Below are 57671 nucleotides of genomic sequence, written 5' to 3' on the forward strand. Positions count from 1 at the left end.
GCGACCGGGATCAGATAGCGGCAGATCTCCCAAGTGGAAAAGCGGCGCAGGCGCTTGCGTCCGTCGGGGGCATAGCCGCGCTCTGCCAGGTCCTGCCGTCCACGGGCGGCGAAGGCCGCGGCCTTGGCGAATCGGGCGGTGCCGATCGGCTCTGACAGGCGCTTGGCGGCACGGGCGGGGTCTATGCTGAAATAAGGGGGAAGCGGCTCTTTGCCTGACATCTCGTTCCTGCTGCGATGTATCGTGTTCCGAGGCGTACTGCACTTTCTATCGCACATCATCCGTTGGTTGGGAACAAAATTGCCCGGTTTCGCCGCGAAACCCTTCTCAAATCAGAAAAAGCACCCTTCTAAAGCTTGTATCTTGTTTAGAGATTTTAGAGTCTTTGCGATAAGGAAATATCGTACTTTCAGTGAGCTAAAGTCAGTTCAGGACCCATATGCGGGACGAGGGGGACCCTTATCCGGGATGACGGGTGCCCGGGAACAGGGGGAGGGGCGCCGATTCTCGGGTTGAGGGGTGCCGAGGAACGGGAGGGGCCTGTTTGGGGCAGAAAAAGCCCACGGGGCACGGTTTGCCAGGGGTGTCCGTCCCGGAAACGGGTGCCTTAGTGCGACGCCTGCGATGCAAGGTGCCCGTCTTCGGGATCGCGACAGTCGCGGCAAGGGTGCCTGAAAGGCTGTTGCCGCAGGGTGCCTTTTGCGGCAGCATGGGGATAGGCAGGACAATGGCAGACCTCATGGACGACATCCCCCGCGACCAGCTGTCCGGCGCGCTCAGGCGCGGTGCGGTCAAGAAGCATGTGGCGGCGATCCACGTGTCGGGCAAGCTGACGCTGCTGCAGCGCAAGCTGTCCAACGTGCTGCTGCTGAACGCCTATGACACGCTGATGTCGAGGCCCAGCCACCAGATCGACGCGCGGACCCTGTGCCTGATGATCGGGTACAACAGCAACGACATGGACACGCTGAAGCAGTCGCTGCGCGGGCTGGTCGAGACCGTGGCGGAATGGGACATGCTGGATGACAAGGGGCGTCAGGAATGGGGCGTGTCCAGCCTGCTGAGCTATGCCAAGCTGAAAGGCGGGATCTGCGAATACGCCTATTCCCCGGCCCTGGCCGAGAAGCTGCACGACCCCAAGGTCTTTGCGCTGATCAACCTGAACATGCAGCGGCGGTTCACCTCCGGGCATGCGCTGGCGCTGTACGAGAACTGCTATCGCTTCGTGCGGACCGGCTCGACGGGGTGGTGGCCGCTGGATCTGTTCCGGCGGCTGATGGGGGTCGAGGGGTCGGCCTATTACGAGGTGTTCAAGCAGCTGAACGCCAAGATCATCAAGCCCGCCGTGACCGAGGTGAACAAGACCTCGAACATCATCCTGACGCCCGAGACCAAGAAGCAGGGCAGGGCGGTCACCCATATCCGGTTCCTGATCACCGAGAACCCGCAGCTGGCGATCCTGGACATGGACGACGGCGAGGGGGCGCGGCATGGCGCCGTCTATGGCCGGCTGCGCGCGCTTGGGGTCAGCGACCGGCTGGCGCGGCAATGGCTGTCGGCGCATGGCGAGGAGGTCGTGTCGGCCAAGCTGGATTACGTCGAGGCGCGGCGGAACGTGGTCAGCACGGTGGGCTATCTCAGCGCCGCGCTGGACGGTGATTTCGGCACGCCCGACCCGGTGACGGTCGAACCGCCCAACCCGCAGGCCGAACGGCTGCGCCGCATCCTGGAGGTGATCCGCCAGCGTACCCCCACGCAGCGCGACGCCGACCGGCGGCTGTTCCTAAGCCAGCTGACCGACCGCGCCGCGCGCGCCGATTTCGAGCGCCACGGCTGGATGTCGCCCCTGAACGCGGCCCGGATCGGGGCGTTCTGGGAGGACATGTCGCCGGGCCTGTTCGGCTAGGCCATCACCAGAAGATAGCGGGTCGACCGGCCGCCTTCGGGGCCGCGGCGCAGGATTCCGGCAGCCTCCAGGTCGGTCAGGTCGCGCGTCGCGGTCGCGGCGGACACGCCCGCGATGCGCCCGTAGGGGGCGGCCGAGATGCCCTGGGCCACGCGGGCCGGGCCTTCGGCGAACAGGCGGCGCAGCACGCGTTCGGCGCGCGGCGGGGGGCGGTGGCGCAGGAAGAAGGCGTTGCGCGCCACCAGGAAGCGGGCGTCCGTGACCGCATCGTCGACCCCCGCGATCAGCCGGTCCAGGAACCACATCACGAAGGGCGTGGCGTCGATCGCCGGGCCCACCACCTGCCGCCCGGCCTGCAGCGCCGCGTAATAGCCGCGCTTGTCGGCCTCGATCTGGCGCGACAGCGAGAAGGGCAGGGCGGCCCCGTCGCGGGCGAAGACATGTTCGACCAGCGCCCGGCCAAGCCGCCCGTTGCCGTCCGAGAAGGGGTGGATGGATTCGAACCACAGATGCGCCAGCGCCGCGCGGATCGGCGCGGGGCGGTCGTCGGTCTGCAGGGCTGTCAGAAAATCGTCCATCATCGCGGGGACGCGGTCGGCAGGGGGCGCGGCATAGAGGACCTCGTCCCGGCCGGCGGTCGCGCTGCGGGTGATGACCATGGCAAAGCGACGCCAGCGGCCCTTGTCCTCAACCTCTAGCCCGTGGAACAGCAGGCGGTGCCAGTGCCACAGGGTGGGCGTGTCCAAGGGCGGTCCGCCCGCGCGGGCCTGCAGCATCAGGTCGGCGATGGCGTCGCTGCGCCGCACGGGTTCGGCGCCCCGATGCGCCATCGAGGCCACGACCGAGGCCTGGACCTGGGCCGCGGGCAGGCTGGCCCCCTCGATCGCGAAGGAGGACACGGCCTCGGTCGTGACCGCGCGCAGGAAGGCCTCGCGCCGTTCGTCGGGGGTCAGGGCGTGGTGCAGGCCGGTGATGGCGCCGAGGCGTGCGGAAAACGCCGCCAGCCGCCCTTCGGTCAGGGACGGGTCGTGGCGGAAATTGGGCCAGGCAGGGCTTTCCCAGATCTGCATGAGGGGATTATGGTGGTTATTCGCATCATGACAAGGCGTTTCATGATGCGAATAACCCGCCCAATCGCCTCAGCCGCGCTGCGCCACCAGCGGATGGGACAGCGCGGTCTCGATTCCGCGCAGTTCGGCCAGGCCCTTGAGGCGGCCGATGGCGGGATAGCCGGGCTGCGCCTTGCGGGACTGGTCGTCCAGGATGTCCTGGCCGTGATCGGGGCGGAAGGGGATCTGCCAGTCGTCGCGGCCCTGTGCACGGCGGCGGCTCTCCTCCGCCAGGATGGCGGCGATCATCGCGACCATGTCGGTGTTGCCCTCCAGATGCGCGGCCTCGTGGAAGGACCCGCCCAGATGGGTCTCCTCCAGCGCGACGTTGCGCAGATGCAGGAAATGCACCCGGTCGCCCAAGCGCGCCATCATGCCCGGCAGGTCGTTGTCGGCGCGCGCGCCGAGCGATCCGGTGCACAGCGTGATGCCGTTGGCAGACAGGTCCACCGCATCCATGACGGCGCGATAGTCAGCCTCGGTCGACATGATGCGGGGCAGGCCCAGCAGCGGGAACGGCGGATCGTCGGGGTGGCAGCACAGGCGCATGCCCAGCTCCTGCGCCAGGGGCGTCACCTCGGCCAGGAAATCGACCAGATGGGCGCGCAGGCGGTCGGGGCTGATGTCGTCATAGCGCGCCAGATGGTCCTTGACGTCGTCCAGGGTCATGCGTTCGGCGGCGCCCGGCAGGCCGAAGACCACGTTGCCGGTCAGCTGTTCGCGCCGGTCGTCCGACATGGTGGCCAGCCGCGCGCGGGCAGTTTCGGCGATCTGCGGGGCATAGTCGTCGGCCGCGCCGCGGCGCTGCAGGATGAACAGGTCGAAGGCCGCGAAATCGATCGCGTCATAGCGCATGCAGGTCGCGCCGTTGGGCAGCCGATAGACCAGGTCGGTCCGCGTCCAGTCCAGGATCGGCATGAAGTTGTAGCAGATGACCCGCAGGCCCGCCGCGTGCAGGTTGCGCATCGAGGTCTTCCACGCCTCGACATGGGCCCGCCAGTCGCCGGTCTGGCGCTTGATGTCCTCGGATACGGGCAGGCTCTCGACGACCTCCCATGCCAGGCCCGAGGGCGCGCCGTCGCGCATCACGGCCAGCTGGGCCTGGCGGTCCGCGATCTGGTCGGGCTGCCAGACCTGTCCGGTGGGGACGTGGTGCAGGGCGGTCACGACGCCCTGGACGCCCGCCTGCAGCATGTCGTCGACGGACACCAGGTCCTTGGGTCCGAACCAGCGCCAGGTCTGTCTCATGATTTGGTCTCTTCTTCAGCAAAGGAAAGTTGCACCTTGACCGACCGGGCGCGGTCGGCGGCGGTCCGGAACGCCGTTTCGGCGTCGCTCATCGGAAAGGTGGCGGTGATGATCGGGCGGGGATCGATGGCGCCGGTGCCGATCAGCCCCACCGCATCGGCGAATTCCGTGTCGAACCGATGAGAGCCCGCGAACAGGATCTCCTTGCCGACCATCAGGTTCAGGGGCAGGGGCGTGGGCCCCGCGACGCCGACCTGGACCAGCGCGCCAAGCGGGCGCAGGCAGGCCACCGCGTCGCGGATGGCCGATGCCGCCGCCGAACATTCGAAGACCAGATCGACGCGGCCCTTGTCCTGTTGCCATTCCGCCAGGCCATCGGGGTCGGCCACGGGGTTCACCGCATGGTCGGCGCCCATCCGGCGCGCGACGGCCAGGGTGGCGTCCTGGATGTCTGTCACGATGATCGTCGCGGCCCCGCGCAGGCGGGCCACCGCCACGCAGAGCGCGCCGATCGGCCCCGCGCCCGTGACCAGGACGGTCTTGCCCGCCAGGGGGCCGGCGATCGCCTCGGCGCGGTTGGCGGCGTGCAGGCACACGGCCAGCGGTTCGGCGCAGGCGGCGGCGCCGGGGGTGACGGTGTCGGGCAGGGGGTGGCACTGCGCGGCGCCGATGGTGATGCCGTCGCGGAACATTCCCTGTTCGTGGGGCAGATACATCGCCGAGCCCTTGAACCGCATCGCCATGCAGTGATGCGGCAGCCCGGCCTTGCAGAAATCGCAGGTCCCGCAGGGATGCGAGGGGTTCATCGCGACCAGCTGGCCCACCCGCAGGTGGGTGACGTCGGAGCCCACGGCCCTGATCCGGCCGGCGGCCTCGTGGCCCAGGATGATCGGTTCGCGCACGCGGATCGTGCCGATGCCGCCCTCCTGCCAGTAATGCAGGTCCGATCCGCAGATGCCGCCCGCCAGGACGGCGACGCGGACCTGCCCCCGGTCGGGGGCGGGCAGATCGGTGGCGGCGATGGACAGGTCGTCCTGGCCGTTCAGGCGGACGCATCGGGTCTGGGTCATGGTGACCTCCTTACGGCATCAGGCGGTTGGGCAGCCAGGTGGACAGCGGCGGGAAATAGCTGACCATCAGCAGCATGATCAGGTTGGTGACGATATAGGGCGTGATCGCCCGGATCACCGGCGACAGCGGCAGGCGCGCGATGTTGGCGGCCACGAACAGGCACACCCCCACCGGCGGCGTGGTCAGCCCGATCATCAGGTTCATCACCGCGAAGACCGCAAAGTGCAGCGGGTCGATGCCCACGGCCAGGGCCAGCGTCTGCAGCGGCACGAACAGGATGATCAGCGCCGCGATGGTCTCCATGAACATGCCGACGAACAGCAGAAGCAGGTTGATCAGCAGGATCACCACGAACTTGTTGTCGGTGATGGACAGCACCCCGTCGGCCAGCATCTGCGGGATGCGTTCCGACACCAGGATCCAGCCGAAGACGTTGGCCGTGCCCACCAGCACCAGGATGCCCGCCGAGCTGATGGCGCTGTTGGTGATGATGCGCGGGATCGCGCGCCAGGGCAGTTCGCGATAGATGAACAGGCCCACCAGCATCGCATAGAGACAGGCCACGATGGCGGTTTCGGTGGGCGTGGTGATGCCCGTCAGAAGGCCGCCCACGATCAGCGCGGTCATGGCGATGGCCCAGATCGCCCCGGTGAACGAGGTGAACAGTTCGCGCAGCCCCTGCCAGGGTTCACGGGGAAAGCCGTGCTTGCGGGCCAGGATGACGGTCGTGATCATCATCGCCACACCCATGGCGATGCCCGGAATGGCCCCGCCCAGGAACAGCTTGCCCACCGACATGCCCGACAGCGATCCCACGATGATCATCGGCACGCTTGGCGGGATCATCGGGCCCACCGTCGACGACGCCGCGGTGACCGCGGCCGAGAACGCGCCGGGATAGCCCGCGCGCTTCATCCCGGGGATCATCATGCCGCCGACCGAGGCGACGTCCGCCACCGCGGTGCCCGAGATGCCGCCGAACAGCATGGAGGCCGCGATGTTGGCCTGGGCCAGCCCGCCGCGCATCCACCCGACCAGCGCATTGGCAAAGCGGATGATGCGTTCGGTGATGCCGCCCGAATTCATCAGGTTGCCCGCCAGGATGAAGCCGGGGATGCACAGCAGAACGAAGCTGTCCATGCCCGCATACATCTTTTGCGGGATCACCACCAAGGGGATGTCCGCGAACAGCAGATAGGCCATCGACGACAGGCCAAGCGTCACCGCCACCGGCAGGCCGATGGCCAGCCCCAGCACGAACACGCCCAGAAGCAGGGTCAGTCCCATCACAGGTCCTCCGATATGGGGATGGCGCGTCCGTCGTGGCGGCCGGTCAGCATCTCGAAGATGCGCATCAGCGCCCACAGGCCCAGGGTCACGAACAGGATCAGCATGGTGACATGCAGGAAATCCATCCGCCATCCCAGGGAGGGTGCGGTCTGGCGAAGGCCCACGCGGGTGTATTGCCACGCCGCTGCCAGAAGGCCACCGGCGAACAGCGCGGTCAGCACCGCGCTGACCAGCCGCAGACGCCACGGCCAGTGGCCCGGCAGGCTTTCGCACAGAAGGTCCACGTTCACCATGTCGCCGCTGCGCAGTGCCAGACCGGCGCCCAGGGCACCGATGTAGATCAGGCAGAACCGGGTCAGCTCCTCGGTCCAGACGGGGGCGGTGGACAGGAAGGTGCGCGCAAAGACCTGCAGCAGGACCGATGCCGACAAGAGCAGGAACGCCACGAGGATCAGAAGGCGGCACAGCCCCTCCAACCCCTTGAATGCCTGTGTCATGGGATGTCTCCGGGGGACGGGCGGGGCAGGGTGCGCCCCGCCGCCCTGCCATCAGTTGTTGAAGATCTGTTCGGCCAGCGGGCGGATGTCCGCGTCCACGGCACCGATCACCGCGTCTCGCGCGGCATCGGCGAAGGCCTGCTGGTCGACCTCGACGAAGGTCACGCCCGCGGCCTCCAGCTCGGCGACCAGCTCCTGCTCGTCGGTCAGGAACAGCTCGCGCTCAAAGGCCTGGGTGCTGTCGGCGGCGGCCTGCACGGCGGCCTGGTCGGCCTCGGACAGCTTGTTCCAGGCGTTCTCCGAGATGGTCAGATAGATCCAGGACCGGACATGCTCGGTCAGGTTCACGGTCTTCTGCACCTCGTAGAAGCCGCCGGACTGGAACAGCGCCAGCGGGTTCTCCTGCCCCTCGATCGTGCCGTTCTGCAGCGAGGTGAAGACCTCGGAGAAGGCCATCGGCGTCGGGTTCGCGCCAAGCGCCTGCCAGGCGGTCACGAACAGCGGCACGTTGGGCACCCGCAGCTTGAAGCCGTTCAGCTCGTCCGGGATGGTGATGGGGCGGTTGGCCGACAGGTTGCGCGGGCCGCGTGCGAAATAGGTCAGGGGGCGGATGTCGGCATTGGCGATGATCTCGGCCTCGATCTGGTCGCCGATCTCGCCCGAGGCGACCTCGTCCATGTGCTCCAGCGAGCGGTAGGCATAGGGCAGCGCCAGCAGCGCGGCCTTGGGCGCCCAGTTCTGCAGGCTTTCGCCGGTGATGGTCATGTCGGCCGTGCCCAGCTGCATGCCGTTGATGACGTCGATCTCCTTGCCCAGGGATTCGTTCGGAAAGATCTGGACCTCGACCCGGCCCTCGGTCCCGGCGGCGACCTCCTCGGCAAAATGCAGGGCGGCCTTGTGCCAAATGTTCTCCTCGTTGGCCAGGTGGCCCAGCTTCAGCGTGACGTCGGCGGCCATCGCGGTGCTGGTGGTCAGTGCGGCGGCCAGGGTGATGGCGATCATGCGGGTCGGTGTCATGGTGTCCTCCTCCAAGGATTGTCCGGCGGGGCCGGGATCAGGTGAAATAGTCGGGGCAGTCGGCCCGGATGACGGGCAGGTCGTCCAGGATGCCGCGCAGATGGGTGCGGATCGCCCCTTCGGCGCGCGGCGCATCGCCCGCCCGGATGCCCGCGACCAGCGCGCGATGCTGGTCGATCAGGCGGTCGACGGGAAAATGCCGGCTGGACAGGAACCGGACGCGGTCCATCTGAGCCTTCATCTCGACCACGACGCGCCAGGCGCTGGCCTTGCCCGCGCCTTCGGCCAAGGTGCGGTGGAACAGCTCGTCCGCGTCCATGAAATCGCGGGCCGATCCGCCGATCAGGTTCATCTGGCGGGTCAGCTGGGCGTCCAGGTCCGCGATCAGCGCGGGGTCCGGGTCGACGGCCAGCAGCTTGACGATGTCGGCCTCGATCGCCTCGCGCACGAAGCGCGCGTCCATCACCGCCGCAAGCGAGATGCGCGTTACGAAGGTCCCCCGCTGCGCGCGCACGTCCAGCAGGCCCTGACCCGCCAGCGCGATGAACGCCTCGCGCACCGGCTGGCGGCTGACGCCGTATTGCTGGGCGGTCTCGACCTCGGACAGGCGGGTGTCGGGGGGCAGGCTGTTGTCCATGATCGCCGCGCGCAACCGGTCGGCCAGCTGCGACGCCGCGTTCACGCGGGTCTGGGGCAGCGGCTCGGGGCGGGTGCGGAACGGCGTGGCCATGGTGGTCTCCTCGGTGGCGACCACTACACTATACTACCATACCAGTAAAGTGTCTTTTCGGGATGCTGGGTGTGGGCGCAGGCGCTATGCTGGACCGGCACCAAGGGCGGAGGGCGCGATGACGGTCACGAATCAGGCGGAGCTGGAGGGGTTGCAGGCCATCGGCCGGATCGTGGCCACGACCCTGCAGGCGATGGCCCGCGCGATGGAGCCGGGCATGACCACGCGTGAGCTGGACGGGATCGGCCGCGCCCTGCTGGAACGCGCGGGCGCCGTGCCTGCGCCCGAGGACAGCTATGGCTTTCCCGGTGCGACCTGCATCAGCGTCAACGAGGAGATCGCGCATGGTGTCCCCGGCGACCGGGTGATCGCCGCGGGCGATCTGGTCAACATCGACGTGTCGGCCTCCAAGGACGGGTTCTTTGCCGATACCGGGGCCAGCTTTGCCGTGGGCGCCGTGGCGCCCGCCATCGAGCGGCTGTGCCGCGACGGCCGGCGCGCGATGGAGGTCGGCATCGCGCAGGTGGGCGCCGACAGGCCGCTGGACGGGATCGGTAACGCCATCGGCCGCTTTGCCGCGGCGCGCGGCTATACGCTGATCCGCAACCTGGCCAGCCACGGCGTGGGCCGCGCCCTGCACGAGGCGCCCGAGGTCATCGCGACCTGGCCCACCAAGGGTGACCGCCGCCGCATCGACCGCGGCCTGGTGCTGACGGTCGAGCCGTTCCTGTCGCGCGGCGGTGTGCGCGCCGCCGAGGGGCGCGACGAATGGACCCTGTTCAGCCAGCCCCGCGCGCCCGTCGTGCAGTACGAACACACCGTCGTCGCCACCGAGCGCGGCGCGATCATCGTCACCCTGCCGCACTGAGCGTCCCCGACCGTTGCCCACGGATCGGGCAGTTCGCGCCAGCAGGACCCGGCGGGGGCGTGCGGGGCTTGCCATCGCCCCGCGCGCGGTCGTCAGTGGCGTGATGGAGCGGCTGTCAATCATCGTGGTCGAACGCGACCGGGACCGGGCGATCAGGATCGTCGACGGGCTGCGCGCGTCCGGCGACCACCAGATCACCGTCATCGCCGAGGAGACCGGCCTGGCGCGGCGCATCGCGCAGGCGCAGCCCGACATCGTGCTGATCGACGTGGCCGACCCGTCGCGCGACGTGCTGGAGGAGCTGGCCCTGGCCTCGGGGCCGCTGGATCGGCCGGTGGCGATGTTCGTGGACCGGTCGGACGAGCAGCTGACCCGCACCGCGATCGAGGCGGGCGTGTCCGCCTATGTCGTGGACGGGCTGCAGCGCGACCGGATCAAGCCGATCCTGGACGCGGCCATCGCGCGGTTCCACCTGTTCCACAAGATGCGCGCCGAACTGGCCGCCACCAAGGCTGCGCTGGAGGAGCGCAAGATCATCGACCGCGCCAAGGCCATCCTGATGAAGGCGCGCGGCATCGACGAGGAGGCGGCCTACGCCCTGCTGCGCAAGACCGCGATGGACCAGAAGCGCCGCGTGGCCGACATTGCCCAGCAGCTGGTGATGGCGGCGGGGCTGCTGACATGACCGACCGCCTGCGCCTTGGCTATGTGCCGCTGACCGATGCCGCGCCGCTGATCATCGCCCGCGAGCTGGGTTTCGCCGCCGAGGAGGCGCTGGACCTGGACCTGATCCGCGCCGGCAGCTGGGCGCAATGCCGCGACATGCTGGGCACCGGGGCGGTGGTCGCGGCGCATATGCTGGTGCCGCTGCCCATCGCGCAGGGGCTGGGGCTGGGCCCGGCGTTCCCCGACCTGGACCTGCTGATGGTCCTGTCGCAGGGCGGGCAGGCCATCGCCGTGTCGCGGGCCATCGCCGCGCGGCTGAAGGGCCAGGGCCACGGGTTCGATTTCCGTGATCCGCGCGCGGCGCGCGATGCCTTGGCGCGCGCGCATCCGGGGCCGCTGCGGGTGGGGGTGCCGTTCCCGTTCTCGACCCAGGCCGAACTGGTGCGGCACTGGCTGGACGGGACCGGGCTGGCCGCGCGGCTGTCCATCCATACCGTGCCGCCGCCCCTGATGGCCGATGCGCTGGCCGCCGAGGAGGTAGATGCCTATTGCGTCGGAGAGCCCTGGGCGTCGCGCGCGGTGGAACGCGGCGTCGGCGCGCTGCTGCTGCCGGGGTCCGCCATCTGGGCCGCGCCGCCGGAAAAGGGGCTGGTGATGACCCGCGCCTTTGCCGAAGGCCATCCCGACCCCACGGGCCGGCTGATGCGGGCGCTGTGGCGGGCGGGCCGCTGGCTGGACCAGCCCGGCAACCGCGGCACCGCGGCCGAGATCCTGTCGCGCCCCGACTGGCTGAACCTGCCGCCCGAACTGTGCGAACGCGGGTTGCTGGGCCGCCTGCATGTCACGCCCGAGGGCGATCTGCGCGATTGTCCGGGCTTCATCCGCTTTCACGCGCAGGGGGCGACGTTCCCGTGGCGCAGTATCGCCGCGATGCTGGGCGCGCGTCTGGCCGCGCGGCACGGGCTGGACCCCGAATGGGCGATGGCGCGGGCGGCCGCCTGTTTCCGCACCGACCTCTATCGCCGCCACCTGCGCGAGGCGGGGGCCGACCTGCCCGCGGCATCCGCCAAGGTCGAGGGCGCGATGGCCGCCCCGACCCCGGTGGCAACCGAACAGGGCCGGATGATTCTGGGCGCCGATGCGTTCTTCGACGGCCACCGGTTCGACGCGGCGTTCGCGCGGCGCTGAATTCGCGGGCAGGCTGGCGCAATTCGCGGCGATGGGCGGGGCAGGGGGGGCGGACGCGCCCCGCAGGCTTGACCGAGGCCCCGGCGCCGCGAATGATCGGGGAAAGGCGGATGCAACGGCGCACCGCGTTTGACCCCCGGCCGCAAGGATGCGGTTCCCCATCTTTAGGCAATGACGCCATCTGATCGTGCCCTGTCCGCAGGGCCGCGGCAGGTGGCCTTTCGTGTTCGTGCGCCCTGCTGCGCGCCAGTCCAAGGACCAGCCCCCATGACCCAGATCACGTCCCTGATCACGCCCCCTTCGCGCCGCCGTTTCCTGCAGGCCACCGGCGCGATGGCCACGATGGCCGCCGCCCGCCTGGCCCTGCCCGCCGGGGCATGGGCCGCCACCCCCGGCACGCCCGAGGTCACCGGCTGCACCCTGGGTTACATCGCCCTGACGGACAGCGCGCCGCTGATCATCGCGTCCGAAAAGGGGCTTTACGCGAAATACGGCATGCCCGACGTGCGGGTCGAAAAGCAGGCCAGCTGGGGGGCCACGCGCGACAACATGGCGTTGGGGTCGGCATCGGGCGGCATCGACGGCGGCCACATCCTGCGCCCCAAGGTCCACCTGTACTCCACCGGCAGCGTGATGCAGAACGGCCAGCCCCTGGCGATGTACACGCTGTTGAACCTGAACGAGGACGGGCAGGGCCTGTCGGTACGCCAGGACTATGCCGACAGCGGCGTGGGCATCGACAGCAGCCCGCTGAAGGAGATCTTTGCCGCCCGCCGCGCCGCGGGCGAGGACATCCCGGTCGCGATGACCTTCCCCGGTGGCACGCATGATCTGTGGATGCGCTACTGGCTGGCGGCGGGCGGGATCGACCCGACCCGGGACGTCGACCTGATCGTGGTGCCGCCCCCGCAGATGGTCGCCAACATGAAGGTCGGCAACATGGAGGCCTTCTGCGTCGGAGAGCCGTGGAACGAGCAGCTGGTGAACCAGGGCATCGGCTTCACCGCCGCCACGACCGGGGAACTGTGGGCGCGCCATCCCGAGAAGATCCTGGGGATGCGGGCCGATTGGGTGGACGCCAACCCCAATGCCACCGTCGCGCTGATGATGGCCGTGATGGAGGCCCAGATGTGGTGCGACCTGCCCGAGAACAAGCAGGAGATGGCCGAGATCATCGGCCGCCGCCAATGGTACAACGTCCCCGTGGCCGACATCGTCGGCCGCATCCAGGGCCAGATCAACTATGGCAACGGCCGCGACGAATTGCGCCCCGAGCTGGCGATGAAGTTCTGGGGTCGGAACGGAGAGACGTCCTATCCCTGGAAATCGCTGGATGCGTGGTTCGTCACCGAAAACAAGCGGTGGGGATACCTGCCGGGCGATCTGGACACGGCCGCCCTGGTGAACGGCACCAACCGCAGCGACCTGTGGCTGGCCGCCGCCGCGGGTCTGGGCCTGACGCCCGATTTCGGCGACAGCCGCGGGGTCGAGACGTTCTTCGACGGCAAGACCTTCGATCCGGCGGACCCGGACGCCTATCTGGACGCCCAGTCCATCAAGGCGATGGTGTGATCCGATGAACGTCACAGCCCTCAAGCGCAAGCTGGACCTGACCCCGAAACCCGCAGCCCCCGTCGTGGCGCTGCCCCCCCGCAGCACCCCCCGCCGGGCGGCCTGGCGCAAGCGCGGCCAGGCGCTGGCCGCCGGCGTCCTGCCCCCCCTGGCCGTGCTGGTCGTCCTGCTGACGATCTGGCAGGTCGGCGCATCGGGCGAGGGCAGCGGCCTGCCCACGCCGGTCCAGGTCTGGATCGACAGCGGCTTTCTGATCATGGAGCCGTTCTACGTCTATGGCACCCAGGACATCGGACTGGGCTGGCGCGTGCTGACCTCGCTGGAGCGGGTGGCCTATGGCTTTGGCCTGGCCGCGGTGGTGGGCGTGCTGACCGGCGCGGTCATCGGACAGTCGGCGCTGATGATGCGCGGCTTCGATCCGATCTTCCAGATCCTGCGCACGGTGCCGCCGCTGGCCTGGCTGCCCATCAGCCTGGCCGCCTTCATGGACAGCGGGCCGTCGGCGATCTTCGTGATCTTCATCACCGCGATCTGGCCGGTGATTATCAACACCGCCGCGGGCGTGCGCGCCATACCGCAGGATTACCGCAACGTCGCCGCCGTGCTGCGCCTGAACCAGATCGAGTTCTTCTGGAAGATCATGGTCCCCGCCGCCGCCCCCTACATCTTTTCGGGGCTGCGCATCGGGGTGGGCCTGTCCTGGCTGGCGATCGTCGCGGCCGAGATGCTGACCGGCGGCGTGGGCATCGGCTTCTTCATCTGGGACGCGTGGAATTCGTCCCGCCTCAGCGACATCATCGTGGCCCTGGCCTATATCGGCGGCACGGGCTTCATCCTGGATCGTCTGGTCGGCTGGATCGGACGCGTCGTCTCTCGCGGCACGGCCGCGTAAGGGGAATGACCATGAAATACCTGTCCATCGAACACCTGTCCAAATCCTTTGTGAACGGGTCCAGGACGGCGCATGTGCTGTCCGACATCACCCTGACGATCGACAAGGGCGAATTCGTCAGCATCATCGGCCATTCCGGCTGTGGCAAGTCGACCCTGCTGAACCTGGTCGCCGGCCTGACAGACGTGACCCGCGGCGCGATCACCCTGGACGGGCGCGAGGTCAACGCGCCGGGCCCCGACCGGGCCGTGGTCTTCCAGAACCACAGCCTGCTGCCGTGGCTGACGGTCTATGACAACATCAAGCTGGCCGTGACCAAGGTCTTCGGCCGCACGAAGACCCGCGCGGAACGCCACGACTGGATCATGCAGAACCTGGACCTGGTCCAGATGAGCCATGCCGCCGACAAGCGCCCGGCCGAGATCTCGGGCGGGATGCGCCAGCGGGTCGGCATCGCCCGCGCCCTGGCGATGGAGCCCAAGGTCCTGCTGCTGGACGAACCCTTCGGCGCGCTGGACGCGCTGACCCGCGCGCATCTGCAGGACGCGGTGATGGAGATCCACGCGCGGCTTGGCAACACCATGATCATGATCACCCATGACGTGGACGAGGCCGTGCTGCTGGCCGACCGCATCGTGATGATGACCAACGGCCCCGCCGCCACCATCGGAGAGGTCGTCACCGTCGACCTGCCCCGCCCGCGCGACCGCATCCGGCTGGCCAGCCAGCCCGATTACGTGCGCGCCCGGGAATCGGTCCTGCGGTTCCTGTACGAACGCCACCGCTTTGTCGAAGCCGCGGAGTAGGCATCATGGCACGAAAATTGGTCGTCATCGGCGCGGGCATGGCCTCGGGCCGGATGCTGGAGCATCTGTTCGACATGGCCCCCGGCCAGTGGGACGTCACCCTGTTCAACGCGGAACCGCGCGGCAACTACAACCGGCTGATGCTGTCGCCGGTCCTGTCGGGCGACAAGACCTATGACCAGATCGTCACCCATGACGACGCCTGGTACGCGGCTCAGGGTGTCACCTGCCGGTTCGGCGAAAGCGTGACCGCCATCGACCGCGACGCGCGGGTCGTGCATGGCGCGAACGGGCCCGTGCCCTATGACGCGCTGGTCATCGCCACCGGGTCGGCGCCATTCATCATCCCGCTGCCGGGACACCGGCTGCCCGGCGTCGTCGCCTATCGCGACCTGGAGGACACGAACGCGATGATCGCGGCCAGCCGCCCCGGCGCCAGGGCGGTCGTGATCGGCGGCGGTCTGCTGGGGCTGGAGGCCGCCGCCGGCATGGCCGCGCGCGGCGCGGAGGTCACCGTGATCCATCTGATGGGCCACCTGATGGAACGCCAGCTGGACCCCGCCGCCGCTTATCTGCTGCAGCGCGACCTGGAGGGGCGCGGCATCCGCGTCCATTGCAAGGGCGCGACCAAGGCGATCCTGGGGACCGATCGCGTGGAGGCCGTGCTGCTGGAGGACGGGACCGTCTATCCCGCCGATCTGGTCTGCATGGCCGTGGGCATCCGCCCCGAGACGCGGCTGGCCAACGATGCGGGTCTGGAGGTCGCGCGCGGCATCACCGTCGACGACCACATGCGGACCAGCGATCCGGCGATCTTTGCGCTTGGCGAATGCGTCGAACATGACGGGCAGCTGTTCGGCCTGGTCGCGCCGCTTTACGATCAGGCCCGCGTTCTGGCCGGGACGCTGGCTGGGCAGGATGCCGCGTTCCAGCCCGTCCAGACCGCGACCAAGCTGAAGGTCACCGGCTGCGACCTGTTCAGCGCGGGCGATTTCGCCGAGGCGCCTGGTCGCGAGGACATCGTGTTCCGCGACCCCGGCCGCGGCATCTACAAGCGCCTGATCCTGGAGGGTGACCGCCTGATCGGCGCCGTCATGTATGGCGACACGGCCGACGGGGCGTGGTTCTTTGACAAGATCCGCAGCGGGGCGGATATCTCGGCGGATCGCGACACGCTGATCTTTGGTCCCGCATTCGCCGGGGGGGCCCAAGCGGACCCTCTGGCAGCCGTTGCAGCCTTGCCGCCTGAGGCGGAGATCTGTGGTTGCAACGGCGTCTGCAAGGGACAGATCACCAGGGCGATCGAGGGCGGCGCGCACAGCCTGGACGCGGTGCGGGGCCTGACCAAGGCCAGCGCCTCCTGCGGGACCTGCACGGGACTGGTCGAACAGGTCATGGCGCTGACCCTGGGAGACGGCTTCGCGGCCAACGCCAACCCGCCGATGTGCAAATGCACCGACCACACGCATGAGGACGTGCGCCGCCTGATCAAGACGATGGGGCTGAAGTCCATCCCCGCGGTCATGCAGGACCTGGGCTGGCGCACGGTCGGCGGCTGTGCGTCCTGCCGCCCGGCGCTGAACTATTACCTGATCGCGGATTGGCCCACGGAATACCGCGACGACCGGCAGAGCCGTTTCGTCAACGAACGCAACCACGCCAACATCCAGAAGGACGGCACCTATTCCGTCGTCCCCCGCATGTGGGGCGGCGTCACCACCAGCGCGGAATTGCGCGCCATCGCGGATGCCGCCGACCGATACGCGGTGCCAATGATCAAGGTCACCGGCGGCCAGCGCATCGACCTGCTGGGCGTCCGGAAGGAGGATCTGCCCGCGATCTGGGCCGATTTCAACGATGCCGGGATGGTGTCAGGCCATGCCTATGCCAAGGGGCTGCGGACGGTGAAGACCTGCGTGGGCGAACAGTTCTGCCGCTTTGGCACGCAGGATTCGACAGGTCTGGGCATCCGGCTGGAGAAGCTGCTGTGGGGGTCGTGGACGCCCGCCAAGGTCAAGCTGGGCGTGTCTGGCTGTCCCAGGAACTGTGCCGAGGCGACCTGCAAGGACATCGGCATCATCTGCGTCGACAGCGGGTTCCAGATCAGCGTGGCGGGCGCCGCCGGCATGGACGTGCGCGAGACGGTGCCCCTGCTGACGGTCGCGACCGCCGACGAGGTCTGCGACGTCACCGCCGCGTTCGTGCAGCTTTACCGTGAGAACGCCCGCTATCTGCACCGCATCTACAAATGGGTGGACAAGGTGGGGCTGGACTGGTGCCGCGATCAGGTGGCGGATGCCGGGACGCGCGCCGCGCTGGTGGCGCGGTTCGCGGAAAGCCAGGCGATCTATCAGACCGACCCCTGGGCCGATCACGCCGCCCGTCCCGCCGAATGGGCCCCCGTGGCCGACCTGACCCTGAAGGCCGCCGAATGAGGACTGTCGCATGAGCATGATCGACATCGCCGCACTGGACGACATCCCGCCGCAGGGCGCTCGCGTGGTCCGCACCCCGCACGGTTGCGTCGCGGTGTTCCGCACCGCCGACGACCGGGTCTTTGCGCTGGACGACCGCTGCCCGCACAAGGGCGGCCCCCTGTCCGAGGGGATCGTGCATGGCACCCAGGTCACCTGCCCGCTGCACAACTGGGTGTTCGACATGGCCACCGGACAGGCGCAGGGCGCCGATCGCGGCCAGGTCGTCACCCATCCCGTCCGGGTCGAAGGCGGGCGCATCTGGCTGGACGCCCGTGCGCTGAGGCGGGTTGCATGACGATCCGGACCACCTGTCCCTATTGCGGGGTCGGCTGCGGGGTGCTGGCCACCCCGGACGAGCAGGGTGGGCTGACGGTCCGGGGCGACCCGGACCACCCCGCGAACCGCGGCCGTCTTTGCGTCAAGGGTGCCGCCCTGGGCGAGACCGTCGCCACCCAGGGCCGCCTGCTGACCCCGCGCATCGACGGGGCCGAGGCGTCCTGGGACCGCGCGCTGGACCTGGTCGCCGACCGCTTTGCCGCGGCGGTGCGCGATCACGGGCCGGATTCGGTGGCCATGTATGTCTCGGGCCAGTTGCTGACCGAGGATTACTACGCCGCCAACAAGCTGATGAAGGGTTTCATCGGCAGCGCGAATATCGACACCAACAGCCGGCTCTGCATGGCGTCCAGCGTCGCGGGACACCGCCGGGCCTTCGGCAGCGACACCGTGCCGGGCCTTTACGAGGATCTGGAGCTGGCCGATCTGGTCGTGCTGACCGGGTCGAACCTGGCCTGGTGCCACCCGGTCCTGCACCAGCGGCTGATGGCCGCCAAGGCCGCGCGACCCGACATGCGCATCGTCGTCATCGACCCGCGCCGCACCGCGACCTGCGAGGGGGCCGACCTGCATCTGGCGATCGCGCCGGGGGCGGACGCGCATCTGTTCAACCTGCTTCTGTGCCACCTGTTCGACACGGGCCGGATCGACGCAGGGTTCATGCCCCATGTCGCGGGGCTGGACGTGGCGCTGAGCGCGGCACGCCGCGCCGACCCGGCCGCCACCGGTCTGGAGCCGTGCGACCTCTCCGCGTTCCTGGAGATGTGGGCGGCGACCGACCGGGTCGTCACCGTCTATTCTCAGGGCATCAACCAGTCCGACACCGGCACCGACAAGGTCAATGCGATCCTGAACTGCCACCTGGCGACGGGCCGCATCGGGCATCCGGGCATGGGCCCGTTCAGTGTCACCGGCCAGCCCAACGCCATGGGCGGGCGCGAGGTCGGCGGCCTGTCGAACATGCTTGCCTGTCATCTGGAGCTGGAGAACCCCGACCACCGCGATGCCGTCCGGGCATTCTGGAACGCACCACGCATGGCCGAACGCCCGGGCCTGAAGGCGGTCGACCTGTTCCGCGCGGTCGAGGAGGGGCGCATCAAGGCGTTGTGGATCATCCATACCAATCCCGCCGTCACCATGCCCGACGCGGACCGCGTGGCCCGCGCCATCGCCGCCTGCGATTTCACCGTCGTCAGCGAGGCCTGGCCCGACACCGACACCGCGCGGCTGGCCCATGTGCTGCTGCCGGCGACGGCATGGGGCGAAAAGGACGGCACGGTCACCAATTCCGAACGCCTGATCAGCCGCCAGCGCGCCGCCCTGCCGGCGCCGGGGCAGGCGCGGCCCGATTGGTGGGCGGTGGCGCAGGTGGCGCGCCGCATGGGGTTCCGCGGCTTCGGCTGGACCGAGCCTGCGCAAATCTTTGCGGAACATGCCGCGCTGTCGGGCGTAGCGGGCGCCCTGGGCGGTGATTTCGACATCTCGGACCTTGCGGGCGCGGATTACGAGGCGTTGGCGCCCGTCCACTGGCCCCAGGGGCCCGCGCAGCGTGCGGGGCGGTTCTTTGGCACGGGGCGGTTCCACACGCCGGACGGGCGGGCGCGGATGGCGCCGGTCATGGCCCGGCTGCCCGATCACCCCGTGGGCCGGATGCTGCTGAACACCGGGCGCACGCGGGACCAGTGGCACACGATGACCCGGACCGGCCTGTCGCCCCGCCTGGCACGGCACCTGGCGGAACCCTATCTGCAGCTGCATCCGGACGATGCGGGCCGCCTTGGGCTGGCCGCCGCCGATCTGGCGCAGGTGGACAGCCCGCAGGGCCGCGCCATCCTGCGCGTGATGATCAGCGACGCCGTGCGCCCCGGTCACCCCTTCGCCCCGATCCACTGGAGCGGGCAGAGCGCATCGGCCGGGCGCATCGACGCGCTGGTCGCGGGGCAGGTCGATCCCGTCTCGGGCCAGCCGGCCAGCAAGGCGGCGGCGGTGACGGTGGGGCGGTTCGCGGCCGCGTGGCACGCGTTCCTGGTCAGCGACGCGCCGGTTTCGCCGGACTGCGCCTATTGGGCGCAAAGCCGTCTGCCCGGCGGCTGGCAGGTCGAGATGGCAGGCACCCGCGCCCCCGACGACTGGCAGGACTGGGCGCGGCGGCTGCTGGACCTGGGCGCGCCCGCCCAGCAGATGGGCGATCCGGCGCGCGGTCTGCACCGGATGGCCTTTCACCGCGACGGCCGCCTGGCGGCGGCGCTGTTCGTCGGCCCCCGGCCCGTGGCGCTCTCGCGGTCGCACCTGGCCGCGATGCTGGGCGGGGCCCCGGCGGGCGCGCTGGCCGGGCGGCCCCGGTCGGACATGCCCGATCCGGGCGCGATCGTCTGTGCCTGCCTTGGCGTGGGGGTGAACACGATCCGTCAGGCGATCGGGCAGGGATGCGCCGGCGTTGCGGCCCTGGGCCAGGCCACCGGCGCGGGCACCAATTGCGGATCGTGCCGCCCGGAACTGGCGGCCCTGCTGGCCGGCGCGGCGCGACTGCAGGCGGCGGAATAGCCGCCTATGCCGCCCCGTCGCGTCGGAGCCGCGCATTGAAGCGGGCGATCTCGCGCGGCTCGGGGGCGGTGCCGGTATAGATCTGGACATAGGACGGGATGCGCGACAGGCGGGTCTCGATGTCCTCGGACGACTGCATCGAGATGTAGCCGATCTGGACCAGATAGATGGTGCGCGCGCGGACATCGGCCGACATCGGGTCATGGCCCCAATGCGCCATCATCCGCGTCAGCGCGGCGATGCGCGCGGCATCGGCGACCGTGACGCGGTCGGCCACCGCCTGGTCCTGCAACGCCCAGCTGCGCACCGCGAATTCCAGCCGCGAATCAAAGACGCCCGGTGTCAGGAAACAGCACAGGACGTTCAGCATCGCCTCGGCCGGGGTTTCGGCATATTGGCGCGTTGCCGCGATCAGGGGCACCGTGGTCCGTGCGTGCCAGCCGTCCAAGAGCGCGGCCAGCAGCGCCTCGCGGTCGTGAAAGAACCAGTAGAAGCTGGTGCGCGACAGGTTCAGCTGGCGTGCCAGCGGCATGATCTTGACCGCGTCCACGCCGCCTTCGATCAGCGCGCGATAGCCCGCCTCCAGCCAGCCGTCCCGCGATCCCCGCCAGCCCGTGCCGGCCGTGTCCTGTGCATCCATGCGGGAACCCTAGGCGGTGGACGCAACCCCTGCAAGACGTCACTCCGCCCAAAGTATGCAGTGCTGTCTTTTTATTTGACACAGGTGAACATTTTGCGCCGTATGACCCCGATCGGCTTTTCCCAACGGCAGGCACGGATGTCCCAAGACCCCCTTCTGCAGCCCTATCGGCTGAAACATCTGACCCTGCGCAACCGGATCATGATCACCAGCCATGAACCGGCCTATCCCGAGGACGGGATGCCCAAGGATCGCTATCGCGCCTATCATGTCGAACGGGCCCGGGCGGGGGTGGCGCTGACCATGACGGCGGGGTCGGCGGCGGTGTCGCGCGACAGCCCGCCGGTCTTCAACAACATCCTGGCCTACAAGGACGAGGTCGTCGGATGGATGCGCAAGCTGGTCGACGAATGCCACGACCACGGCGCGGCGGTGATGATCCAGCTGACGCATCTGGGCCGGCGCACCCGGTGGGACAAGGGCGACTGGCTGCCCGTGGTGGCCCCCGGCCACGAACGCGAGGCCGCCCATCGCGCCTTTCCCAAGCGGATCGAGGATTGGGACATCACCCGCATCACCCGCGATTTCGCGGATGCCGCCGAACGGATGCAGGCCGCGGGCGTCGACGGGATCGAGCTGGAGGCCTATGGCCACCTTCTGGAACAGTTCTGGTCGCCCCTGACCAACGACCTTGAGGCACCGTGGGGCGGCAGCCTGGAGAACCGCCTGCGCTTCACGATGCAGGTGCTGGGCGCGATCCGCGACCGCTGCGGGCCGGATTTCATCGTCGGCCTGCGCTATACCGGCGATCAGGTGCTGGCCGGCGGCATGGGCGCCGAGGAGGGGTTCCGGGTGTCGCATCTGCTGAAGGACAGCGGGCTGGTCGATTTCCTGAACGTGGTGCGCGGCCACATCGACACCGATGCCGGGCTGACCGACCTGATCCCGGTGCAAGGCATGCGCAACGCGCCGCATCTGGAATTCGCGGGCCGGATCCGGGCCGAGACGGGGTTTCCCACCTTTCACGCCGCCAAGATCCCCGACGTCGCGACCGCGCGTCACGCCATCGCCGCGGGCCTGCTGGACATGGTGGGCATGACGCGGGCGCACATGGCCGACCCGCATCTGGTGCGCAAGATCACCCAAGGCCGCGAGGATGACATCCGCCCTTGCGTCGGCGCCAACTATTGCCTGGACCGCATCTATCAGGGCGGGCTGGCCTTCTGCCTGCACAATGCCGCGACCGGGCGCGAGGAGACGATGCCGCACGACATCCCGCCCGCATCCGACAGGCGCCGCGTGACCATCGTGGGCGCCGGTCCCGCCGGGCTGGAGGCGGCGCGCGTGGCCGCCGAACGCGGGCACGCCGTGACCGTCTTCGAGGCCGCGGACAAGCCAGGCGGCCAGATCCGCCTGACCGCCCAGCAGGAGCGGCGGCGCGAAATGATCTCGATCATCTCGTGGCGGATGGCGATGTGCGAAAAGCACGGCGTGTCGTTCCGCTTCAACAGCTATGCCGAGCTGGACGACGTGCTGGCCACCGACCCCGACGCGGTGATCGTGGCGACCGGCGGGCTGCCCCACACCGAGGTGCTGGGCGCGGGCAACGACCTGGTCTGTTCGGCCTGGGACATCCTGTCGGGCGATGTGAAACCGGGCCAGGACGTGCTGATCTTTGACGACGCGGGCGACCATGCGGGCCTGCAGGCCGCCGACATCATCGCCGCCACCGGAGCGCGGGTGGAGATCGTGACCCCCGACCGCGCCTTCGCCCCCGAGGTCATGGCGATGAACCTGGTCCCCTACATGCGCAGCCTGCAGCGCCGGGACGTGACCTTCACCGTGACCTGGCGCCTGGTGTCGGTGGTGCGCGACGGCAATCGCCTGCGCGCCACGCTTGGCAGCGACTATGGCGACATGACCCGCGAAAGGCTGGTCGATCAGGTGGTGGTGAACCACGGCACGCGGCCGCTGGACGATCTGTATTTCGACCTCAAGCCCCTGTCGCGCAACCTGGGCGCGGTCGATTACGACGCGCTGATCGCGGGCGGGGCGCAGGATGTCGCCGCGAACCCCGACGGGCGGTTCCGCCTGTTTCGCATCGGCGACGCGGTCGCCGCCCGCAACACCCATGCCGCGATCTATGACGCGCTGCGGCTGGTCAAGGACCTTTGACGGGCCATGGCGCCCCAACCGACATCAACCGGGAGACTGACGATGAGACATCTTCTATCCATGACGACCCTGGCCCTGGGCACCGCGCTTGCGGTGCCCGCCGCGGCGCAGGACGCACCGGGAACCTGCGGGGATCTGTCGATCGCGCAGATGGGCTGGACCTCGGCCGAGATCATCACCGAGGTGGCCAAGTTCCTGCTTGAGCAGGGCTATGGCTGCAACGTGACTCTGGTCAAGTCGGACACCATCCCGGCCATCACCTCGGTCGCCGAGAACGGAGAGCCAGACATCGTCACCGACCTGTGGCTGAATTCGGCCGGAGAGGCCTATACCCGGCTGGAGGCCGAGGGCACCATGGTGACGCTGGCAAACGTCCTGGACCCGGGCGGGATCGAGGGCTGGTGGATCCCCACCTATCTGGCCGAGGCGCATCCCGAACTGACCACCATCCAGGGCGTGCTGGACAATCCCCAGCTGGTGGGGCGGTTCAACAACTGCCCCGAAGGCTGGGGCTGCCGCGTGGTCAGCGACAACCTGATCCGCGCGCTGGACCTGGAGGGTGCGGGCATCGAGGTGTTCAACCACGGCTCGGGCGAAACGCTGGCATCGTCGATGGGATCGGCGGTTAGCGCGCAGGAGCCTTGGTTCGGCTATTACTGGGGCCCCACCGTGCCGCTTGGCAAGTACGACATGACGCGGATCGATCTTGGCGGTTATGACGAGGCCAAGTTCACGCCGCTGCAGAACCCGAACGCGCCCGACCCGCAGGTATCCGACTTCCCCGAGGCGCCCAGTGTCACCGCCGTCACCGCCGCCCTGGTGGACGAGCAGCCCGAGGTGGTCGAGTTCCTGCGCAAGATGACCTTCAAGACCGACGAGCTGAACACCCTGCTGGCCTGGCAGGACGAGAACAGCGCATCGGCCGAGGAGGTGGCGGTCCATTACCTGACCACCAACGCCGACGCCTGGTCCGGCTGGCTGTCGGACGACGCCAAGGGCAAGCTGTCGGCCCTGCTGGGCCAGAACTGACCGGCGGGCCGGGCCGGGACGATCCCCGGCCCGGCCTGGCGGACGCGCATTCATCGGGGGACTGACATGGCGACCTATGACGGGCTGTTCGACGCCCTGGGGCTGAGGGCATGGTGCGACGCGGGCGGCGGAGGGGGCGGGCCGATGTCGATGGCCGACCTGATGGCGCGGGCATCGGGCGGTTCGGCCGCGCCGGCGGGATCGTGGTGGGACCTGCCGCTGCCGTCGCTGAACAACCTGCACGCGGCCTGCGGTGCGATCTGGCAGACGCGCGACCTGACCCTTGGTCTGGAACGTGCGTTCCTGTCGGCGCGCGACGCGCTGCGCATCGTGCTGGACCCGGTGACCCAACCGCTCAGCTGGATGCTGCGCCAGATGATCTGGCTGATGGTGGCGACGCCGTGGTTCATCATGCTGCCCCTGCTGCTGGCCGTGACCTGGGCGGTGGCGCGGTCCTGGCGCGTGGTCGGGCTGGTGGCGCTGTCCCTGGGGTTCCTGGCCTTCGTCGACCATTACACCGAGGCGATACAGACGCTGGCGATCATCTTTGTCTGCGCCTTCATCTGTGTGCTGATCGGGGTGCCGGTCGGCATCGCCATGTCGCGCAGCGCCGCGCTGCGCCGGATCGGCACGCCGGTGCTGGACATGCTGCAGACGCTGCCGGCCTTCGTCTATCTGATCCCGCTGATCTTCCTGTTCAGCGTGACCGAACCCAAACTGTACGGCATCGCGATCATTCTCTATGCCATCGTTCCGGTCATCCGCCTGACCGACCTGGGCATCCGCCTGGTCGATCCCGACGTGATCGAGGCCGCCGACGCCTTCGGCATGACCCGCGGGCAGAAACTGTGGCGCGTCCAGATCCCGCTGGCCCTGCCAAACATCATGGCGGGCGTGAACCAGACCATCATGATGAGCCTTGCGATGGTGGTCATCGCGTCGCTGGTCTCGGCGCCGGGTCTGGGTGTGCTGGTGCTGCGCGGCATCCGCAACCTGGAACTGGGCGTGGGGCTGGTGGCGGGCTTCGGCATCGTGCTGCTGGCCATCATCCTGGACCGCGTGACCAAGGCATCACTGGCGCGCATCGACGTCAGCCGGGACGGCCGCTGATGGATACCCCGGTCAAGATCCGTATCCGCAATCTGTACAAGATCTTCGGCAGCAGGCCCGCCGCGGTGCTGCCGCAGGTGCTGGAGGGCCTGTCCAAGCCCGACCTGCTGGCGCGCCACAACCACGTGCTGGGCCTGCGCGACATCAACGTGGACATCCGCGAGGGCCAGATCACCGTCATCATGGGCCTGTCCGGGTCGGGCAAGTCCACGCTGATCCGCCACCTGAACCGGCTGATCGAACCCACCGCCGGAGAGGTGCTGGTCGACGGCGACAACATCCTGACCTGGAACGAACGCCGCCTGCGCGACCTGCGGCGGCGGACCATGTCGATGGTGTTCCAGAAATTCGCGCTGCTGCCGCATCGCACGGTGCTGGACAACGCGGGCATGGCGCTGCTGACGCAGGGGGTGCCGCGCGCGGGATACGAGGCCGACGCCCGCACCTGGCTGGACCGGGTGGGCCTGGGCGGATACGGCGCGCATTTCCCCCACCAGCTGTCGGGCGGCATGCAGCAGCGGGTGGGCATCGCGCGGGCGCTGACCTCGAACGCGGGGATCATGCTGATGGACGAGGCGTTCTCGGCGCTGGACCCGCTGATCCGAACCGACATGCAGAACCTGCTGCTGGAGCTGCAGGCGGAACTGCACAAGACCATCGTCTTCATCACCCACGACCTGGACGAGGCGCTGAAGCTGGCCGATCACCTGGTCATCCTAAAGGACGGCCAGGTGGTCCAGCAGGGAGAGCCGCAGGGCATCCTGCTGAACCCGGCCGATCCCTATATCGAGGCGTTCATCGCCGACATCAACCGCGCCCGCGTGCTGCGCGTGCGCTCGGTCATGACGGGGCCGGGCGATGGCGCATCGTCGGGTCAGGTGGATGCGGACGACACGCTGGAAAGCGTGATCGCCCTGTCGCGCGGCGACACGGCGCGGCGTTATCAGGTGATGCGCGACGGGCAGGCGGTGGGCATGGTCGACATGGGCGCGGTCATCCGCGCGCTGGTCCCGCCGCAGCGCATGGGTGGCGATTGACGGCCGCGCGGTGCATGCTGGCGCCCGAACCGCCAGAAAGAGAGCCCGATGAAGCCCGACGTCCTGATGCTGTCCCCCACCCGCCCCGATGCCCAAGCCCGCCTTGAACAGCAGTTCACCCTGCACCGTCTGGACCTGGCCGACGACAAGCCCGCCTTCCTGGCGCGCCACGGTGCCGCCTGCCGGGGCATGGTCGCGATGGGGCACACGAGCGTCGACGCGGCCCTGCTGGACCAGCTGCCCGCGCTGGAGATCATCAGCTGCGGGTCGGCGGGCTATGACGCGTTCGACGTCGATGCCATCGCGCGCCGTGGCGTGGCCCTGACCAACGCCTCTCCGGCGCTGGCGCAGGAGGTCGCGGACATGGCGCTGCTGCTGGCGCAGATGGGCTGGCGCAACGTCGTGGCCGCCGATGCCTGGGTCCGCAACGGCGATTGGGCGCGCAAGGGCGCCTTCCCCCTGCAGCGCAGCTTTCGCGGGCGCAGGCTGGGCATCGTGGGCATGGGCACGATCGGCCACAAGATCGCCGAACTGGCCAGCCAGCAGGGGTTGCAGGTCGCCTATTGGAACCGCCGCGACAAGGATGCGGGCTATCCGTTCCAGCCCGACCTGGAACAGCTGGCGCAGGACAGCGACATCCTGATCGCCATCGTGGCCGGGGGGCCGGACACGCAGGGGCTGATCTCGGACCGGGTGCTGCGCGCGCTTGGGCCGGACGGGCTGTTCGTGAACGTCGCGCGCGGGTCTGTGGTGGACGAACCCGCGCTGATCGCGGCGCTGCAGGACGGGGGCCTGGGTGCTGCTGCGCTGGACGTGTTCTGGTCCGAACCCGACCCAGATCCGCGCCTCACCGCGCTGCCCAACGTCACCCTGTCGCCGCATCAGGGGTCGGGCACGGTCCAGACGCGGGACGCGATGGCGTCGCTGATCGTCGACAACCTTCAGGCGCATTTCGCGGGACAGCCGCTGATCAGCCCGGTGGACCTGACGCGGCCCTAATCGGCGGCCAGGGTCTTTTCGATCACCTTCTGGCGCACGCGCCGCGCCAGCCGCGACAGCGGCCGGCGCCGCAGGTTCAGCAGGTAATAGGGGTCCACGCGAATCTCGCGGGGCTGGGCCAGCAGCGCGAACCCCGCATGGACCGGCGGCCGCATCAGCAGCTGCGCCACCTCCTCCGAGACCGAGGCGATGGCGTCGCTGTTCGCCAGATAGGCGATGGTGAACAGGATCGACGGGCTGTTGACGATGTTGCGCGGCTCGGCCAGGCCCACGGCGGCGAAGGCCTCCATCGTGGCCTCGCGGATGGGGGCGCCGCGGCTTTGCATGATCCATTCGTGGTCATGCAGTTCGGTCAAAGTCACCATCGGGGCGCGCGCCATCGGGTGATCGGCGCGCACGCAGAAGGTCACCTTCTCGTCGCGCAGGGGCAGGATCTCGAAATCGCGACTGTCGAATTCCGGCAGGATCCGGGCCAGCGCGAAATCCATCTGCCCCGTGGTCAGATGGCCCAGCAGTTCACGCGACGGCATCACGTCGACGGTGATGTCGGCCTCGGGCGTCTCTTTCTTGATCTCGCGGATCGAGGCCATCAGATAGCCGACCGCGGGCCCGGTGACCGCGCCCACATGCACCGACCCCGCCTGGCCGCCGCGCAGGGCGTGGACGTCGGCCGACATGCTGTGCATCTCGCGCAGGATCACGCGGGCGCGGCGCAGGACGGTGCTGCCGATCTCGGTGGGCGACATGCCCTTGGGCTGGCGTTCGAACAGTGGGGCGCCGAACAGGCGCTCGACCTCGGCCAGCATCCGCGATGCGGCGGGCTGGGTCATGGCGCAGTTCGCCGCCGCCTGCCGCAGCTGCCCGCTGTCGGCGATCTCCAGGATCAGGCGCAGCTGCGCGGGTTTCAGATAGGACCGTGCGGGGATCTCGGACATGCGTTTTCCGGTATGTTGAAGGTCGCAAATCTCATTTTACTGATAACCCGTCGCTTTGCTATCGTCCTGTCGGGAGCATTCGAGAGGGGCGGCGCCACGGCGCCGAAAGGGAGAATCACATGAGACTGAACACCGCCGCGATCGCGCTGGCGATCGGAACGTCGTGGCTGGCCTTCGGCGCCGCGGCCCAGACCGTGGGCATCTCGATGCCCACGCAATCGTCGGCCCGCTGGATCGACGACGGCAACAACATGGTCCGCCAGTTCCAGGAGGCCGGCTATGAGACCGACCTGCAATACGCCGAGGACGACATCCCCAACCAGCTGGCCCAGGTCGAGAACATGATCACCAAGGGCGTCGACGTCCTGGTGATCGCCGCCATCGACGGCACCACGCTGTCGAACGCGCTGGCCAATGCCGCCGCGTCCGACATCAAGGTCATCGCCTATGACCGCCTGATCCGCGACACGCCGGATGTCGATTATTACGCGACCTTCGACAACTTCTCGGTCGGCGTCGAGCAGGCCAATTCGCTGGTCGCGGGCCTGGAGGAGCGGTTCCCCGACGTAAAGCCCTGGAACGTCGAGCTGTTCGGCGGCAGCCCGGACGACAACAACGCGTACTTCTTCTATGACGGGGCGATGTCGGTCCTGCAGCCGCTGATCGACGACGGGCGCATCGCGATCCCGTCGGGCCAGATGGGCATGGACACGGTCGGCACGCTGCGGTGGGACGGATCGGCCGCGCAGGCACGGATGGATAACCTGCTGTCGTCGAACTACACCCAGGCCACCGTGCATGGCGTGCTGTCGCCCTATGACGGGCTGTCCATCGGCATCCTGTCGTCGTTGAAGGGCGTGGGTTACGGGTCGGGCGATCAGATCATGCCCATCGTCACCGGCCAGGACGCCGAGGTCCAGTCGGTCAAGTCGATCCAGGCCGGAGAGCAGTATTCCACCGTCTTCAAGGATACCCGCGAACTGGCCCGCGTCACCGTGGGCATGGTCGATGCCATGCTGAAGGGCACCGAGCCCGAGGTGAACGACACCGAGACCTATGACAACGGCGTCAAGGTCGTGCCCTCCTATCTGCTGGAGCCGGTGCCGGTCGACGCCTCGAACTGGGAGCAGATCCTGGTCGAGAGCGGCTATTACACCCCCGAGCAGTTGCAGTGACACCAGCCGGACCGTCCCCCGCGGGGCGGTCCCCATCCGGGGCAGGGCCATGACAGACCTTCTGGAAATGCAGGGGATCAGCAAGACATTTCCCGGCGTCAAGGCGCTGGACGATGTCAGCCTGACCGTCGCGCAGGGCGAGATCCACGCCATCTGCGGCGAAAACGGCGCGGGCAAGTCCACGCTGATGAAGGTGCTGTCGGGCGTCTATCCCACCGGCAGCTATGACGGGCGGATCGTCTTCGACGGCCAGCCCGTCGATTTCCGCACCATCCGCGACAGCGAGGATCGCGGGATCATCATCATCCACCAGGAACTGGCGCTGGTGCCGCTGCTGACCATCGCCGAGAACATCTTCCTGGGCAACGAACGCGCCACCCGCGGCGTCATCGACTGGCCCGAGACGTACCGCCAGACCGAGGCCCTGCTGGCCAAGGTCGGCCTGCGCGAGACGCCGGGCACCATCGTCGACACCCTGGGCGTGGGCAAGCAGCAGCTGGTCGAGATCGCCAAGGCCCTGTCCAAGAACGTGCGCCTGCTGATCCTGGACGAACCCACCGCCGCCCTGTCGGAAAGCGACAGCCAGGCCCTGCTGGACCTGCTGCTGGAACTGAAGGGCCAGGGCGTTACCAGCATCATCATCAGCCACAAGCTGAACGAGGTGCGCCGCGTCGCCGACAGCGTCACCGTGATCCGCGACGGCGCCACGATCAGCACGCTGGACGCGCGTCAGGGCCTGACCGAGGACCGCATCGTGCGCGACATGGTGGGCCGCGACATGGCGCATCGCTATCCCGACCGCGACCGCCGCGCCGGAGAGGTGCTGTTCGAGCTGCAGGGGTGGAACGTCTGGCATCCCGAACAGCGCGACCGCCAGATGATCCGCGACCTGTCGATGAACGTTCGCGCCGGAGAGGTCGTGGGCATCGCCGGGCTGATGGGATCAGGTCGGACCGAGCTGGCGATGAGCGTCTTCGGCCGCAGCTATGGCCGCGACATCGCGGGACAGGCGCTGGTCCGGGGGCGTCCGGTGGACCTGTCAACCGTCGACCGCGCCATCGCCGCAGGGCTGGCCTATGTCACCGAGGACCGCAAGACGCTTGGCCTGATCCTGGACGAGACGATCCGCCGCAACACCATCCTGGCCAACCTGGACGGCGTCGCGCGCCGCGGCGTCGTGGACGAAACCCGCGAGACCGAGGTGGCCGAGACCTATCGCAGGCAGCTGCGCATCCGCACCCCGTCGGTGTTCCAGAAGGTCATGAACCTGTCGGGCGGCAACCAGCAGAAGGTCGTCCTGGCCAAATGGCTGTTCACCGATCCCGACGTGCTGATCCTGGACGAACCCACGCGCGGCATCGATGTGGGCGCGAAATACGAAATCTATAGCATCATCAATGACCTGAGTGCCGCCGGCAAGGGCGTCGTCATGATCTCGTCCGAGATGCCCGAGCTGCTGGGCATGTGCGACCGCATCTATGTGATGAACGAGGGCCGCTTCGTGGGCGAACTGACCGCGGATCAGGCCAGCCAGGAAGCGATCATGTCGCTGATCGTCAGGGAATAGAAAGGACATGGCCGTGGAACAGACGGACCGCGCGCCGGGCATCGGCATCGGCGACTACATCATGCGGCACATCCGCGAATACGGGCTGCTGTTCGCGCTGATCGCGATCATGGTCTTCTTCCAGATCGTGACGGGGGGTGTGCTGCTGCGCCCGGTGAACATCACCAACCTGTTCCTGCAGAACAGCTATATCATCATCATGGCGCTTGGCATGCTGCTGGTGATCGTGTCGGGCCATATCGACCTGTCCGTGGGGTCGGTGATGGGGTTTGTCGGTGCGCTGGCGGCGGTGATGATCGTGACCTGGGGCATGCCGGTCTGGGCCGCGATGGCGATCTGCCTTGTCATGGGCATGGCGATCGGCGCGGTGCAGGGCTATTTCGTGGCCTATTGGAAGATCCCGTCCTTCATCGTCACGCTGGCGGGGATGCTGGTCTTTCGCGGGCTGTCGCTGTGGCTTCTGGCGGGGCAGTCGGTCGGGCCGTTCCCGGCGAACTTCCAGCTGCTGTCGACGGGATTCATCCCCGACATCCTGGGCATCGGGCGGCCGAACGGGCTGGCCATGGCCGTGGGCGTGATGGCGACGCTGCTGATCGTGTGGCTGGGCCTGCGCACCCGCGCCCGCAACGCCCGCTATGGCATCGAGGATGAGCCCTTCGCCCTGTTCGTGCTGCGCAACGCCATCGTCGCCGCCGCGCTGCTGTTCGTGACGTGGAAGCTGGCCTGGTTCCGCGGCCTGCCCAACGTGCTGCTGTCGATGGTGGTGCTGACGGTGATCTATGTCTTCCTGACCGAACGCACGACGATCGGGCGGCGCATCTATGCGGTCGGCGGCAATGCCAAGGCCGCAAAGCTGTCGGGCATCCGCACCGAACGGCTGACCTTCCTGACCTTCGTCAACATGGGCCTGCTGGCGGCCCTTGCGGGCCTGATCTTCGCGGCGCGCCTGAACACCGCCACGCCCCGCGCGGGTTTCGCGGTCGAGCTGGACGTGATCGCCGCGGTCTTCATCGGCGGGGCGTCCATGTCCGGGGGCGTGGGGCGCATCGTGGGCGCCGTGGTCGGCGCCTTCATCATGGGCGTGATGAACAACGGCATGTCCATCATGGGCATCGGCATCGATTACCAGCAGGTGATCAAGGGCCTGGTCCTGTTGGCCGCGGTGTTCTTCGACGTCTACAACAAGAACCGCGAGGTCTGATCCATGTTCCTGTCGCAACTGACCCTGACCGACGGCACCCGCGCCGTCGCCGCCCGCACCGACGGCGCGGCGCATCTGGTCCCCGGCGCGACCTCGACCCGCGACCTGGCGCTGGCGGCGATCGCCGCGGGCCGGGGCCTGGCGGCCGAGGTCGCGGCCCGCGGGCGGGGTGATGCGGTCGATCTGGCCGAGGCGCTGGACCAGGGCCGCCTGCTGGTGCCGCTGGACCATGACGATCCCGCGCATCTGCACCTGACCGGCACCGGGCTGACCCATCTGGGATCGGCATCCACCCGCGACGCCATGCACCAGAGCGCGGTCGAGACGCTGACCGACAGCATGAAGATGTTCCGCATGGGGCTGGAGGGCGGCAAGCCCGACCAGGGCCGCATCGGCGCCCAGCCCGAATGGTTCTACAAGGGCAACGGCCATGCGGCGGTGGCCCCCGGCGCGCCTCTGACCTCGCCCGGCTTCGCCCTGGACGCCGGAGAGGAGCCCGAGATCGCGGGCCTTTACATCATCGCCCCCGATGGCCGCCCGTTTCGGTTGGGCTTTGCCTTGGCCAACGAATTTTCCGACCACGTGACCGAACGCGGCAACTATCTGTGGCTGGCGCATTCCAAGCTGCGGGTGGCCAGCTTTGGCCCCGAATTGCGGGTAGGCGAGCTGCCTGCCGATCTGTGCGGGACCAGCCGCCTGGTCCGCGACGGCGCGGTGATCTGGGAAAAGCCGTTCCTGTCCGGAGAGGCGAACATGTCCCACAGCCTGGCCAACCTGGAACACCATCACTTCAAGTACGACCTGTTCCGCCGGCCCGGAGACGTGCACGTGCATTTCTTCGGCACCGCGACCCTGTCCTTTGCCGACGGCATCACCACGCGCGACGGCGACAGCTTCCAGATCGAATGTCCGGATTTCGGCCTGCCGCTGGTCAATCCGCTGACGCAATGCCCCGCCGACGCGACGCCCGTCGCGGTCGCGGCCCTGTAGAGGTCCGGCCCATGACATTCACCCCCGCCCCCTGGCCCCGCCGTCTGCGTTCGCAGGAATGGTATGGCGGCACGTCACGCGACACGATCTATCACCGCGGCTGGATGAAGAATCAGGGCTATCCGCACGACCTGTTCGATGGGCGCCCGATCATCGGCATCCTGAACACCTGGTCCGACCTGACGCCCTGCAACGGCCACCTGCGCGAACTGGCCGAGAAGGTGAAGGCCGGCGTGTGGGAGGCGGGTGGCTTTCCGGTCGAGGTGCCGGTTTTCTCGGCCTCGGAAAACACGTTCCGGCCAAGCGCGATGATGTTCCGCAACCTGGCCGCCCTGGCGATCGAGGAGACGATCCGCGGCCAGCCGATGGACGGCGCGGTGCTGCTGGTCGGCTGCGACAAGACCACGCCCAGCCTGATCATGGCGGCGGCATCCTGCGACATCCCCTCGATCGTGGTGACCGGGGGGCCGATGCTGAACGGCTATTTCCGCGGAGAGCGCGTGGGGTCGGGCACGCATCTGTGGAGGTTCTCGGAGGCGGTGAAGGCCGGAGAGATGAGCCAGGACGATTTCCTGGAGGCCGAGGCATCGATGTCGCGTTCCTCGGGGACCTGCAACACGATGGGCACCGCCAGCACGATGGCCTCGATGGCCGAGGCCTTGGGCATGGCGCTGTCCGGCAATGCCGCGATCCCGGCGGTGGACTCCCGTCGCCGCGTCATGGCGCAGATGTCGGGGCGGCGCATCGTGCAGATGGTCAAGGACGATCTGAAACCGTCCGACATCATGACCAAGCAGGCGTTCGAGAACGCCATCCGCGTCAACGGCGCCATCGGCGGGTCGACCAACGCGGTCGTGCACATGCTGGCCATGGCGGGCCGCGTGGGGGTGGACCTGACGCTGGACGATTGGGACCGCTGCGGGCGGGACGTGGCGACCATCGTGAACCTGATGCCGTCGGGCCAGTACCTGATGGAGGAGTTCTTCTATGCCGGCGGGCTGCCCGTGGTCATCAAGCACCTGGCCGAGGCGGGGCAGCTGCACCAGGGCGCGTTGACCGTCAGCGGCCAGTCCATCTGGGACGAGGTCAAGGGGGTGATGAACCACAATCCCGACGTGATCCGCCCCGCATCGAACCCGCTGACGCCCCAGGGCGGCATCGCGGTGCTGAGGGGCAACCTGGCCCCCCACGGCGCGGTGCTGAAGCCGTCCGCCGCCAGCCCGCATCTGCTGGTGCACCGGGGCCGTGCGGTCGTGTTCGAGGACATCGACCACTACAAGGCGCGCATCACGGACGAGGCGCTGGACATCGACGAGACCTGCGTGATGGTCCTGAAGAATTGCGGGCCCAAGGGCTATCCCGGCATGGCCGAGGTGGGCAACATGGGCCTGCCGCCCAAGATCCTGCGCCGGGGCATCACCGACATGATCCGCATCTCGGATGCGCGCATGTCGGGCACGGCCTATGGGACCGTGGTCCTGCACACCGCCCCCGAGGCGGCGGCAGGCGGGCCGCTGGCCGTGGTCCGCGACGGCGACATGATCGAACTGGACGTGCCGAACCGCCGCCTGCACCTGGACATCCCCGATGCGGAACTGGCCGCGCGGCTGGCCGCGTGGCGTCCGCTGCCCGATCAGCCGACCAGCGGTTACGCCTTCCTGCACCAGGCCCACGTGATGGGCGCCGATACCGGGGCGGACATGGACTTCCTGCGCGGGTGCCGGGGCAACGCGGTCGGAAAGGACAGCCACTGATGAAGATCGCCCTGGTCGGTATCGGCAAGATCGCCCTGGATCAGCACGTCCCCGCGCTGGCCGCCAGCCCGGACTGGGACCTGACGGCGACCGTGTCGCGCAGCGGGCAGGTTCCGGGCGTCCTGGCCTTTCACGACATCGACACGATGCTGGCGGCCCATCCCGAGATCTGCGCGATCAGCCTGTGCCTGCCGCCCGTGCCACGCTTTGCCGCGGCGGTCGCGGTGCTGCGCGCGGGGCGGCACCTGATGCTGGAAAAGCCCCCCGGCGCCACCCTGTCCGAGGTTCACGTCCTGCGCGACATGGCCGCGGCGCAGGGGCTGACGATCTTTGCCACCTGGCATTCGCGCATGGCCCAGGGCGTCGCCGCGGCCCGCGACTGGCTGGCGGGTCGCACCATCCGCGAAGGCCGGATCACCTGGCGCGAGGATATCCGCAAATGGCATCCCGGCCAGGACTGGATCCTGGACGCGGGGGGCATGGGCGTGTTCGATCCCGGCATCAACGCCCTGTCGATCCTGACCGCGATCCTGCCCGAACCTGTGCATCTGCAGGGCGCCGACCTGGACGTGCCCGCCAACCGCCAGGCCCCCATCGCGGCGCGGCTGCAGCTGTCGCAGGGCATCACCGCCGATCTGGATTTCCGCCAGCAGGGGCCGCAGACCTGGGACATCCGCATCGTCACCGACGACGGCACGCTGGTGCTGAGGAACGGCGGCAACATCCTGCAGATCGACGACCGCCCCGTGACGGGCGGCGACAGCATCATGCAGGAATACCCCGCCCTGTATGACCGCATGGCGCGGCTGGTGCGTCAGGGGGCGTCGGACGTGGATCTGGCGCCGATGGTGCTGGTCGCCGACGCCTTTACCTCGGGCCGGCGGCATGCCGTCGACCCGTTCGAATTCTGAAGGAGACCTTGATGACCCACCCCCGCGACGGACAGCACCTGATCCTTGGCCGCTGGCAGGACGCTGACGGCCAGGACGCCGTCGACGCCGCCGCCCGCGCGGCCGAGGCGGCATTCCCGGAATTCGCCGCCCTGTCCCGCGACGCCCGCGCCGGGTTCCTGGAGGCCATCGCAGACGCGATCGAGGCGCGCGCCGACGCGATCACCGAAACCGGCGCGGCCGAGACCGGCCTGCCCACCGCGCGGCTGCAGGGCGAACGCGGGCGCACCACCGGGCAGCTGCGCCTGTTCGCGGACCACATCCGTAAGGGCGATTACCTGGACCGCCGCCACGACGTGGCGCTGCCTGACCGCCAGCCGCTGCCGCGCCCCGATCTGCGGATGATCCAGCGGCCGGTGGGGCCGGTCGCGGTGTTCGGCGCGTCGAACTTTCCGTTGGCCTTCTCGACCGCGGGGGGCGACACGGCCTCGGCGCTGGCGGCGGGCTGCCCGGTCGTGGTCAAGGGCCACCCCGCCCATCCCGAAACCGGCCGCATCGTGGCCGAGGCGATCCTGGAGGCTGTCGGGCGGACCGGCATGCCGGCCGGGGTCTTTGCCTATCTGGACGGGGCGGGGCACCAGACCGGCCAGGCGCTGGTGCGTCATCCGCTGATCCGAGCGGTGGGCTTTACCGGCAGCCTGGGCGGCGGGCGCGCGCTGTTCGACCTGTGCGCCGCGCGGCCCGAACCGATCCCCTTCTATGGCGAACTGGGCAGCATCAACCCCTGCTTCCTGCTGCCCGCCGCCATGGCCGCGCGCGGCGATCAGATCGCCCAGGGCTGGGCGGCCAGCCTGACAATGGGCGCGGGCCAGTTCTGCACCAATCCGGGCGTGGTGATCGTTCCGGCGGACAAGGCCGACGCGTTCGCCGGTGCCGCCGCCGCCGCGCTGGCCGATGCACCGGCCCAGGGGATGCTGACCGACGGCATCGCGCAGTCGTTCCGCGACGGCGTGGCGGCGGTCGCGGGGGCGGCGACGCCCGTGACCGTGGCCGAGGCGTCGGGCCGGAACGCGCGGCCCGCCGTCTTTCGCGCGACCGCATCCGCGTTCCTGAACAACCCCGACCTGGCACATGAGGTGTTCGGCCCGCTTGGCCTGATCGTGGCCGCCGACGGTGATGCGCAGATGCTGGACGTGGCCCGCGCGCTGGACGGCCAGCTGACGGTGACGCTGCAGATGGATGAAGGTGACACGGACCTGGCGGCGCGGCTGATGCCGGTCCTGGAACGCAAGGCCGGGCGCATCCTGGCCAACGGCTGGCCCACCGGGGTCGAGGTGTCCGATGCCATGGTCCATGGCGGCCCCTATCCGGCCTCCACGAATTTCGGCGCGACCAGCGTCGGCACTCTGGCGATCCGGCGCTGGCTGCGCCCGGTCTGCTTCCAGAACCTGCCCGACGCCCTGCTGCCGCACGACCTTCGCGACTGAGGGAAGACAGCCGCGCGGACAAACGTCTAAACATATCCAGGGAGGATGTTCACATGACCCATGCAACCATGCTGACGACCGTCGCCGCGCTGGCCCTGTCGGCCGGGGCGGCCCTTGCCGAGGGAGAGACGATCGGCTTTTCGCAGATCGGTTCGGAATCGGGCTGGCGCGCGGCCGAGACCACGCTGACCCGCAGCCAGGCCGAAGAGCGCGGCTATCAGCTGCAGTTTTCCGACGCCCAGCAGCGGCAGGAGAACCAGATCGCCGCGATCCGGTCCTTCGTGGCCCAGGGGGTCGATGCGATCCTGCTGGCGCCGGTCGTGGCCACGGGCTGGGACAGCGTCCTGCAGGAGGCCGCCGAGGCGGAGATCCCCGTCGTCCTGCTGGACCGCCAGGTCGACAGCGCCGACGATCTGTACCTGACCGCCGTGGGATCGGACCTGGTCCACGAGGGCGAGGTCGCGGGCCAGTGGCTGGTCGACGAGGTCGCGGGCGAACCCTGCCGCATCGTGGAGTTGCAGGGCACCACGGGCTCCAGCCCCGCCATCGACCGCAAGACCGGCTTCGAGAACGCCATCGCGGGCCATGACAACCTGGAGATCGTGCGCAGCCAGACCGCCGATTTCACCCGCGCCCGCGGCAAGGAGGTCATGGAAAGCTTCCTGCAGGCCGAGGGTGGCGGCGCGGACATCTGCGCGCTCTATGCCCATAACGACGACATGGCGGTGGGCGCGATCCAAGCCATCAAGGAGGCGGGTCTGGCGCCGGGCACCGACATCCTGGTCGTGTCCATCGATGCGGTGCCCGACATCTTCCAGGCCATCGCGGCGGGCGAGGCCAACGCGACGGTCGAGCTGACGCCCAACATGGCCGGCCCCGCCTTCGACGCGCTGGAGGCGTATTGGGCCGACGGAACCATGCCCGAAAAGTTCATCCAGACCGAATCCAAGCTGTACACGGCGGCCGACGATCCGCAGGGCGAATACGACCGCCGCAAGGACCTGGGCTACTGATACCGCGCGGGCGGGCCGCGACAGGCCCGCCCAATCCCTGAAAGGAATGCCGATGCTGCTGTCGATCCGGTCGCTGACCAAGCTGTTTCCCGGCACGCGCGCGCTGGACGATGTCGACCTGGACATCGCGGCGGGCCAGGTCCACGCCCTGCTGGGCGAGAACGGTGCGGGCAAGTCCACGCTGATCAAGTGCCTGACCGGCGCCTATCGCCGCGACGGAGGCACGGTCATGCTGGACGGCGCCCCGATCGACCCCCGTTCCACCCTGCAGGCGCAGGAACTGGGCATCGGCACCGTCTATCAGGAGGTGAACCTGCTGCCCAACCTGACGGTCGCGCAGAACCTGATGTTCGGCCATGAACCGCGCCGCTTCGGGCTGACCGACACGCGTGCCATGCGCGCCCAAGCGCGCCAGACGCTGGCCCGCTATGGCCTGGACATCGACGTGGACCGCGACCTGGGCCGCTATTCTGTGGCCATCCAGCAGATCGTGGCCATCGCGCGCGCGGTGCGTATTTCCGGCAAGGTGCTGATCCTGGACGAACCCACCGCCAGCCTGGACGCTGCCGAGGTGCGGATGGTGTTCGACGTGCTGCGGTCCCTGCGCGACCACGGGATGGCGATCGTCTTCGTGTCGCATTTCCTGGACCAGGTGTTCGATCTGGCCGACCAGGTGACGATCCTGCGCAACGGACGCCGCGTCGCCAGCCAGCCCATCGCCGGGCTGGACCGCATGACCCTGGTCGAACAGATGCTGGGCCGCGCGCTGGAGGATGTGGTGGCCGGCCCCGCCGCGGATGCCGCGCCCGCAGCCCCGATCCTGCGGTTCCAGGGGATGGGCCGGGCCGGCACGATCCAGCCCTTCGACCTGGACATGGGTGCCGGAGAGGTCGTCGGCCTGGCCGGTCTGCTGGGGTCGGGCCGGACCGAGACGGCCGAATTGCTGTTCGGCATTCGCCCCGCCCAGACCGGCACCGCCCTCGACGACGCGGGCCCCATCGACCTGCGCACCCCCCGCGCGGCCATCGCGGCGGGCTTCGGCTTTGCGCCCGAGGACCGCAAGACAGACGGCATCGTGGCCGACGTGTCGATCCGTGAGAACATCATCCTGGGCCTGCAGGCGCGGCGGGGCTGGGCGCGTCCCATCCCGCGCGCAGAGCAGAACCGGCTGGCCGACGATTACATCCGTCAGCTGGACATCCGAACATCCGGTCGCGAAAAACCCATCGGAGAGCTGTCGGGCGGCAATCAGCAAAAGGCCGTGCTGGCCCGCTGGCTGGCCATGAACCCGCGCTTCCTGATCCTGGACGAACCCACGCGCGGTATCGACGTGGGCGCGCATGCCCAGATCCTGCGCCTGATCCGCGACCTGACCCGCGGAGGCCTGTCCCTGCTGATCATCAGCAGCGAGCTGGACGAACTGGTCGCGGTGGCCGATCGCGTGATCGTGCTGCGCGACCGCGCCCATGTGGCTCAGCTGACCGGAGGTGCGGTCGGCGCGGATGCGATCATGCGCGCCATCGCCGGGACCGGAGAGGCGGCATGACCCTGATGTCGCGCATCGCCCCCCAGCTGATCGCCCTGGCGGCCCTGGTGGCGATGGTGTCGGTCTTCTATCCCGGCTTCCTGTCCGTCGACGTGCAGAACGACCGCCTGGTCGGCCCGGTCATCGACATCCTGAAGCGCAGCGCACCGGTCGCCTTGCTGGCGGTCGGCATGACGCTGGTCATCGCCACGCGGGGGATCGACCTGTCCGTGGGCACGATCATGGCGATCTGCGGCGCCGCGGCGGCCTGGGCGCTGACCGCGGGGCTTGGCGCGGGGGCGGCGCTGGCCCTGGCGCTTGGCGCGGGGCTGGTGGCGGGGCTGTGGAACGGCGTCCTGGTCGCGGTCGTGGGCATCCAGCCCTTCGTCGCGACGCTGATCCTGATGACGATGGGCCGCGGCGTGGCCCAGCTGATTACCGAAGGCCGCATCCTGACCTTCACCGATCCGGGCTTTTCATGGCTGGGCTCGGGGACGGCCCTGGGTCTGCCGGTGCCGGTCTGGATCTGGCTGGCCACCGCCGCGGCCACGGCCCTGCTGATGCGGCGCAGCGCGCTTGGCCTGCTGGTCGAGGCGGTGGGCATCAACCGCCGCGCGGCCCTGCTGGCAGGGGTGAACGCCACGGTCCTGCTGATCGCCGTCTATGTCGCCAGCGGGTTCTGCGCGGCGCTGGCGGGGATCATCGTGACCGCCGACATCCGCGGCGCCGACGCCAACAACGCCGGCCTGTGGCTGGAGCTGGACGCCATCCTTGCGGTGGTGATCGGCGGCAACTCCCTGCTGGGGGGTCGGTTCTCCATCGCGGCTTCCGTGCTGGGGGCGCTGATCATCCAGACCATCAGCGCGGGTATCCTGCTGGCAGGGTTCGCGTCCGAATACAACCTGATCATCAAGGCCGGGCTGGTGCTGGTGATCCTGATCCTGCAATCGCCGCGCATCGCCTCGGAATGGCGACTGTGGCGCGACAGCCACCGCGCCCAGGGGGACCGCGCATGAACGCCCGTGCCCTGCCGCTCTATGCGACGATCCTGATTTTCGTCGTGGCCTATGCGCTGGCCTACAGCCAGTTCCCGAACATCCTGTCCACTCGGGTGATCGGCAACCTGCTGACCGACAACGCCTATCTGGGCATCGTCGCGGTGGGGATGACGCTGGTCATCCTGTCCGGCGGGATCGACCTGTCGGTCGGCGCGGTGATCGCGTTTTCGGGCGTGTTCATTGCCGTGATGCTGCGCGACACGGGGCTGCATCCGCTGGCGGTCTTTGCGATCCTGCTGGCGCTGACGACCGCCTTCGGGGCGGCGATGGGGTTCCTGATCGACCGGCTGGCCATGCCCGCCTTCATCGTCACGCTGGCCGGGATGTTTCTGGCGCGGGGTGCGGCCTATCTGCTGTCGGTGCAATCCGTACCCATCACGCACCCGTTCTTTGGCCAACTGCAGGGCGCCTATGTGCTGATGCCGGGCAAGGGGCGGCTGACGCTGATCGGGGTGCTGATGCTGGCGGTCTTTGCCGTCGGCATGGTCATCGCCCACCGCACGCGGTTCGGCACAAGCGTCTATGCCCTGGGCGGCGGCGCGCAGACCGCCCGCCTGATGGGCGTCCCGCAGGGGCGCACGACGGTGCTGGTCTATGGGTTCTCGGGGCTGATGGCCGGGCTCTCGGGGATCGTCTTCGCGGTCTATACCGGGTCGGGCTATTCGCTGGCCACGGTGGGGACCGAACTGACGGCCATCGCCGCGGTGGTGATCGGCGGCACGCTGCTGTCGGGCGGGTCGGGATACATGTTCGGCACGCTGGTCGGCGTGCTGACGATGGGGCTGATCCAGACCTACATCGTCTTCGACGGCACCCTGTCCAGCTGGTGGACCAAGATCGTCATCGGCCTGCTGCTGCTGGTCTTCATCCTGCTGCAGAAGGGTCTGCTGACGCTGTCGGCGCGCCGATAGGAATGGCGCGCGGGTTTTCCCCGCGCGCCACCAGGGGCGTCAGCCCAGGATGCGGTTCAGCGTGGCCGACGGGCGCATCACCGCGGCGACCTTTTCCGGGTCCGCGTGGTAATAGCCGCCCAGGTCGACCGGACGGCCGCGATCCGCGCGCAGTTCCGCCACGATCTGTTCCTCCAGTTCTGTCAGGTCGCGGGCGATGGGGCGGAATTCCTCGGCCAGGTCGGGGTCGGAAGTCTGCTGCGCCAGCGCCTGCGCCCAGTACATCGCGAAGTAATAGTGGCTGTCGCGGTTGTCCGGGTCGCCCGCCTTGCGGCCGGGAGAGCGTTCGTGGTCCAGCACGCCCTGGGTCGCGGCCTCGACCGCGGCGGCCAGGGTGCGGGCCTTTTCGTTGCCCGTGGCTTCGGCCAGGAAGTTCAGGCTTTCGCCAAGGGCACAGAATTCACCCAGGCTGTCCCACCGCAGGTGGTTCTCCTCGGCCAGCTGCTGGACGTGCTTTGGGGCGGACCCACCGGCGCCCGTCTCGAACATGCCGCCGCCCTGCATCAGCTTGACGATCGACAGCATCTTGGCCGAGGTGCCCAGCTCCAGGATCGGGAACAGGTCGGTCAGGTAATCGCGCAGCACGTTGCCGGTGACCGCGATGATGTCCTGGCCTGCACGGATGGTTTCGAAGGACAGGCGCGTGGCCTCGCGCGGGGCCAGAACCTGGAAGCGGTCGGTGACACCCGCCGCCTCCAGCATCGGCTCGACATAGGCCAGCAGTTCGCGGTCATGGGCGCGGTCCCGGTCCAGCCAGAACACGGCCTTGCAGCCCTCCAGGCGCTGGCGGTCGATGGCCAGGCGCACCCAGTCCTCGATCGCGGCCTGGCGGGTCGAGCACAGGCGCCAGATGTCGCCCGTATCGACCGCGTGGCGGTGCAGCTCATCGCCGTTGGCGGCGATGACGGTCACGGTGCCGGCATGCGGGATCTCGAACGTGGTCGGGTGCGAGCCGTATTCCTCGGCCTTCTGGGCCATCAGGCCGACGTTCTGGACGGTGCCCGCGGTGCGCGGGTCCAGCGCACCGGTTTCCTTGAAATAGCGGACGCTCTCGTCATAGACGTCGGCATAGGACGTGTCGGGGATCACGCAGTTGGTGTCGGCCTCGGCCCCGTCGGGGCCCCAGCCCTTGCCGCCAGCGCGCAGCAGCGCCGGGATCGACGCGTCGATGATCACGTCGGACGGCACGTGCAGGTTCGTGATGCCCTTGTCCGAGTTCACCATGTACAGCGGCGGGCGCTGCGCCATGATCTCGTCGATCTCGGCGCGGATCGCATCGCCCTCGGGCATCTGCGCCACGCGGGCCAGCACGGTGCCCAGGCCGCCATTGGGGTCCGCACCCGCCGCGGCCAGCGCCGCGCCGTGACGTTCGAACACCGGCGCCAGCCAGGCGCGCACGACATGGCCGAAGATGATCGGGTCCGAGACCTTCATCATCGTGGCCTTCAGGTGGACCGAGAACAGCGTGCCGTCGGCCTGCGTCGCCTCGATCTCGGCCTGCAGAAAGCGGGTCAGCTCGGTCACGGACAGGAAGCTGGCATCGACCACGGTGCCCGCGGGCAGGTCGGGGCCGTCCTTCAGCACGGTCACCTGGCCGTCCGCGCCGGTCAGCTGGATGCGCACGCGCCCGGCCTGTTCTGCCGTCAGCGTCACCGACGTCTCGTTGCGGCGGAAATCGCCTGCGGGCATCGACGACACGCGGGTCTTGCTGTCCGGGGACCACTTGCCCATCGAATGAGGATGCGCCTTGGCATAGTTCTTGACCGCCCGCGCAGCGCGGCGGTCCGAATTGCCTTCGCGCAGGACGGGGTTCACGGCCGATCCCTTCAGCGCATCGTACCGGGCGCGGATCTCGGCCTGGGCGTCGTCCTGCGGATCGACCGGATAGTCGGGCAGGTCATAGCCCTGCGCCTGCAACTCCTTGATCGCGCCCACCAGCTGCGGCACCGAGGCCGAGATGTTGGGCAGCTTGATGACGTTGGCGGCAGGCGTCTTGACCCATGCGCCCAGGCCCGCCAGATCGTCCGACTGCGCCTGTTCCGGGGTCAGCCGTTCGGGAAACGCCGCGATGATGCGCCCCGCCAGAGAGATGTCGCGCGTCGCGACGGTGATTCCGGCCGCATCCGCAAAGCGGCGGATGATCGGCAGCAGCGATGCCGACGCCAGCTCGGGCGCCTCGTCCACCTTGGTATAGATGATCTGGGGTGTGTCGTTTTCGGCCATGGTCTGTTGATCCTCGTTCTTATGCGCGGGATTGTGCGTCGCGTCGGGGGGAAATGTCCACCATCTGACCCGCTATTCCCGGGGGATCGTGGGGCCCTTGGGGTCGATCAGCTGTTTCTGGACCGCCCTCAGGTGGTGATGCATCGCCTCGGCTGCGCCCGACAGGTCGCGTTGGGCGATCGCCGCGGCGATCCGGTCGTGTTCGGCAAAGGAATGGTGGTCGTCCGGCGGCCGTTGCCGCCCCGACCGCAGCGCCCCCCACACAACCGCCCGCCGCACCGCGTTCAGCGCATCGAACAGCGCCAGCAGCAGCCGATTGCCGGTGGCCTGCGCGATCAGGCGGTGGAACTCGTTGTCGGCGGTCTCGTACTGGCGCCAGGTCTGGGCGCTGCGCGTGCGCAGGATGCAGGCGGCCATCGCCTCGATATGATCCTGTGTGGCGTTCAGCGCGGCCTCGCGCGCCAGCATCGGCTCGATCAGCAGGCGGGCGCGCATGACCTCGGCGGGATTGGTCACGCGGTCGATCTCGGACAGGCTCATCACCTCGACGCGGCGCGACCCGATGAAGGTGCCCTTGCCGACATGCCGCCAGACCTGGCCCTCGGCCTCCAGCGTGGCCAGCGCCTTGCGCAGTTCCCCGCGCGAAACGCCCAAGGTCTCGGACAGGTCACGTTCGGGGGGCAGGCGGGTGCCGGGGGCGAAGTCATGGCGCATCAGCCCGGCGCGCAGCTGCACCAGCGTCGCCTGCCGCGAACCGTCGTCGTCGTCATGGGCCGGATATCCGAGCGGGGAGTCAGGGTTGCCGCACAAGATTACTATCCGCAACCAATTTGTCAGTTTGGCTAGGATAACTCCAGATTGGTGTGAGGTTAATCACGCATAATATTATTTTACAATATAAATACTCTGAACTGTCGTGTTGAAAAGTTAACCAATCGGGCGCCATAAGCAAACCAATCGGGGTGACCTTTAATTCACGCTCACATTGCCGCTTTGGGAGGAGCGGGATATGAGGGGTATGAGACCTGCGCACCCAGTACGACCTGCCCGACCAGGCGCTGGCCGAGATCACCCCTACTTCCAAGACGCGGTGGATGACGGCATGCTGCCCACGGCCGGCGGCGCCCAACAGTCATCGACGACCTGAGGTTCCTGGCAGCCGCGGGCCAGGTCCAGGCGCCAGAGTCCGGTCTGGACACCGCACAGCACTGGGTTTTCGACCTGCCGGCGGCCGCCCGGGACTGATTGCCCGGCCATTGGCGGCATCCCCGCGGGGGCGCCGCCACCCCCCTGATCCGCGATCCGGCGGGCAGGGGACGCATCCCGCCTTGGGGGACCTGTATCCATGACATCCGCCAACATCACCGCACAGCGACGGCCGCTACCGTCGGGCCCGGCCCTGCGCCTGTGGCAGTCGGGCCTGCACTGGAAGATCCTGTCGGTCGCCAAGTTTGCCCTGATCTGGGAATTCGCCGCCCGGTCGGGGTTCAATTTCGCCTTTCCCACCTTCACCGCGACCATGGCCGCCCTGTGGTCGATGATCGCCGACGGATCCAGGGGGGCCACCTATCTGCGCACGATGAAGCCCCTGGTGATCGGGCTGGTCATTTCACTGACGGTGGGGATCAGCGCAGGCGTCGCGATGGGGCTGCGCCAGACCGTCGAATGGATCACGCTGCCCGTGTTCATCGTCATGCAGGCGGCACCCATGGCGGCGCTGATCCCGCTGGTCACCTTCGTCCATGGCACCGGGTTGACATCGAAGGTGCTGGCGGTGGTCATGCTGTCGATGCCGGTCATCGCCATGAATCGCTACAAGGCGGTGCGCAATGTGCCGTCGTCGATGGTCGCGATGCGCGCATCCTACGCAGGAGTCACACACTGATGCCCAACGATCTTTACCAGCCGACCGATTACGTGATCGCCCCCGCGCCCCCCGCGACCCTGCCGGTCGAGGGCAGCGACCAGCGCTTTCCCGTCAACCGGGTGTTCTGCATCGGCCGCAACTATGCTGCCCACGCGGTCGAGATGGGCCACGATCCCGACCGGGAGCCGCCGTTCTTCTTCTTCAAGAGCCCGTCCAACCTGACGTCGGACGGCACCTTCCCCTATCCGACCCTGACATCCGACGTGCACCACGAGGTCGAGCTGGTCGTGGCCCTGTCCACCGGCGGCCGCGACATCGCGGCCGACCGGGCACTGGATCATGTCTGGGGCTATGGGGTCGGCCTGGACATGACCCGCCGCGACCTGCAGGGCGAGGCCAAGAAGATGGGCCGCCCGTGGGAGGTCGGCAAGAGCTTTGAGAAATCCGGCCCCTGCGGCCCGCTGGTGCCGGCATCGCGGATCGGCCATCCCGATGCGGGCGCCGTGACGTTGGACGTGAACGGGGAACGCCGGCAGACCGGCGATCTGAACCAGATGATCTGGAAGATCCCCGAGATGATCGCCGAACTGTCGCGCTATTTCGACCTGCAGCCGGGCGACGTGATCATGACGGGCACCCCGTCTGGCGTGGGCGCGGTCACCCGCGGCGACGTGATGGACGCGCGGATCGAGGGCGTCGGCGCGATCCGCGTCACGGTGGTCTGACGAAAGGCGCCGCCCCCGCGCGGGGCGGCGCGGCCTTACATGTTGTCGAAGATCTCGTCGATGCCCAGGGTGATGGCCAGCACGAAGGACGCGACCTTCAGCACGGTCTTGTAGGGCAGGTAATGCGCGCGGGCATAGACGTACTGGCCGCTGCGCGCGACCAGGCGGCTGATCTCCAGCCAGGCGCGATAGGGCAGGACGGTCAGATAGCGCGTCGCGGGATATTTCGACGCCCGCAGGTTCATCTGGATCTGCGAGGCCGGTTCGTCGCGCTGGTCGACGGGCGGCGGGTCGACGAAGACCGCGCGCAGCCCGGCCAGGTATTCCAGGTCGAAGGCGATGTCATAGGACAGGCGCATCGGCATCAGCCGTCCCGTGATCCACCGGGCCGCGGCGCGGTTGATGACATAGGCGCCGGCGCCCTTTTCGCGCGTGAAGGCCTTGGCCAGGCGGCGCCCGCCGGGCAGGTCGCGAAAGCCGAACTTGCGCCCGGTGTTCATCGTGCTCAGCCGCAGGATGTCCCAGCTGTCGTCCTCGGCCATGGCGGCGCGCAGGATCGCGGTGAAATCGGGCGGAAAGGCCACGTCGTCCTCAAGGATCAGCGCATGCGTGTCCTGGCTGTCCAACAGCCGCTGCGCGCAGGCGACATGGCTGAGATAGCAGCCGACCTCGGCCGGGATCACCCGGCGGCCGTGCAGATAGCGATAGCCCCAGGCATCGAAGGCCGGATGTGGAAAGCTGAGCGTCGACCCGTCCACCGCCGGGACCCGTTCGAAGGGCAGGCCCACGGCATCGCATTTTGCGGTCATCCGCGCCAGCCGGTCGACGGCCCGGTCAAGATTGATCAGATAGACCGACAATCCCGCGGGCAGTGCTTGATTCGACATCGGTATTCTCAATTCGATGGCAGACCGTTCCCGCATGTCGGCTGCGGGTCGATCCGTCAAGACGGATCGTCGGGATCGGGGGATCGGCGCATGTCGCGGCGGCGGAAATTGGCGGGGCGGATGCCGTGGCGCGTCAGCTTGTCATAGAAGGTCTTGCGCGGCACGTTCAGCGCGGCCATCGCGCCCGTGGCATTGCCCTGCGCCTCGCGCAGCGCGTCGCGGATCAGGCCGGCCTCGTAGGCCGCGACCAGGTCCGACAGAGGTGGTCGGTCGGGACCGTCACCCGCGGGGCCGATGGGCGACAGGCCCAGTACGTGACCTTCGGCAAAGGCCTGCAATTCGCGCAGGTTGCCGGGCCAGCCATGCGCCGCCAGCCGCGCCAGCACCAGGTCCGTCAGCGGCGGCACCTGTCGCGACAGCCGGTCCGCCGCGGCCTGCAGGAAATGCCGGAACAGCGCCGGGATGTCGTCGCGCCGCGCCGACAAGGGCGGCACCGACAGGCGGGCACGAGCCAGCCGGAAATACAGGCCCGGATGCATCCGCCCCTGCGGATCGTCCTGGGCCGTGGCCAGCAGCTGCAACGCCAGCGGGCGCGGGGCGGCGGCCCCCGCGGGCCAGTATTCGCCCGCCTCGACCAGGCTCAGCAGGCGGGCCTGCAGGTGCGGGGGCAGAGCCGGCGCGTCCTCCAGGCACAGCACGCCGCGATGGGCCTGCTCCAGAAGGCCGGGGCGGCGCGGACCGCGCGGGGTCTCGGTTCCCGACAGCAATGCGTCGAACCCGGCCTCGTCCGCGGTGGCGCAGTCCAGCACCACCAACCCGCGGCCCCGTCGCGGCCCAAGGCGGTGGATGGCACGCGCCACCAGCGACTTGCCGGACCCGGACGGGCCGGTGATCAGGGCGTCGCTCTCTGCCTCGGCCACGCGGTCCAGGCCGTCGCGCAGGTGGATCATCGCCGCGCTGTCCCCCATCAGCGGTGGCGCGACGCGGGCCGCGTCCTGACCCGCGCGCCGCACCAGGCGGCGGTTCTCCAGCACCAGCGCCCGCGCCGAGAGCGCCCGGCGGCAGGAGGCGGCAAGCCGGTCCGCGCCAACGGGCTTGGTCAGAAAATCATAGGCCCCCTGCTGCAGCGCCGCGACCGCCATCGCCACGTCGCCATGCCCGGTCAGCAGGATCACCGGCAGGTCGGGGTCCATCCCGCGCAGATGCGAAAACAGCTGCAGCCCGTCCATGCCGGGCATCCGCACGTCCGACAGCACCATGCCCGCGTAATCCGCGTCCAGCCCGGCTAGGGCCGAGCGGGCATCGGCGAAGGCCTCGACCGCGATCCCGGCCAGCGTCAGCGTCTGCTCCAGCACCGCGCGCAGGTCGGCGTCATCGTCGATCAGGCGGACGGTCCCGGTCATGCGGCACGCGGCAGGGTCAGGCGGAACGCGGCTCCCTGGCCCGGTTCCGGGGGCAGGGCGTCCAGCTCGCCGCCGAAGTCGCGGGCGATGTCGCGCGAGATGACCAGCCCCAGCCCCAGCCCCTGCGGCTTGTCCGTGGCAAAGGGCGTGAACAGCTGTGCGGCCATGGCGGACGACAGGCCGGGACCGTTGTCGCGGATGGTCAGCGTGACGCGGGCGTCGTCCGCCTGGACCGCGATGGCGATGCGGGGATCAGAGCGGCCTTCCTGCGCATCATGGGCGTTGGTCAGCAGGTTGACCAGGATCTGTTCCAGGCGCACGGCCTCGGCCCGGACGGCCAGATCCGGGGGCAGGTCGGGCAGCGCGAAATCCATCGCGCTGGTCCGCCGTCGGCTGGCCGTCAGCATCAGCGAGGCCTGGATCGCGTCGGCCAGCGCCACCCGCCCCACGGCCCCCGTCGCCTTGCGGGAGAAGTTGCGCAGTTCGGACGTGATCTGGCCGATCCGGTCGGTCATGCCGATGATCCGGTCCAAGTTCGCGGCCACCGGCGCCGGGTCGCGGTCCAGCATCGCGCGGCCGTTCTCCGCCAGCAGGCGGATCGTGGCCAGGGGCTGGTTCACCTCATGGGCGAAACCGGCGCTGACCTGGCCCAGGGTGGCCAACTTGTTGGCCTGCACCAGATCGGATTGCAGCTGGACCAGACGCTGTTCGGCGGCGCGCCGCTCGCGCATCTCTCCGGACAGGTCGCGGGTGCGGGCCTCGACCGCGCGTTCCAGGTCGGCGCGATAGGCGGCCTCGGCCCGCGCGCGGCGGGCGGCGCGGCGCAGGCGGGCCATGATCACCGCCACCACGACCCCGGCCAGCAGCACGGCCAGGACGGCGGTCCCTGCCGCAAGCGACGCCACGCGCTGCGCCTCGGCCAAGGGACGGCGGACCAGCAGCGTCCAGTCGGTGCCGCGCACGCTGGCGCGGGCCTGCACCATGCCGCGGACATCCGGCAGGGCCCCAAAGCGCAGCGCCGGCTGGCCCGAGATGATCACCCGGTCCTGTCCGTCCACAACATGCGTGGCCCCGGTGTCGCGCGCCCATGCGGCCTCCAGCGGGTCGAACTCGACCTTGACCACCACCACGCCCAACAGCGTCGTCCCGTCGCGGATGTCATGGGCCAGATACAGGCCGGGCCGCCCGCTGACCGTGCCAAGCGCGTATTCCTGGCCCGTGCCCTGCGCGGCTGCCTGACGAAAATACTGCCGGAATCCATAGTCGTGGCCGATGAAGCTGGACGGCAGGTCCCAGTTCGACGCGGCCACCGACACGCCCCGGCGATCCAGCAGATAGATCACGTCGCTTTGCGTTTCCGCCCGCAGCAGGTCCATCTTGGCCGACACCGCGAAATCGCGGTCGGGGCCACCCTGCTGCAGCAACTGGATCACCTGCTGGTCGACGGCCAGGACGGTGGCCACCGCACGCTGTCGGTCCAGGATGCTGTCCAGCGTCAGGGCGCGGCTTTCGGCGGCGGCTTGCGCGTCCTGGTCCAGCTGCGCCAGCATCCCGTCGCGCGTCACCGTATAGGCGGCCCAAGGCCCCGCCAGCAGAGCTGCGACCAGCACCAGCAGCGCGGGATGCAGCCGCCAGCGCGATTCTCGCAAGGTCGCCGCCTGTTCCATCCCGTCCCCCGGACTGTTTCGGTTCCCACACTAGCACGCGGCATCTGTGCGGAAAACCGCACATTATAGACCCCCGCATGCTGACAGAAAGCCATGAAATCAACGCATTGCTGCCATGCGCGTGGAAAGCGGGCAGTCCGGTTCAATGGGCTATCCTGTGTCACGTCATCGTCACATGCAGGTCGGAGGAGACCAGATGCAGTTGAACGCCCCCGCGCATCCCCAAGCGCACGCCCCCAAGCCCTTTTACGCCCACCTGTACGTCCAGGTGATCTTTGCCATCGTCGCCGGCGCGCTGATCGGCCATTTCTATCCCCAGACCGGCGAGGCGCTGAAGCCCCTGGGCGACGCCTTCATCAAGCTGGTCAAGATGATCATCGCGCCGGTCATCTTCCTGACCATCGTCACGGGCCTGGCCGGAATGGGCACGCTGCGCGGCGTGGGATCGGTCGTGGGCAAGGCCTTCGCCTATTTCCTGACCTTCTCGACGCTGGCGCTGATCGTCGGCCTGATCGTGGCGAACGTCATCCAGCCCGGCCGCGGCATGAACATCGACCCGTCCACCCTGGATGCCAGCACCGTCACCGGCTATGCCGAGAAGGCGCACGAGACCAGCCTGGTGGGCTTCGTCATGGACATCATCCCGACCACGCTGGTGTCGGCCTTCGTCGAGGGTAACATCCTGCAGGTGCTGTTCGTGGCGATCCTGTTCGGCATCGGCATGATCATGGTCGGCGACCGCGCCAAGCCGGTCCTGTCGGTCATGGAATCGGCCAGCTTCGCGATCTTCCGCGTGGTCGACATCCTGATGAAGGCCGCCCCCATCGGCGCCTTCGGGGCCTTCGCCTTCACCATCGGCAAGTACGGCATCGGGTCCGTCGTGAACCTGGCCGCGTTGGTCGGCACGTTCTACCTGACCTCGGCCCTGTTCGTGATCGTGATCCTGGGTACGGTCTGCATGGTCAACGGGTTCTCGATCTTCCGGCTGATCTCCTATCTCAAGGCCGAGATCCTGCTGGTGCTGGGCACCTCGTCGTCGGAATCCGCGCTGCCCTCGCTGATGGAGAAGATGGAGAAGGCCGGCTGCGCCCGTCCCGTCGTGGGACTGGTCGTGCCGACAGGCTACAGCTTCAACCTGGACGGCACCAACATCTACATGACGCTGGCCGCGCTGTTCATCGCCCAGGCCACGAACACCGACCTGTCCCTGCAGCAACAGGTCCTGCTGCTGCTGGTCGCGATGCTGTCGTCGAAGGGTGCCGCGGGCGTCACCGGTGCGGGCTTCATCACGCTGGCCGCGACACTGTCGGTCGTCCCGACCGTGCCGGTCGCGGGCATGGCGCTGATCCTGGGCGTGGACCGCTTCATGTCGGAATGCCGCTCGGTCACGAACTTCATCGGCAACGCGGTCGCCACGGTGGTGGTCAGCCGCTGGCAAGGCGCGCTGGACCGTGACCAGTTCGACGCCGCCCTGGCGGGTCGGCCCGTCGGACAGGCTCGTCCCGTGGGCGACCTGGTTCCCGCTCCCGCCGGCCTGCAGCTGGGCGAACGCAGCGCAGACTGATCAAGCCTCGGGGGGCGCCGCAATCCGGCGCCCCCGTTTTCACGAACCGCTGCGCCCGTCACCGAAAATTCCTATGCGCTGCGCAGGATGACTTCGGGTCAGATACAGTCGCGCAACGGTTGCGCGCGGGTCGGATCGGTGCTGCGGGCGCCGGTCCGACCTTGCGGCATCGTGATCCGTGCAGGCGGGCCTAGATCGCGTTGACTGCATGATCCGACCTTGTGACGGCTTCTGGAAATCAACTGAAGAATCCCGGTATTATGATTTATTTTCAATAAGATGAATGCGGGTATTGAGCCATATTCGATCTGGCCGGGGGGCTGCGGTCCCGAACCGGGCCGCAAATTCCCCTGTCGGTAAACGCCTTGCCCGAATGCGCACCGCGCTGTTAGAAATTCACGGTCCCTTTGTCGGGGCAGTGCATGGAGGGCCGCCGGTGAAGAGACGTTCCGTACTGATGCTTGGCGCCGCCTTCGGACTGCAGGCCGCGATCGGGATGCCACTGACCGCGCGGGCCGCGACACGCACCGAACCGGGGGGCATCGCGGTGGGGCTGTCGGGTATTTCTGACTGGGGGGCCTCTCAGCCATTCATCGACGTGATGCGCCAAAGCCGCGAATGGATGGGCCGGTCCGAGGCCGAGTTCGTGTCCCATACCAACGCCCAGTTGCGCGAGGGCGGGCATCTAGATGCCGACGGCTGGCCCGTCAGCATCCCCGACGGCTCGACTGCCGTGGGCACGATCATCCTGTGCGACCTGTCCGCCGACGATATCAGCGTGAACGGCCATTACCGGATGACCTGGGACGGAACCGGCGACGTGCGCATCAACGGGACCGGCACGAACGTGACCACCGGGCCGGGATGGGCCGAGTTCGACTATGTCGCGTCGGACACGGGGATCGTGGCGATCGACATCGTCAGGCAGGACGCCGCCGATCCCGCGCGCAATTTCCGATGCATCCATCAGGACTTGCAGGCCGAATATGATGCAGGGCAGATCTTTCGGCCCGAATGGCTGGCGCTGATCGGCGGGTTCCGGGTGATCCGCCTCATGGACTGGATGGCCACGAATGACAGCACGCTGTCCGAGTGGGACGACCGGCCGCGCCTGACCTCGGCCACTTGGACCCTGGGCGTGCCGGTCGAGGTCATGGTGGCGCTGGCCAATCAACTGGGCATCGATCCGTGGTTCTGCTTTCCGCATCTGGCGACCGACGACCACATCACCCGCTTTGCCACGCTGGTCCGGGACAGCCTGGATCCGGGCCTGACCGCCTGGTACGAATTCTCGAACGAGGTGTGGAACTTCCAGTTCGGCCAGACCCAGTGGGCCCTACAGCAGGCCGAGGCGCAATGGCCCGGCCAAGGCGATGGCTGGATGCAGTATTACGGTGGCCGTGCGGCTGAAATGGCGGTGCTGCTGGACGCGGTCTATGCCGATGCGCCCGACCGCCTGCGCAAGGTCATCACCGCCCATACCGCCTGGATCGACCTGAACCATGCCATGCTGGATGCGCCCTTGTGGGTGGCGGACGGTCCGGACCGCCGGGCACCCAAGACCCATTTCGACGCCTATGCGGTGACGGGCTATTTCGACGGCGGCATCGGACGTCCCGCGAACCTGTCGCTGATCCGGTCCTGGCGTGACATGGGGGATGCGCGGGCGTTCGACCTGATGGCGGAACAGGTGGCCGACGGGCGCCATGTTGCGGGTGAAGAGGGCGGCACCACCATCGCCACGCTGGAGGAGGTCTGGGCCGCCCAGCACGCCATCGCCCAGGAGGCAGGCCTGTTCCTGGTTATGTACGAGGGCGGCAGCCACATCGTCCCCGACCGGGCCGCCATCGACGCCGATCCCGAGCTGTTCGATTTCCTCGAGCGGTTCCACTATTCGGATCAGATGGGTGCGCTGTACCGGCGCGCCATCGACGGCTTTGGCGCGGCGGGCGGGGCGTTCTTCAACGCCTTCGTCGAGGTGTCCGGTCCCGGGCCCGCGGGCTTCTGGGGCGCGCGGCGCCATGTCGGCGACGACAATCCGCGCTGGCGCGCCATCGCCGACAGCCGCGCCTGACGCCGCACGCGGCGGCCCGATCGGGGTCAGCCCGAACTGCCAGGCTGTGTCGTGACCGCCTGTTGCCGCGCCAGGAAATGGTCGCGCAGCGCTTGCAGCCGTTCGGGGGTCCATCCGGGCGGGTCGGTGATCGCCAGCCAGGGGTCGATGTGATCGACATGGGCATAGACATGGCCATGCCCGATCGGCACCTCCAGCGCGATCGCCATGTCGAAGGCCAGCTGCAGCTGGGTGATGATCGGATACCAGCGCAGGTCGGGCGACACTTCGGGGGCGCGGGGGCTGGCCAGCCATTCGGGCGGGCGGATCGCGCTGTCGGATCGGAAGAACACGATGGGATCGCTGCCGTATTGCAGGAACACGATCCGCACCTCGCCCCAGGGGCCGCCGTCATGCACCGACTGGCGGCCGTCGGTAAAGCGCACGACCTCTCCGGTGGTCAGGTGCGGCAGCCATGCGGGCGATCCGGGGTCGCGTTCGGCGGTCAGCGTCTGCCACAGCTGGCTGACGAAGGGCGGCCCGACCCACAGCGCCCCGTCGATGGGCTGATCCAGCATCTCGTGCAGGCGCAACGACTGCTGAGAGCTGTGCGCGCCCAGGCTGAGACCATAGAGGTACAGCCGGGGGCGCGTCTCCTCGGGCAGCTGCTGCCAGCGGCGGTGGACGGCCCCGAACAGGGCGCGCCCGGCCTCGGCCGCCTGTTCGGGTTGCACCAACAGCGAGATCCAGCTTTGCAGATAGGAATACTGCAACGCCAAGGTCGCGACGTCGCCGTGGTTCAGATGCTCCAGCGGCTCGATCGCGGCGGGGTCCATCCAGCCGGTGCCGGTGGGCATGGCGACGACCAGCGTGCTGCGGTCGAACCCGCCCGCGCGTTCCAGTTCGCGCACCGCCAGATCGGCGCGCGCGGTCAGCGTGTCCGCCGCGTTCAGCCCGACATAGACGCGCAGCGGCTGCCGCGCTGGTTGTCCGGTGACGCGGGCGATGGCCTGGGGGTCGGGGGTGGTGGCCACGAAATTGCGCCCTTCGCGCCCCAGATCCTGCCAGGCGACCAGCGATTCGGCGCTGCCTGTCTGCCAGGGCTGGTCGGGGGCGATCTGTTCGGCGGGGATCAGGTCGTCCAGCGCCTGCGCCGACTGGTCGATGCTGGAGACGACGTTGCGCACCAGAACGCCGCTGAAGACCTGATAGGTCACCAGGATCGTCAGCAGCACGCCCAGAACCCGCGCCTGCCGGCGGGGCAGGACCTGCGCGATGCGCGCGCTGACATAACGGCCAAGCGCCACCAGCAGCTTGCCCAGGATCAGCAGGACCGACGCGACCGCGGTGCCAAGCCCCGCCACCATGAAGGGGGCCACGCCCTCGGCCGGGGGCAGGGTCATGGCGGCGCGGATGTCGTTCTGCCATTCCGCGGACCGCAGCAGGAACACGGTCACGATGACCAGCGCCACCGCGCCCATCGCCGGCACCAGCAGGCGCGCCTGACGGTCGGTCATGCGCGGCAGCTGCAGATAGCGCCACAGCGCGCCGGCCAGCACCGCCACCCCATAGCCCGCGGCAAAGCAGAACCCCGCCAGGATGCCCTGGATCTGGGGGCTGCGCGGGATCAGGCTGGGCGTCAGGGAGCCCGCGACGAACAGCGCGCCGGTGACCAGGCCCACCCCGGACGTGCGCCGGTCCAGCCAGTCCAGAAGCGTCAGCATGGCGGCCGTCATCGGCAGGACCTTTTCATTGCGGCGCGGCGGGGGCCGGGGCGTCTGCCCGCAAAATGTCAAACGCCGCCCGAATGGGCAAGCGCGGCCGGACCTGTCAGCGCGTCATGGCAGCCATGACCGCCGGAACCGGGGTTGCCGCTTGCCCAATCCGGGGGCGCATGCGACGCAGAGGTCATGTGCACCCGAACGCTGCCCCGAACCCCGTGACCAGGCGCCCCAGACTTCGCATCGGAACCCGTCGCCGGAAATCCGGCGCCAACGCCATGGCGGGCCTGATGGGCGCCTTCATGAAGACGGCCACCAAGGCGATGACGCAGGCGGCCACCGCTGCCGTGCAGCCGCCGAAGGCGGCAAAGCCCAAGTCCGCCAAGTCAAAGCCTGCCGCAAAGCTGCGGGCCGTCGCCCCGCGATCGGCGCGGTTCGAGACGGGGACCCATACCTCCGCACACGGGACGCGCAAGTATCGCGTCTATCTGCCCTCGGCGATCGGGGCGGGGGTGCCGCTGCCACTGCTGGTGATGCTGCATGGCTGCGGCCAGACGCCCGAGGATTTCGCGAAGGGCACCGGGATGAACGCGCTGGCCGAACAGCGGGGCGTGATCGTGGTCTATCCCGCGCAGCCGCGCGAGGCGCATGCCAACCGCTGCTGGAACTGGTTCCGCCCCGAGGATCAGGGTCGCGACGGCGGTGAACCCGCCCTGCTGGCCAGCCTGACCCGGGACATGCTGGCGCGCTATGGGGCGGATCCGGCGCGGGTCTATGTCGCGGGCCTGTCGGCGGGCGGGTCGACCGCGATGCTGCTGGCGCATGCCTATCCCGATCTGTTCGCCGCCGTCGGATGCCATTCCGGCCTGCCGCCGGGGGCGGCGGGGGACAAGACCTCGGCCATCATCGCGATGAAGCAGGGCAGCCCCGGCCGCCGCCTTGCCACGCCCGTCCCCACGATCATCTTTCACGGCAGCGACGACCACATCGTGACCCCGCGTAACGGCCGCTTCGTGGCGATCCGCGCGGTCGAGACGTTCCCGGGCCTGCGCGCGGTGGAACTGACCCGCACCGTGCCGGGCGGACGGGCCTATGTGCGCACCAGCCACCGGGTGGGGCAGGGCCGGTCCTGGGTGGAACATTGGCTGGTCAGGGGCGCGGGCCATGCGTGGTCGGGCGGTTCGCGTGCGGGTCGGTTCGTCGATCCGGGCGGGCCGGATGCTTCGGCCCAGATGCTGCGGTTCTTCCTGTCCCACAGGACCACGCGCAAGACGCGGACCGCCCCGCCAGCCTGAAACGCAGGAGCGGGAAGGGGGTGCCCTGATGCCGACGTCGTGCCAGACGCTTAGCCCGCCGGAACAGGTTCCGACCGGCCCAACGCACGGTTCCGACGCCCACGCACCGTCGTTTCTGGCCCGTCGCGCGCTATTTTGGTTTCGCAAAGAAGACGGGCGGCACGTTGCCGTGCCGCCCGTCATAAGATTGGGGATGGCCGTGGCTTATTCGGCCAGCGCCGCGTCATAGCGTTCGGACACGGCCCCCCAGTTCACCACATCCCACCAGCTTTCCAGGTATTCGGCCCGGCGGTTGTTGTAGGTCAGATAATAGGCGTGTTCCCACACGTCGTTGCCCAGAAGCGGCGTGCCCTGCGTCTCGGCCACGTCCATCAGCGGGTTGTCCTGGTTCGGGGTCGAGGTGATCTCCAGCTCGTCCTGATCGTTCACGATCAGCCAGACCCAGCCCGATCCGAACTGGCCTGCACCGGCCTCTTGAAATGCGGTGCGGAACTCCTCGTCGGAACCGAATGCC

At 68.7% G+C, this 57671-nt stretch carries 48 protein-coding genes (2 of these 48 only partly in view); 31 read left to right on the plus strand and 17 right to left on the minus strand.

Annotated elements, in window-relative coordinates; genetic code table 11:
• Window positions 1-221 carry the 5' portion of an AAA family ATPase gene (locus FHD67_RS04550; protein WP_045981848.1) on the minus strand. 1186 nt of this gene lie to the left of the window's left edge, so only the first 221 of its 1407 coding nucleotides appear in the window; it begins with the start codon at window positions 219-221; its stop codon lies beyond the left edge, outside the window.
• 518 nt (window positions 222-739) lie between these two features.
• On the opposite strand from FHD67_RS04550, the gene FHD67_RS04555 reads away from it, so the two are divergent.
• The gene (locus FHD67_RS04555; RefSeq protein WP_139597969.1) at window positions 740-1906 is read left to right on the plus strand and encodes a replication initiation protein; all 1167 of its coding nucleotides are present in this window, start codon (window positions 740-742) and stop codon (window positions 1904-1906) included.
• On the opposite strand, the gene FHD67_RS04560 is transcribed toward FHD67_RS04555, so the two are convergent.
• The 7 genes from FHD67_RS04560 to FHD67_RS04590 form a co-directional block, all read right to left on the minus strand.
• Window positions 1903-2976: a Fic family protein gene (locus FHD67_RS04560; protein ID WP_139597970.1), complete on the minus strand. Its 1074-nt coding sequence runs from the start codon at window positions 2974-2976 to the stop codon at window positions 1903-1905. The genes FHD67_RS04555 and FHD67_RS04560 overlap by 4 nt on opposite strands.
• Window positions 2977-3045: 69 nt before the next feature.
• Window positions 3046-4263, minus strand: coding sequence for a mannonate dehydratase (gene uxuA, locus FHD67_RS04565; RefSeq protein WP_139597971.1), 1218 nt, complete (start codon window positions 4261-4263; stop codon window positions 3046-3048).
• Complete coding sequence (locus FHD67_RS04570; protein WP_139597972.1) at window positions 4260-5333, minus strand: L-idonate 5-dehydrogenase; 1074 nt, start codon at window positions 5331-5333, stop codon at window positions 4260-4262. The genes uxuA and FHD67_RS04570 overlap by 4 nt, the downstream gene beginning before the upstream one ends.
• Before the next feature lie 10 nt (window positions 5334-5343).
• Complete coding sequence (locus FHD67_RS04575) at window positions 5344-6621, minus strand: TRAP transporter large permease (RefSeq protein ID WP_045981853.1); 1278 nt, start codon at window positions 6619-6621, stop codon at window positions 5344-5346.
• The gene (locus FHD67_RS04580; RefSeq protein ID WP_139597973.1) at window positions 6621-7121 is read right to left on the minus strand and encodes a TRAP transporter small permease; all 501 of its coding nucleotides are present in this window, start codon (window positions 7119-7121) and stop codon (window positions 6621-6623) included. The genes FHD67_RS04575 and FHD67_RS04580 overlap by 1 nt, the downstream gene beginning before the upstream one ends.
• A 51-nt stretch (window positions 7122-7172) precedes the next feature.
• Window positions 7173-8138, minus strand: coding sequence for a TRAP transporter substrate-binding protein (locus FHD67_RS04585; RefSeq protein WP_139597974.1), 966 nt, complete (start codon window positions 8136-8138; stop codon window positions 7173-7175).
• Between the two features lie 37 nt (window positions 8139-8175).
• Window positions 8176-8868, minus strand: a complete 693-nt coding sequence (locus tag FHD67_RS04590) for a GntR family transcriptional regulator (protein ID WP_139597975.1) — start codon at window positions 8866-8868, stop codon at window positions 8176-8178.
• 118 nt (window positions 8869-8986) lie between these two features.
• On the opposite strand from FHD67_RS04590, the gene map reads away from it, so the two are divergent.
• The 9 genes from map to FHD67_RS04635 all read left to right on the plus strand — a co-directional run bounded on the left by map (window position 8987) and on the right by FHD67_RS04635 (window position 20217).
• Entirely contained in the window at window positions 8987-9736 is a 750-nt protein-coding gene (gene map / locus FHD67_RS04595) for a type I methionyl aminopeptidase (protein WP_139597976.1), read from the plus strand.
• 100 nt (window positions 9737-9836) lie between these two features.
• Window positions 9837-10421 carry an ANTAR domain-containing response regulator gene (locus FHD67_RS04600; protein WP_139597977.1) on the plus strand — a complete coding sequence of 195 codons (585 nt, stop codon included), beginning with the start codon at window positions 9837-9839 and terminating at the stop codon, window positions 10419-10421.
• The gene (locus FHD67_RS04605) at window positions 10418-11590 is read left to right on the plus strand and encodes an ABC transporter substrate-binding protein (RefSeq protein ID WP_139597978.1); all 1173 of its coding nucleotides are present in this window, start codon (window positions 10418-10420) and stop codon (window positions 11588-11590) included. The genes FHD67_RS04600 and FHD67_RS04605 overlap by 4 nt, the downstream gene beginning before the upstream one ends.
• A gap of 267 nt (window positions 11591-11857) precedes the next feature.
• A complete protein-coding gene (locus FHD67_RS04610; protein WP_139597979.1) occupies window positions 11858-13162 on the plus strand; it encodes a CmpA/NrtA family ABC transporter substrate-binding protein in 1305 nt (434 codons plus the stop codon).
• A gap of 4 nt (window positions 13163-13166) precedes the next feature.
• Window positions 13167-14054, plus strand: a complete 888-nt coding sequence (ntrB, locus tag FHD67_RS04615; protein WP_139597980.1) for a nitrate ABC transporter permease — start codon at window positions 13167-13169, stop codon at window positions 14052-14054.
• Between the two features lie 11 nt (window positions 14055-14065).
• On the plus strand, window positions 14066-14860 hold the full coding sequence (locus tag FHD67_RS04620; RefSeq protein ID WP_218062271.1) for an ABC transporter ATP-binding protein: 795 nt from the start codon (window positions 14066-14068) through the stop codon (window positions 14858-14860).
• 5 nt (window positions 14861-14865) lie between these two features.
• The gene (gene nirB, locus FHD67_RS04625) at window positions 14866-17295 is read left to right on the plus strand and encodes a nitrite reductase large subunit NirB (protein ID WP_139597981.1); all 2430 of its coding nucleotides are present in this window, start codon (window positions 14866-14868) and stop codon (window positions 17293-17295) included.
• Between the two features lie 10 nt (window positions 17296-17305).
• Window positions 17306-17632 carry a nitrite reductase small subunit NirD gene (nirD, locus tag FHD67_RS04630; protein WP_139597982.1) on the plus strand — a complete coding sequence of 109 codons (327 nt, stop codon included), beginning with the start codon at window positions 17306-17308 and terminating at the stop codon, window positions 17630-17632.
• A complete protein-coding gene (locus FHD67_RS04635) occupies window positions 17629-20217 on the plus strand; it encodes a nitrate reductase (protein ID WP_139597983.1) in 2589 nt (862 codons plus the stop codon). The genes nirD and FHD67_RS04635 overlap by 4 nt, the downstream gene beginning before the upstream one ends.
• 4 nt (window positions 20218-20221) lie before the next feature.
• On the opposite strand, the gene FHD67_RS04640 is transcribed toward FHD67_RS04635, so the two are convergent.
• Entirely contained in the window at window positions 20222-20857 is a 636-nt protein-coding gene (locus FHD67_RS04640) for a TetR/AcrR family transcriptional regulator (protein ID WP_139597984.1), read from the minus strand.
• A 138-nt stretch (window positions 20858-20995) separates the two neighbouring features.
• Between FHD67_RS04640 and hpbA the strand changes: the two genes are divergently transcribed.
• The 5 genes from hpbA (at window position 20996) to FHD67_RS04665 (ending at window position 27207) form a co-directional block, all read left to right on the plus strand.
• A complete protein-coding gene (hpbA, locus tag FHD67_RS04645) occupies window positions 20996-23032 on the plus strand; it encodes an N-methyl-L-proline N-demethylase HpbA (protein WP_139597985.1) in 2037 nt (678 codons plus the stop codon).
• Window positions 23033-23074: 42 nt separating this feature from the next.
• Window positions 23075-24061, plus strand: coding sequence for an ABC transporter substrate-binding protein (locus tag FHD67_RS04650; protein ID WP_139597986.1), 987 nt, complete (start codon window positions 23075-23077; stop codon window positions 24059-24061).
• Between the two features lie 66 nt (window positions 24062-24127).
• The gene (locus tag FHD67_RS04655) at window positions 24128-25171 is read left to right on the plus strand and encodes an ABC transporter permease (protein ID WP_139597987.1); all 1044 of its coding nucleotides are present in this window, start codon (window positions 24128-24130) and stop codon (window positions 25169-25171) included.
• A complete protein-coding gene (locus FHD67_RS04660) occupies window positions 25171-26208 on the plus strand; it encodes a quaternary amine ABC transporter ATP-binding protein (RefSeq protein ID WP_139597988.1) in 1038 nt (345 codons plus the stop codon). Before FHD67_RS04655 ends, FHD67_RS04660 begins: the two co-directional genes overlap by 1 nt.
• A gap of 48 nt (window positions 26209-26256) precedes the next feature.
• Window positions 26257-27207, plus strand: a complete 951-nt coding sequence (locus tag FHD67_RS04665; RefSeq protein ID WP_139597989.1) for a 2-hydroxyacid dehydrogenase — start codon at window positions 26257-26259, stop codon at window positions 27205-27207.
• On the opposite strand, the gene FHD67_RS04670 is transcribed toward FHD67_RS04665, so the two are convergent.
• Window positions 27204-28142, minus strand: a complete 939-nt coding sequence (locus tag FHD67_RS04670) for a LysR family transcriptional regulator (protein ID WP_139597990.1) — start codon at window positions 28140-28142, stop codon at window positions 27204-27206. The two genes, FHD67_RS04665 and FHD67_RS04670, sit on opposite strands and share 4 nt — an antisense overlap.
• A 119-nt stretch (window positions 28143-28261) precedes the next feature.
• On the opposite strand from FHD67_RS04670, the gene chvE reads away from it, so the two are divergent.
• From chvE to yjfF, 11 genes are read left to right on the plus strand one after another with little or no spacing between them, the layout of a single operon-like run.
• Window positions 28262-29317: a multiple monosaccharide ABC transporter substrate-binding protein gene (chvE, locus tag FHD67_RS04675; RefSeq protein ID WP_139597991.1), complete on the plus strand. Its 1056-nt coding sequence runs from the start codon at window positions 28262-28264 to the stop codon at window positions 29315-29317.
• Window positions 29318-29366: 49 nt separating this feature from the next.
• On the plus strand, window positions 29367-30884 hold the full coding sequence (gene mmsA / locus FHD67_RS04680; RefSeq protein WP_139597992.1) for a multiple monosaccharide ABC transporter ATP-binding protein: 1518 nt from the start codon (window positions 29367-29369) through the stop codon (window positions 30882-30884).
• 7 nt (window positions 30885-30891) lie between these two features.
• Window positions 30892-32085 carry a multiple monosaccharide ABC transporter permease gene (mmsB, locus tag FHD67_RS04685; protein ID WP_046001479.1) on the plus strand — a complete coding sequence of 398 codons (1194 nt, stop codon included), beginning with the start codon at window positions 30892-30894 and terminating at the stop codon, window positions 32083-32085.
• A gap of 3 nt (window positions 32086-32088) precedes the next feature.
• Complete coding sequence (gene araD1 / locus FHD67_RS04690) at window positions 32089-33075, plus strand: AraD1 family protein (protein WP_139597993.1); 987 nt, start codon at window positions 32089-32091, stop codon at window positions 33073-33075.
• A gap of 11 nt (window positions 33076-33086) precedes the next feature.
• A complete protein-coding gene (araD, locus tag FHD67_RS04695) occupies window positions 33087-34829 on the plus strand; it encodes an L-arabinonate dehydratase (RefSeq protein WP_139597994.1) in 1743 nt (580 codons plus the stop codon).
• Window positions 34829-35740: a Gfo/Idh/MocA family protein gene (locus tag FHD67_RS04700; protein WP_139597995.1), complete on the plus strand. Its 912-nt coding sequence runs from the start codon at window positions 34829-34831 to the stop codon at window positions 35738-35740. The genes araD and FHD67_RS04700 overlap by 1 nt, the downstream gene beginning before the upstream one ends.
• 11 nt (window positions 35741-35751) lie before the next feature.
• Complete coding sequence (locus FHD67_RS04705; protein WP_139597996.1) at window positions 35752-37206, plus strand: aldehyde dehydrogenase (NADP(+)); 1455 nt, start codon at window positions 35752-35754, stop codon at window positions 37204-37206.
• Between the two features lie 53 nt (window positions 37207-37259).
• The gene (gene ytfQ, locus FHD67_RS04710; protein WP_084693910.1) at window positions 37260-38219 is read left to right on the plus strand and encodes a galactofuranose ABC transporter, galactofuranose-binding protein YtfQ; all 960 of its coding nucleotides are present in this window, start codon (window positions 37260-37262) and stop codon (window positions 38217-38219) included.
• Between the two features lie 52 nt (window positions 38220-38271).
• Entirely contained in the window at window positions 38272-39765 is a 1494-nt protein-coding gene (locus tag FHD67_RS04715) for a sugar ABC transporter ATP-binding protein (RefSeq protein WP_139597997.1), read from the plus strand.
• A complete protein-coding gene (locus tag FHD67_RS04720) occupies window positions 39762-40760 on the plus strand; it encodes an ABC transporter permease (protein WP_046001632.1) in 999 nt (332 codons plus the stop codon). The genes FHD67_RS04715 and FHD67_RS04720 overlap by 4 nt, the downstream gene beginning before the upstream one ends.
• Complete coding sequence (gene yjfF, locus FHD67_RS04725; protein ID WP_046001631.1) at window positions 40757-41713, plus strand: galactofuranose ABC transporter, permease protein YjfF; 957 nt, start codon at window positions 40757-40759, stop codon at window positions 41711-41713. The genes FHD67_RS04720 and yjfF overlap by 4 nt, the downstream gene beginning before the upstream one ends.
• Window positions 41714-41752: 39 nt before the next feature.
• Here the strand turns inward: yjfF and FHD67_RS04730 are convergent, their stop codons facing one another.
• Both FHD67_RS04730 and FHD67_RS04735 read right to left on the minus strand, forming a co-directional pair.
• Window positions 41753-43975: an NADP-dependent isocitrate dehydrogenase gene (locus FHD67_RS04730; RefSeq protein ID WP_139597998.1), complete on the minus strand. Its 2223-nt coding sequence runs from the start codon at window positions 43973-43975 to the stop codon at window positions 41753-41755.
• A gap of 72 nt (window positions 43976-44047) precedes the next feature.
• A complete protein-coding gene (locus FHD67_RS04735; RefSeq protein WP_246071224.1) occupies window positions 44048-44710 on the minus strand; it encodes a FadR/GntR family transcriptional regulator in 663 nt (220 codons plus the stop codon).
• A gap of 610 nt (window positions 44711-45320) precedes the next feature.
• Between FHD67_RS04735 and FHD67_RS04740 the strand changes: the two genes are divergently transcribed.
• Window positions 45321-45860, plus strand: a complete 540-nt coding sequence (locus FHD67_RS04740; RefSeq protein WP_084693909.1) for an ABC transporter permease — start codon at window positions 45321-45323, stop codon at window positions 45858-45860.
• Entirely contained in the window at window positions 45860-46567 is a 708-nt protein-coding gene (locus FHD67_RS04745) for a fumarylacetoacetate hydrolase family protein (RefSeq protein WP_046001629.1), read from the plus strand. Before FHD67_RS04740 ends, FHD67_RS04745 begins: the two co-directional genes overlap by 1 nt.
• A 35-nt stretch (window positions 46568-46602) precedes the next feature.
• Here the strand turns inward: FHD67_RS04745 and FHD67_RS04750 are convergent, their stop codons facing one another.
• From FHD67_RS04750 to FHD67_RS04760, 3 genes are read right to left on the minus strand one after another with little or no spacing between them, the layout of a single operon-like run.
• Window positions 46603-47454 (minus strand): glycosyltransferase family 25 protein, encoded by an 852-nt coding sequence (locus FHD67_RS04750; protein ID WP_064503574.1) that lies wholly within the window; start codon window positions 47452-47454, stop codon window positions 46603-46605.
• Window positions 47455-47510: 56 nt separating this feature from the next.
• Entirely contained in the window at window positions 47511-48857 is a 1347-nt protein-coding gene (locus FHD67_RS21060; RefSeq protein ID WP_139597999.1) for a sigma-54-dependent transcriptional regulator, read from the minus strand.
• On the minus strand, window positions 48854-50524 hold the full coding sequence (locus tag FHD67_RS04760) for an ATP-binding protein (protein ID WP_246071225.1): 1671 nt from the start codon (window positions 50522-50524) through the stop codon (window positions 48854-48856). Before FHD67_RS04760 ends, FHD67_RS21060 begins: the two co-directional genes overlap by 4 nt.
• Window positions 50525-50720: 196 nt before the next feature.
• On the opposite strand from FHD67_RS04760, the gene FHD67_RS04765 reads away from it, so the two are divergent.
• Window positions 50721-52088, plus strand: a complete 1368-nt coding sequence (locus FHD67_RS04765) for a dicarboxylate/amino acid:cation symporter (RefSeq protein ID WP_046001627.1) — start codon at window positions 50721-50723, stop codon at window positions 52086-52088.
• A gap of 436 nt (window positions 52089-52524) precedes the next feature.
• The gene (locus FHD67_RS04770; RefSeq protein WP_139598000.1) at window positions 52525-54162 is read left to right on the plus strand and encodes a hypothetical protein; all 1638 of its coding nucleotides are present in this window, start codon (window positions 52525-52527) and stop codon (window positions 54160-54162) included.
• 26 nt (window positions 54163-54188) lie between these two features.
• Here FHD67_RS04770 and FHD67_RS04775 read toward each other — a convergent pair whose 3' ends face one another.
• Window positions 54189-55877 carry an alpha/beta hydrolase gene (locus FHD67_RS04775; protein WP_139598001.1) on the minus strand — a complete coding sequence of 563 codons (1689 nt, stop codon included), beginning with the start codon at window positions 55875-55877 and terminating at the stop codon, window positions 54189-54191.
• Window positions 55878-56164: 287 nt separating this feature from the next.
• On the opposite strand from FHD67_RS04775, the gene FHD67_RS04780 reads away from it, so the two are divergent.
• The gene (locus FHD67_RS04780; RefSeq protein WP_246071226.1) at window positions 56165-57157 is read left to right on the plus strand and encodes an extracellular catalytic domain type 1 short-chain-length polyhydroxyalkanoate depolymerase; all 993 of its coding nucleotides are present in this window, start codon (window positions 56165-56167) and stop codon (window positions 57155-57157) included.
• A gap of 204 nt (window positions 57158-57361) precedes the next feature.
• On the opposite strand, the gene FHD67_RS04785 is transcribed toward FHD67_RS04780, so the two are convergent.
• A protein-coding gene (locus FHD67_RS04785) for a superoxide dismutase (protein ID WP_139598003.1) crosses the window boundary here: on the minus strand, window positions 57362-57671 show its 3' end. Its footprint extends 377 nt past the window's final position; 310 of the gene's 687 nt are visible here — the last part of the coding sequence; its start codon lies off the right edge, out of view — the gene reads right to left on this strand; it ends in the stop codon at window positions 57362-57364.

This window comes from Paracoccus haeundaensis, assembly GCF_006239215.1.
GTDB lineage: Bacteria > Pseudomonadota > Alphaproteobacteria > Rhodobacterales > Rhodobacteraceae > Paracoccus > Paracoccus marcusii.

Excerpts from the sequence above, each read along its gene's own strand:
- FHD67_RS04555 (WP_139597969.1), top strand. The coding sequence starts at position 740 with ATGGACGACATCCCCCGCGACCAGCTGTCCGGCGCGCTCAGGCGCGGT.
- FHD67_RS04560 (WP_139597970.1), bottom strand. The coding sequence starts at position 2,976 with ATGCAGATCTGGGAAAGCCCTGCCTGGCCCAATTTCCGCCACGACCCG.
- uxuA (WP_139597971.1), bottom strand. The coding sequence starts at position 4,263 with ATGAGACAGACCTGGCGCTGGTTCGGACCCAAGGACCTGGTGTCCGTC.
- FHD67_RS04570 (WP_139597972.1), bottom strand. The coding sequence starts at position 5,333 with ATGACCCAGACCCGATGCGTCCGCCTGAACGGCCAGGACGACCTGTCC.
- FHD67_RS04575 (WP_045981853.1), bottom strand. The coding sequence starts at position 6,621 with ATGGGACTGACCCTGCTTCTGGGCGTGTTCGTGCTGGGGCTGGCCATC.
- FHD67_RS04580 (WP_139597973.1), bottom strand. The coding sequence starts at position 7,121 with ATGACACAGGCATTCAAGGGGTTGGAGGGGCTGTGCCGCCTTCTGATC.
- FHD67_RS04585 (WP_139597974.1), bottom strand. The coding sequence starts at position 8,138 with ATGACACCGACCCGCATGATCGCCATCACCCTGGCCGCCGCACTGACC.
- FHD67_RS04590 (WP_139597975.1), bottom strand. The coding sequence starts at position 8,868 with ATGGCCACGCCGTTCCGCACCCGCCCCGAGCCGCTGCCCCAGACCCGC.
- map (WP_139597976.1), top strand. The coding sequence starts at position 8,987 with ATGACGGTCACGAATCAGGCGGAGCTGGAGGGGTTGCAGGCCATCGGC.
- FHD67_RS04605 (WP_139597978.1), top strand. The coding sequence starts at position 10,418 with ATGACCGACCGCCTGCGCCTTGGCTATGTGCCGCTGACCGATGCCGCG.
- FHD67_RS04610 (WP_139597979.1), top strand. The coding sequence starts at position 11,858 with ATGACCCAGATCACGTCCCTGATCACGCCCCCTTCGCGCCGCCGTTTC.
- ntrB (WP_139597980.1), top strand. The coding sequence starts at position 13,167 with ATGAACGTCACAGCCCTCAAGCGCAAGCTGGACCTGACCCCGAAACCC.
- FHD67_RS04620 (WP_218062271.1), top strand. The coding sequence starts at position 14,066 with ATGAAATACCTGTCCATCGAACACCTGTCCAAATCCTTTGTGAACGGG.
- nirB (WP_139597981.1), top strand. The coding sequence starts at position 14,866 with ATGGCACGAAAATTGGTCGTCATCGGCGCGGGCATGGCCTCGGGCCGG.
- nirD (WP_139597982.1), top strand. The coding sequence starts at position 17,306 with ATGAGCATGATCGACATCGCCGCACTGGACGACATCCCGCCGCAGGGC.
- FHD67_RS04635 (WP_139597983.1), top strand. The coding sequence starts at position 17,629 with ATGACGATCCGGACCACCTGTCCCTATTGCGGGGTCGGCTGCGGGGTG.
- FHD67_RS04640 (WP_139597984.1), bottom strand. The coding sequence starts at position 20,857 with ATGGATGCACAGGACACGGCCGGCACGGGCTGGCGGGGATCGCGGGAC.
- hpbA (WP_139597985.1), top strand. The coding sequence starts at position 20,996 with ATGTCCCAAGACCCCCTTCTGCAGCCCTATCGGCTGAAACATCTGACC.
- FHD67_RS04650 (WP_139597986.1), top strand. The coding sequence starts at position 23,075 with ATGAGACATCTTCTATCCATGACGACCCTGGCCCTGGGCACCGCGCTT.
- FHD67_RS04655 (WP_139597987.1), top strand. The coding sequence starts at position 24,128 with ATGGCGACCTATGACGGGCTGTTCGACGCCCTGGGGCTGAGGGCATGG.
- FHD67_RS04660 (WP_139597988.1), top strand. The coding sequence starts at position 25,171 with ATGGATACCCCGGTCAAGATCCGTATCCGCAATCTGTACAAGATCTTC.
- FHD67_RS04665 (WP_139597989.1), top strand. The coding sequence starts at position 26,257 with ATGAAGCCCGACGTCCTGATGCTGTCCCCCACCCGCCCCGATGCCCAA.
- FHD67_RS04670 (WP_139597990.1), bottom strand. The coding sequence starts at position 28,142 with ATGTCCGAGATCCCCGCACGGTCCTATCTGAAACCCGCGCAGCTGCGC.
- chvE (WP_139597991.1), top strand. The coding sequence starts at position 28,262 with ATGAGACTGAACACCGCCGCGATCGCGCTGGCGATCGGAACGTCGTGG.
- mmsA (WP_139597992.1), top strand. The coding sequence starts at position 29,367 with ATGACAGACCTTCTGGAAATGCAGGGGATCAGCAAGACATTTCCCGGC.
- mmsB (WP_046001479.1), top strand. The coding sequence starts at position 30,892 with ATGGCCGTGGAACAGACGGACCGCGCGCCGGGCATCGGCATCGGCGAC.
- araD1 (WP_139597993.1), top strand. The coding sequence starts at position 32,089 with ATGTTCCTGTCGCAACTGACCCTGACCGACGGCACCCGCGCCGTCGCC.
- araD (WP_139597994.1), top strand. The coding sequence starts at position 33,087 with ATGACATTCACCCCCGCCCCCTGGCCCCGCCGTCTGCGTTCGCAGGAA.
- FHD67_RS04700 (WP_139597995.1), top strand. The coding sequence starts at position 34,829 with ATGAAGATCGCCCTGGTCGGTATCGGCAAGATCGCCCTGGATCAGCAC.
- FHD67_RS04705 (WP_139597996.1), top strand. The coding sequence starts at position 35,752 with ATGACCCACCCCCGCGACGGACAGCACCTGATCCTTGGCCGCTGGCAG.
- ytfQ (WP_084693910.1), top strand. The coding sequence starts at position 37,260 with ATGACCCATGCAACCATGCTGACGACCGTCGCCGCGCTGGCCCTGTCG.
- FHD67_RS04715 (WP_139597997.1), top strand. The coding sequence starts at position 38,272 with ATGCTGCTGTCGATCCGGTCGCTGACCAAGCTGTTTCCCGGCACGCGC.
- FHD67_RS04720 (WP_046001632.1), top strand. The coding sequence starts at position 39,762 with ATGACCCTGATGTCGCGCATCGCCCCCCAGCTGATCGCCCTGGCGGCC.
- yjfF (WP_046001631.1), top strand. The coding sequence starts at position 40,757 with ATGAACGCCCGTGCCCTGCCGCTCTATGCGACGATCCTGATTTTCGTC.
- FHD67_RS04730 (WP_139597998.1), bottom strand. The coding sequence starts at position 43,975 with ATGGCCGAAAACGACACACCCCAGATCATCTATACCAAGGTGGACGAG.
- FHD67_RS04740 (WP_084693909.1), top strand. The coding sequence starts at position 45,321 with ATGACATCCGCCAACATCACCGCACAGCGACGGCCGCTACCGTCGGGC.
- FHD67_RS04745 (WP_046001629.1), top strand. The coding sequence starts at position 45,860 with ATGCCCAACGATCTTTACCAGCCGACCGATTACGTGATCGCCCCCGCG.
- FHD67_RS04750 (WP_064503574.1), bottom strand. The coding sequence starts at position 47,454 with ATGTCGAATCAAGCACTGCCCGCGGGATTGTCGGTCTATCTGATCAAT.
- FHD67_RS21060 (WP_139597999.1), bottom strand. The coding sequence starts at position 48,857 with ATGACCGGGACCGTCCGCCTGATCGACGATGACGCCGACCTGCGCGCG.
- FHD67_RS04760 (WP_246071225.1), bottom strand. The coding sequence starts at position 50,524 with ATGGAACAGGCGGCGACCTTGCGAGAATCGCGCTGGCGGCTGCATCCC.
- FHD67_RS04765 (WP_046001627.1), top strand. The coding sequence starts at position 50,721 with ATGCAGTTGAACGCCCCCGCGCATCCCCAAGCGCACGCCCCCAAGCCC.
- FHD67_RS04775 (WP_139598001.1), bottom strand. The coding sequence starts at position 55,877 with ATGACGGCCGCCATGCTGACGCTTCTGGACTGGCTGGACCGGCGCACG.
- FHD67_RS04780 (WP_246071226.1), top strand. The coding sequence starts at position 56,165 with ATGAAGACGGCCACCAAGGCGATGACGCAGGCGGCCACCGCTGCCGTG.